This is a genomic window from Marinomonas gallaica (assembly GCF_001639745.1).
GTDB lineage: Bacteria > Pseudomonadota > Gammaproteobacteria > Pseudomonadales > Marinomonadaceae > Marinomonas > Marinomonas gallaica.
The window spans coordinates 345,724-394,056 of record NZ_LTAX01000002.1 but is presented as its reverse complement, the minus strand read 5'-3'; the positions used below and the strand labels follow the sequence as shown (position 1 = coordinate 394,056).

Sequence of the window (48,333 nt, the reverse complement as noted above, 5' to 3'; positions counted from 1 at the left end):
CTCATGCCCTGCTTGTGGAGAACGTACTGTTACTTATCTTGGCGATGCTTCTGAGAGTAAAGTGATAGAACGGCTTCACGTCATGCTGCCATGGGACAATGGCAGTTAGCATTAGCGCTCAGTGAGGTCAGGGTATAAAAATAGATCAGATCATAAAGTCTGAGGGAAGCGCTTGCCTCTCTGGTCAAATCACGCTACAAAAGGGTACATTATGAACCAACATAGCGGCGATCAAAGACGATCTGAAGCGGCATAGTCCAAACAGACTCTGATGTTTAGCGAATTATTTAACAGGGACGTCCCACCATGAAAAAAGCAAATCCCCTATATAGACAACGCAGCCGTTCAACAGTGGGTTATAGCCGCAGCTACGCTGCCGTATAACCCTTAATTGTTAAGTGCAATCAGAGAGTCACATCAAAAAGTAGGGAAGTATGAGCATTAATATAAAATGGGATGGTGATTGTCGTTTTAAAGTGTCAACCGAAGACGGCTTTACGTTTAATGTTGACGCTACAAGTGAGACAGCCCCTTGTCCAACGGAAGTTCTATTGTCGGCTTTAGGTTCATGTAGTGCTACGGATGTCGTCTTGTTACTACAAGATCAAGGTTTTGAAGTTAAAGGCCTAGAAAATAAGGTCAGTTTCGCCCTAACGGAATCAGAACCTCGTTTATATAAATCAGCAAACTTACACTTTACAGTAAATGGCAGTGGTTTTAAGGAGTCTGACATTTTGCGAGCAGCTCAAGAGGCGGTGGAAAAGCATTGTCATGTTTGTCTTATGTTGAGCCCTACAATCGATATCACTTGCTCAGCTGAAGTGGGTGAAAATTGCACTTAACAAAGCGTTTAAGAGGGATTCACAACGCTTGGCAGTTTTGGTTCAAAGTTTAGCTTTTGTGTTTATGGCACAATGGTTTAAATTGGGGGGCATCGCGTTGTTCACCCCTTAACGCGGCGTTATACCTGCTAAGCTAAATTTCATTGAGTTATTTTTTGATGAATGGTAATGTCACCAAATGCAAGAAAATACTTCATACAACTTTAATTCAATTTCATGGTGGCGCTCTATTTTATAGAGCGGCGCTGAATCACATCTATTCAAAGCCGTCGGAAGACTGCTTGTGAATAATCTCATTTATGTCTCCGATGGTATAACTATTAGGAGGCATATTATGCACAATTCTCAAAAAACTATTAAAAAAGAAAAAATATTAACTGGAGATAGAGCAACTGGTCAGTTGCATCTGGGGCATTTTGTTGGCTCGCTTCAGCAACGAGTTGAGCTGCAGCATGATTATGAGCAAACCGTTTTAGTTGCAGATTTACAAGGCTTAACCGATAACGGCCATAATCCACATAAGGTATCGTCCAATATTTTGAACGTTGTCGCTGATTATTTAGCTGTCGGTATTGAACCTGAAAAAACAACTATTTGCTTGCAGTCAGCTATTCCTGCGTTATCTGAATTGACTATGTATTATTCAAACTTAGTTTCTGTTGCTAGACTACAGAGAAACCCAACGGTGAAAAGTGAGGTCTCAGCTAAGTCATTTGGTCGCTCAATTCCAACAGGTTTTTTAACATACCCGATTAGCCAAGCCGCAGATATTACCGCCTTTAGAGCCACTTTAATTCCTGTTGGTGAAGACCAATTACCAATGATTGAGCAAACAAATGAGATAGTGAGAAAACTAAATCATATTGCACAAGATGATATTCTAGTGGAGTGTCGGCCATTATTAAGTAAGGTGTCTCGCTTACCAAGTGCCGATGGTAAAAGTAAAATGTCAAAATCTTTGGGTAACTGTATATTCTTGAGTTCAAGTGAAAAGGAAATTTCGAAAGCCGTAAAGTCGATGTACACCGATCCTAATCATTTAAATATTGAAGACCCTGGGCAAATTAATGGTAATGTTGTATTTACGTATTTAGATGCATTCCACTCTGACTCAGTTTATGTTGATGAGCTAAAAGGTAGGTACCAAACCGGTGGTTTAGGTGACGGAGCAACCAAAAAAATTCTAGAAGAGTGCTTGCAGAGTATATTAAAGCCAATTAGAGAGCGTAGGGAAATGTTTATGTCAGATAAAGCTCAATTAATAGACATTCTTAGAGCTGGTAGCCAAAAAGCCGAAGAAGAATCTAATCAAGTATTAAATAGGGTGAAGTGCGCATTTGGTCTTAACTTATTTAATTAGAAAAGATCAATAAGGTAGGTATAACAAGCCGTTCAAGCAGGACAAATAATATGTTGGCTTTTGCTCCTTCGTCGCTTATTTTAGCCAACATATTATTTGCCTCTTAACGAGGCGTTATGTGTAAATAGTGAAAGGAGAATAAATTGAGTTCTGGTGATCGTGACCGAACATTGGCTGATGTAGAGAAGACATTCTATGAGGCAATGAGTAAGAACACAGTATTTTCGTCCTTAAATCGTTCTGCATCTGCTCTTGAAAAGCTTGCAGTTAATACTGAGGCTCTGACTGCGGAACTTAAGAATGCCAATGAATTTTCTAGTAAATTAACCAAAAGCCTAAATTGGCTAACTTTTGCTGCTGTTGTAATCGCAGCTGGCGCACTGGTTCTGGAAGTATACAAACTATGCGCAGCCAGCTAGCACATAACAAACCGCTTAAATACGTTCCGGCCACAAAAGGCGTGGCCTCCACCGGACTCGCTAACGCTCGCCGTTAGGCATTAAGGAGGCTTCATGGCAGATTCGCAATTTCAAGATTTCATGACATTTGTTAGATCTCTAGCTCATAAACAGCTTCCAACAATTGGCGGTAAAAGTACATTTACTGTTGAAGTGGTCGGCGATGGTTTTATTTTTACTCCAGAGAGTTCTGGTACTCGCCGAAAATCCAGTAATGCAAAACCTTTTTTTGAGCGACATAGAGCTAATGGTTCATACAAAACGACTGATTACTCTGAAAAATCAGTTAATGCATCTTACTATTTGTCCCTTTTAAAAAGATTTTATGCTAATGACAATAAAGTTGTAGAATTCGACAGTGTTAATTCGCCTGAAGCCATAGAAGGTTATTTACTAGATTTCCAATATTTTAAACTTAAGAGGAATAAAAGCTTAGCTGATGAATGCAAAAAAAGGGATGACTACAAATGTCAAGCTTGTGGATTTAAGTTAAGTGTTAATGGTAAATATGCAATTGAATGCCATCATAAGTTTCCTCTTTCAGAGTCAGGGAAAACTAAGACTAAACTAAGTGATTTAATATCACTGTGCCCTACATGTCATCGCTTAACTCACCTACGACAGCCTGCACTTTCTATTACTGAACTTAAAAGGGTACTGAAAAATGCCTAACAAGCTGTTAAAAAATGACAAAAAATAGTTGGTTTTTGCTCCTTCGTCGCTAATTTTAACCAACTATTTTATTGCCTGTTAACAGGGCGTCAACTACCCAAAGGGCGACCATGCAACCAAGTGATTTAAGGGTGTTTATCCCGAGTAAGGATTACGAAGAATCCAAATCGTTCTACAAGGCGTTGGGGTTTCAAATGGAGCCTGCCAGTGATGATTTAACTATTTTTAGCAAAGGCCCTTGTACATTCTTTTTGCAAAGATTTTTCAATGAGGAGTTGGCAAAAAATCTGATGCTTCAGCTTATCGTGTCAGATATTCAAGAGGCATTTGATGTTATATCTAAAATAAGGGGCATTGATATCAGGTTTGAGCCAATCAAATCGGAGCCTTGGGGAAAGGTCATTTATCTTTGGGGGCCATCAGGGGAGCTGTGGCATGTCACTGAGTTTAGCAGTTAACAAGTCAATAATGTCACTTTGAACATCGATAGGATGGGAAGAGCATGAAGATGTTAGCCGATGATATTTGGATTTTTGATGGCGAGTCTGTGCCGTTCTTTGGGTTGCCTTATTCCACGCGGATGACGGTGGTTAGGTTGTCTAGTGGCGATCTTTGGGTTCACAGGCCGATCAAGTTGTCGGCGTCCATTATGGAGCAGGTGGACAATTTGGGCGGCGTTAAATACTTAATCGCGCCAAATCAATTGCACCATTTATTCTTGCCTGAATGGATGTCGGCTTACCCTAATGCAGAGGTTCATGGTACAGATGGGGTAATGAAAAAACGCAGTGATTTGTCTTTTCATGCGCCGCTGAATAATTCACAACGTTATGCTTGGGATTCAGACATTGAGCATGAGTTGTTTACTGGCTCGCCTTTGATGGAAGAGTGTGTGTTTTATCACCATCACTCAGGTACGTTGATTGTGACGGACTTGGTAGAGAACTTCTCGGGGAATGAGTTTAACGGCTGTCAACGTGTGGTGGCGAAAGGTGCGGGTATTTTAGCGCCGAATGGCAAGACACCTTTGGATTGGCGGTTAAGTTTTATCTTTGGTAAGGCGAAAGCCCGAAAACACTTTAATAAAGTGTTGTCTTGGAACCCTCAAGTATTGGTAATGGCACATGGGGAAATTGTCAGCGAAGAGACGGACAGGTTCTTACACAGGTCTTTCAAATGGTTACTGTAGCAAGCCCTTGAATAACCCCTGCCAGTCTCGCGTTTAACCCTTATTTCTTAATACGAATCTTGCTGCAAAAACGCTGAAATATCGTGGTACATGTCATCGTGAAGTGCAGGACGTGTGCTTTCGCCATCTCGGCATACGATGCTGTCTCCTGGTGATTCTTCTTCCAAAATGGCTTCTGCGCCTTCTTTGCAGAGCTGCATAAAGCTAAAGTGCAGTGCCTCGCTGTAGGTTTTGTAGCGACGTTTTAAAAGCGGAATGTGCTCGGCCAAAAAGCCGGTTTCCAGCTTCTCATCTAAGTCACCGATATCAATGCCGGCAGACAGTAATAACGCTGGCGTTGAGAGGGTTTTTAAGCTGTCGATCGATAACCCTCGTGCTAGACCAAGGTCCAGTGAGACGATTTTTTGAATACGAGAGTCCTGTAAATTCGATGCGTCAGAAGGCGCTTTTTGTGTCAGGTCCATCTCGTCAATGACGGCTGTGATTCTAGGGTTAGGGTAGCGGTTGTATTGCGCTAACAGCTGCACTGGGTCGGTCTGAGCGCCTGCAAGTAACATAACCGTCCAACCACCTAGGGAATGGCCAATAGCACTGATGCGGTGTTGATCAATAGCGTCTTGCCAAGTGGGGCTCGCCAGCAGCCAATCTAATGTGCGGGTGAGGTCTCGTGGTCGTTGCCACCATTGCTGTGCCGCTGCTTTGTCATGGCTATAAAAGGTGGTTCCGATGTGGTCGACGCCAGCCACGATGTAGCCAGCTTGTACTAAACGCGTTGCTAGCCAGTTTAAATTACGCCAACTACCACGATAGCCATGGGAGAGCAGTACCAGCGGAAAGCGTCCTGCTTGCAGGGTGGCTTCTTGTATGACCGAGGTGCCAAGGAAGACGCTGTTTTCAGCCACTTGAGTGATGGGCGATTGGTCTGCGGTGGGATACCAAAGAGTCACTGGCACAGGGCGGTCGGATTTATTGCCAATCTGAGTTTGAGTAAAGCCCACTTGATAAGAGGGGCTGCTGGCAAGTACTTCCATAGCAAACAAGAAACAGATCAGGGTTAGAAGGTATTTCATCGTGGGGTGACTCCCTTGTGTTAACACGGTAAGAAGCCTCAACTATGGAGTAAACACAGCATGGAGGCGTCCTAAGACCGTACTTAGGACGTCCTTAAACCCGATATAGGACGTGAAAGCGGTGCTAAATCGTGATGATCGTAATTCTTTTAAGCACGATTGAGTCGCATTGGTTAGGCAGCAAGTAAAAAAACGTCTAATGGGCCCAGCTGCTTGCGTGAGCCTTGGCACTAAGCGCGAATTAGCCTAAGTTGTTTTATAAGGTGTCACGGAGGGCGAAGCGTGTATTGTAGAACATGCGCTTACGTCAAACATGTTAGACGCTCGTGTTCGAGCATCACTTATGGCTGAGGAATTATTATGAATAACAAAATTATCGGGATTATATTGATCGCTGTTGGCGCGGCCTTAGCTCTATGGGGATACAACGTTTATGACGCCGCAGGGTCGCAAATTGATCGAGCTTTGAGCGGAGACACGCCTATTGAGGCTTGGCTCGGCATGGTTGGCGGTGCTGTCTGTATCGGCATTGGCTTGTTAAGAATCAAGTAAGACGGCCGCTCGTTAGAGTCAGTTGAAACAACATTTTTTCTGACTCTAACGTAGCTAAACGCAGGCTTGGCTCATGTAATGTTTAAGCATCGATGTAATCTAACCCTGTCGCAAGCTGGTCAAAGACAAAGCGCACTCGCGGGTTGGTTCGTAACTCACGATGGCTAACTAACCAGACCGGTAATTCAAATAATGGTTGTTCAGATCGACGCACCGCTTTAAATCCAAGTCGGTTGCCAATGTCTGTAGGCAGGATGACCATACTGTCGCCTTGGTGAGCAAGTACCACATGTAGCCATTGAAAGCTGGTAGTCACTTGAAAGTTCTCAACCCCCACTGACCAGCCGCGTTGATTCAACATTCCAATCACTTTTTCTTGTTGATCAAAGCCAATAATCTGTACGTTTTTATAATCCGTTCGCTCCAGTTGAGACACATATTCTTCTCTACCAAATAGGTCAATCGGTTCCATTGCCAGTTTGCGGGTTATCAAGTCAGCCTGTTCAGGACGTTTATTACGGATTGCGATGTCGGCTTCGCGTGTTTTGAGGTTAGACATGGCGTTGGATACCTCAATATTCAATTGTAACTCTGGCGCTTGTTCACGAATGCGTTTCACGATGGAAGGGATTCGAAAAGCCGCATCGAGTTCGCTTACAGCTAAGGTGACGGAACCGCGTAAGCTTTCTGATTGGCCTTTTGCGCTCAGTGACATTTGCGTCGCCGCTTCTTGCATAACCTCGATATAACGAATTAATTGATGGCCTGCGTCTGTTACTTGAATCCCGCGGCCCATGCGTTCGAATAAGGTGAGCCCGAGCTGAGCTTCCAGCGAACTCATTTGTCGGCTTAGAGTAGACTGGCTGAGATCGTGTGCGTCGGCTGCAGCGGTCAATGAGCCCATGTTGGCAACAGTCAGGAACACGCGCGCGTGGTTCCAATCAAAAGTGTTTTTATCCATCCGTTAATGCATACCTTCTAGTTTTTTTTGCCATATATCTTTCATTTATGCATTCGTATAGTGAGCAAATCTTAACCATGAGACAAGTGATTCGATATGAAAATTTTTATTGCAGGTTTGACTGGTGCTACGGGGAGGCTGCTTGCGTCTCAGCTGCTTGCAAATGGACATACGGTATTTGGTTTAGCTCGTGATCCAAATACTTTACCTATCAATATTCGCTTCCATTGGAACATGAGAATTCAGCAGGGTAGCTTGCTGGATATACCCGATAAGGAATTACACGCGGTACTGAATGAAGTCGAGGGTATTGCATGTTGCTTGGGCCATAACCTAACGCGACAAGGTATTTGGGGGCAGCCGCGAACGCTGGTACGAGACGCTGTGCAGCGATTGGTTGAGTTAACTCAGCACAAGCCGATGCGTTTGGTGTTGATGAGCAGTACTGGTGTCATCAATATCCATAACAATGAGCAATTGAAACGAGTGGATCGTGCTGTGATTTCGGTATTGCGTAAAATCTTACCGCCCCATAAAGACAATGAATTGGCGGCGGCATTGTTGCAAAACCAAACCTACCCGAATTTGGAATGGTGCATTGTCCGCCCCGATAACCTGGTTGATCATGATGACGTGACTGACTATAAAGCCTTTGCCTCACCGCAGTTAGGTGTGATTACAGATACTGGGCAAACAAGCCGAATTAACGTGGCACACTTTATGAGCACGTTGCTGACAGACGAGGTAACGTGGGAAAACTGGCGAGGCCAATGGCCAGTGTTGTATAACGCCGCTGATTTACATGAAAAATGCGTTTCGCTTTCATCGTTTTAGTTTGATATAGAGGCGCTTTTGAAGGGTTGGTTTTGTTCGTCATCTCGGACATTATGAGGGTAATAAAGCAAACTTTTAGAGCGAATGGGGGCAAAGTGAAAAATCAAAGTACGTTGTTTTTTTTCTGCGGAAAAATGGGGGCGGGCAAGTCGACAAAAGCCAAAGTCATTGCGGCAGATAACCATGCCGTTCTCGTCTCAGAAGACGAATGGCTAGCAGCCCACTACCCTACGCAAATTCAAACATTTGAGGACTATATTAAGTACTCAAATCTCATCAAACCGTTTGTTAAAAAGCACATTCAAAGTCTACTCAGCCTCGGTGTAAATGTGGTAATGGATTTTCCTGCCAATACAGTGAAGCAAAGGGCATGGTTTGTATCGCTTTGTCGCGAAGTGAACTGCAGCCACGAACTTTGGTTTTTAGACGTGACGGACGAGCAGTGTTTGTCTCATATTGCGCAGCGTCGTATTGAATCCCCAGAACGTGCACTGTTCGACACGGAAAGCGTGTTCCACCACGTAACGCAATACTTTGAGCCACCGACCGCTGATGAAGGGTTAACAATAAAGTGAGTCGCTCAAAGCGCTTGTTAACCTTGCTGGACTTGTTGCGTCAAAGCCGTCGTCCGATAACTGCACGCCAATTAGCACAGCAGCTTAATGTCAGCGTACGCAGTATTTACCGCGATATTGCGACCCTGCAAGAGCAAGGGGCGCAGATCGAAGGCGAAGCCGGTGTTGGTTATCAAATGGCATCGGGCTTTTGGTTACCGCCTCTCAATTTCACGTCACAAGAATTAGAAGCGTTGGTGTTAGGCATGCGCTGGGTCACCCGACAGGCAGACCCTGAGCTGGCACACAGTGCGGCGGCTTGTTTGGGCAAAGTGCTGTCTGAGTTGCCGGACGATTTAGCCGATGAGGTGACGCACAACACGCTATTGGTCGGCCCTGCTGCGTCTCTGGCAGATGATGATAATGTGGCGCGTTTGCGTGCCGCACTGCAAGCTGAATTTAAAATCGAGTTTCAATATCAAGATCAAGCAGGGCGTAACAGCCAACGAGTGGTGTGGCCGATGGCGCTGGGCTACTTTCAAACCGCGCTCATGTTGATTGCTTGGTGTGAGACGCGCCAAGACTTCCGCCACTTTCGTGTGGATCGATTGTACGACTTAGTCGTCAAGGACCAAGCTCGCTATCCAACAGCTCGGCGTACGCTGATGAATCAATGGTACGAGCAACAACAGATTCCTAAGCCGTTACCGTTTTAAGCAAAACCCTACTGACAGAAACTGACGCATAAGCGTTTTATGCTGTACTTCTTCTTAATACAGAATGGAGTATCAATATGATGTTAAGTGGTTTCGTACTTTATGTCGCATCCCTTTCCCATAGCGTCGCGCTATACAGCGAGATTCTCGAGCAGCCACCCACCAGACAATCCGATGATTTTGCGCTGTTTGTCACGCCCGTAGGGCAATCCTTGCGTTTGTGGCAACAGGATAAAGTGATCCCCACGACTAATGCCTCGGCCGGTGGCGCTGAAGTCGTCTTAAACGTCGGCAGCCTAAATGAGCTGCAAGCACAATGGCGTCGTTGGCAGTCACTCGGTTTGCAGCCGATTCAACCCATTGAAACCCTGAGCTTTGGCGAGACTTTCATGATGACCGATCCCGATGGCCATCGTCTTCGTTTGATGAGACTGTCTGTATGAATCAGTGCGCGCTCTGCCAGTGCTGACCATGTCGCCAGCGGTTTAGAGTAATGCTTTATGTAGGTGTGCCATGGCAAAGCATGGCCATTGAAACGCCTGAGTGCAGGAGATTGGGTGGCGTATTACTCGTCCACCCAAACGCTCGGCGGACAAATCAAACTGGGTATTTCCTATCAAGTAGAAATGGGGCCTACGTTTAAACCTTAGTATCGCTCGATTCCAGGTGTCTAATTCGCTTGCGCCAAGTCTCACTCTTCGATCTTATCTGTTTTTAAAAATGCTCGATTCAAACACATGTTAAAGCGCTTGCGTAAAGTTGGTCGTTAATTGTAGGTCGAGTGCTTTTTCTGGGATGGTCAATAGGCAGTCATTGAATTACTATAAGGGATGGTTATTTAATGCTCGTAAATTGAGCAGCGGATATTTTGTGCATAGGGATGTTATGAAGGGACGTACATGTTTGATTAGGAATCGGTTGGGGCTTTTATTTCTGCTTCTAATCAGTCTGGCAGGCACATCCCATGGACAGGATATCTTAACGCCTGAAGAACGACTATGGCTGGATCAACAGCCTGTGATTCGCTTTGCACCCGCACCCAACTTCCCCCCAGTTGAATTCTTTAATGAAGATAACGAATATCAAGGTATTACGGCTGACTTTATTAAAATAATCGACCAACAACTCAATCTAGGGCAGAAGCTAGAGATCGTCCAGCTTAAGGATTGGGGCGAAGTCATGTCTGAAGGGCGCTCGCGTGGAATAGATATGTGGGGCGCTGCTGAGAAAACCGCAGCACGTAGTCAGTATATGCAGTTTACCGAGCCTTATATACGCTTGCCCGCGGTGATTATTGTACGTCAAGAGTTTGCCGGTGATGGAATAGAGGCGCTCGTAGGCAAAAAAGTCGTCGGTATCGAAAATTACGCATCTTATGAACATTTGCAAGAGAACTACCCGCAACTCAATGCGTTAGGTGTCCCGGATATAGAGGCTGGACTGCGGATGGTCTCTTATGGGGCGGCCGATGCGATCGTCGCGAACAACGCGGCGGCTATTTACTATATTGAAAAAAATGGTCTGACGAATCTTAAAGTAATCGGGGAGTCAGGCTTTGAATGGAATTTACGCTTCGCAGTAAGAGATGACTGGGCACCGTTGTTGTCCATTATGCAAAAAAGCCTAGACAGTATTACGGCGCTGCAGAAACGCGATATATACCGTTATTGGATTAATTTAGATTCATCAGATGGCTGGAAATTCACGAAAGACTATATGTTGATCGCGATGGCTGGCGCTCTGGTGGTTATTGTATTGGTTCTATTTGGCTGGGGGTGGCGGAAAAGAGCGGCAGTGAATATGCAGCGGCTCACTCAGCGAATTGAAGAGCAAAAAAAGATAGAAGAAGAACTAAAAAATCTGGCCACGACCGATGAGCTAACCGGCACCTACAATCGCCGTGCTATTTTAGAAATCGCACAAACTGATTATCAAAAGTGTCTTGATGAAGGACAACCCTTTAGTGTGTTGCTGATGGATATTGATCACTTTAAGCAAGTGAATGATCAATACGGTCATGAAGTGGGGGATCGGGTGATCAGGGCTATTGTGAATGTCTGTAGCGATATATTGAAGGTCAAGAAAATCGGTGATATCGGTCGCATTGGCGGCGAAGAGTTTGTGGTTCTCCTTCCAATGATCGACCACATAGAGGCACATTCAGTGGCTGAACAGCTAAGGCAATGTGTCGAAAAAGAGCCTATCCAATGTGTCGAAAATACTTGGTACAGTGCAACGGTTAGCGTCGGTTTGGCGTCTCTGGAGCACTCTGAAAAGTTTGACGAATTGTTAAATAGGGCGGATATGGCTATGTATCAGGCAAAGAAAGCGGGCCGTAACCGTGTGGCCGTTTCGCAAGAGCTTGTCGCTGGCTAATCATTGCTTTGCTGGCTCTATCCCACGTATTTAATTCGCTTGTGCCATGTCATTCTTCGACCTTATCTATTTTTTAAAAGAGCGCGAATCAAACACATGTGAAATCGCTATTTACCACGTATGAGCGGATTCCATCCGCGATCAAAGCGATAGCTTTGCCCTGCAGCATTGAACCTCACGTAGGAGCGCACTCCGTGCCGCGACCTGTAAGACCTCGCTGCGCGAGGGAATCAACGCCGCAATCTAGGCAACCTTCCTTCTAGGTTACTAGTGCTCCAGTGTTGGTGCTCATTAACCTTATTGCAGACTCTATTCCATGTGTTTAATTCGCTTGCGCCATGTCTCATTCTTCGACGCGTCAGCGCTCATTAAACAACTTGGAATATCGCTAATATGCCGCGTATGAGCGGATTGTATCCGCGATCAAAGCGACAGCTTTGCTCTGTTGTACGACCTCGCAGAGCGAGGGACTTGTCTCAATTAGAAATAGCCTCAATTGTTTTTATACTTCTTGTGGATAAGCCCAAAACTTGTTTGTATATACAGTCTATTTTTGCTTTATCAAATCGAATGCGCATTTTTATGATTTGAATACCGTTCAGTTTCTCGGTCTGTCATAGAGGTGTCAGCGAAAGTGTATTAAGATCAATAACTAACCAATGACACAGTCAGAATAACGTGCTGTGGACAACTGATATAACGCGCATTCTCGATTTCATGTTTTGAATTGCTATGGGATAAGCCAGAATAATGTTTTTAAAACAAATCATTAGAAATTTTGATTTGGGATTTCTGGAGCCGCGTAAACACGCATGCGCACTATTAAGCTGTATACGCTATAGGAGAGATCGTGGGTAGATTGAAAGATAAGATTGTTTTAGTAACTGGTGCAGCTAGAGGTATCGGTCAGGCGGTGTCAGAGCTTTTTTGTGAAGAAGGTGCCACCGTAATCCTTAGTGATATTAATGATGAGTTAGGCCAAAAGGTTGCTACTGATATTGGTGGTAAGGCTGAGTACCATCATTTAGATGTTTCAAGTGAAAAGGATTGGGAAGAAACCAGTAACTATATCTTAGAAAAATATGGAAAACTGGATGTATTAATTAATAATGCCGGAATCACAGGGTTTCTTGAGACTTCAGGCCCACATGACCCAGAACATTTAGATATTGATAGCTGGAACAAAGTACATAGTGTCAATTTAGATGGTGTTGCTTTTGGTTGTAAAGAGGCCATCAGATTAATGAAAGGTTCAATTTCAGCAAGTATTGTAAATTTATCATCTCGCTCGGGTATGGTTGGCATTCCGGGAGCGGCGGCTTATGCATCAAGTAAAGCTGCGATAAGGAATCACACTAAAACAGTGGCCTTATACTGCGCAGAAAAAGGTTACCCTATTCGCTGCAATTCTATACACCCAGGTGCAATTTTAACTCCAATTTGGGATGCGATGTTAGGTGAAGGAGAAGTAAGAAAAGCCGCGATTAAAGGCATCGCTAAAGATGTGCCTCTCGGCACTATGGGTGAGGCTAAAGACGTAGCGTATGCAGCCTTATATTTGGCGTCTGATGAATCAAAATATGTTACGGGAATTGAGCTAAACGTAGATGGTGGTATCTTAGCAGGTAGTGCGGCGGCGCCATCACAAGAATAGCGTATAACAAGCAGCAGCAATCTGACTCCGCAAACTGCCACGCTTTTTGTTCCAAAAATCCCGCCAGCTTACTACGCAGTTGAGCTGAGCGTTAGCTTTCTCAAGGAGATTATATGAGGCAAAGAGTTACTGGGTTTGACCTTGCAAGAGCATTGGCAATTTTCGGCATGGTCATTGTTAATTTTAAAATTGCCATGAACGCTGAAACTGGCAACCTGTTATTGATAAGTTTTGCTGGGCTTTTTGAAGGTCGAGCATCGGCCTTGTTTGTTATTCTTGCAGGTGTTGGCGTGACATTTCTGACCAATAAAGCAAGAGAGTCTAGTGATGGGGCGCTTGTATTAAAAAATCGTTTATCGCTGATAAAACGCGGGCTACTACTGATTGCGATCGGTCTTGTATACACTCCAATATGGGAAGCTGACATCCTCCATTTTTATGGCTTTTATTTTTTAATAGCTGCGGCCATATTTACAGTTAACGACAAAGTCTTACTATTTATATCGGCAATTATCATGCTGGTATTCCCAGTCTTAATGCTGTTTCTGAATTATGAGCAGAACTGGGATTGGTCAACATTAACGTATGAAAACTTTTGGTCATTCGATGGAATGATTAGGCATATAGTATTTAACGGCTTTCACCCCGTCTTTCCCTGGGCAGCATTTTTGATATTTGGGATGTGGCTGGGGAGGCAGGATTTATCCCAAAGCTTGATGAGAAAAAAGTTGCTTGCTTTGTCACTCATCACTTTGCTTGTCACCGAATGTGGTTTTTATCTGATAAGAGGAACTATCGGTGATGGTAGTGCGCTTGAAATGACATCTGAAGAAGTAACATTTCTGTTTTCAACATCGATTATACCTCCATTGCCCCAATACATAATCTCTGCTGGCAGTTCCGCCGTTGTTGTGCTAGTTGCTTGCTTATACTTTTCAGATAGATTTTCTGAAAGCAACATCAACAAATGGCTGTACAAAACAGGACAATTGTCTTTGACCTTGTATGTTGCTCACGTCATTGTTGGTATGGGTACCCTTGAGTCAATTGGTCGGTTAGAAAATCAGACAATAAACTTCTCACTACTTAGCGCATTAATATTTTGTGTTTGCGGGATAGTTTTTAGTGTTGTATGGCTTAAGTTTTTTAAAACTGGACCGTTAGAATGGGTTTTCCGTAAAGTAGCAAGCTAACAATGCATTGCAGCGGACAAGCCACTGAATGCGGCGTTCAAATAAGCCGCTTTGCGGATTTTCCCCTGACTCCTTAGAGCTACACAGTTAGCCGTCATGGAGCTTGCTACACACAAAGTGATAGAATAGTGTCACTTTAATATTCCTTTGGAGCAGCTCTAATGAAAGTAGAGCTCGGTACATCACTCAAACGCCAAGCGACTAAGATACTTGCTGATCTCGACGACACTAAAGAACCAGTGTTAATTACTAAACACGGTAAGCCTTCTGCATATCTGGTTGATGTTGATGATTACGAGTTTATGCAAAATCGTCTGATGATTCTGGAGGGGATAGCACGAGGTGAGCGCGCATTAGCTGATGGTAAAGTGGTGAGTCATGATGATGCCAAGGACAAAATGTCAAAATGGTTGAAGTAATCTGGACTGAACCTGCGCTATCTGACCTCAACGATATTGCAGAATACATCGGCTTGAAAATGTTGTCGCAGCTAAGCAATGGGGCCAAATAGTTTTCTCTAAAGTTGAACGCCTTGAAACCTTTCCTGAATCGGGTCGTATTCCGCCAGAATTAGAGCAGTTAAATTATCGTGAAGTTGTCGTTAATCCATGTCGTGTTTTCTGTAAACAAGACGGTGAAAAAGTATTTATTCTGTTTGTTATGCGTGCTGAGCGAGATTTGCGTAAATTCCTGTTAAACAAGCAATAACCTTTGATAATGAGCGCGGTTAACAAACTGCTCAAGAAGAATTCGCAACGTGTTGCTTTGAGTGCTTAAGGCGGTATGCGGCAGCTTTTGTATTGGGTTGCTCAAACCTTAACGATCCATGGTGGCAGTCGTGATGTGGATCTATGCGATATCAAAGAGTTAGAGTGTTTATAAAGTGACCTCATTTTGAATGTGGCGTGAAATCTAAAGGCAGTGATAATGAACAAAGCGGTGCAAGAACGGTTCGATGAGTACCCTGAAGATGCGCGGTTGCGGCTGGAAGTGTTGCGCAGTTATATCTATGAATTGGCTGATGCGTTGGCTCTTGGGCAGGTCGAAGAGTCTTTAAAATGGGGTGAGCCGAGCTACCGTGTGAAATCAGGCAGCCCGATTCGTATGGATTGGAAAGCAACATCGCCACAGCATTACCGTTTGTTCTTTCATTGCCAAACCAAGTTGGTCGATACGTTTCGCGCGTTACACGGCGATGCGTTGGTGTTTGAAGGCAATCGCGCCATTGTCTTAGATCTATCTCAGCAGATTCCAGAGTTTGCCATCAAGCATTGCTTAGAGCTGGCTTTAACCTATCACCAGCGAAAGCATTTACCACTTTTGGGGGCGTAGAAGAGCTTCAAAAAAGCCCTTCAATATTGCCTTGTTCAGTCAGGCCAATGCGGTTAGCGGCGGGTTCTCGTGGTAGCCCAGGCATGGTCATGATGTCTCCGCAAACGACGACGACAAAACCTGCCCCTGCGGACAGATGGACTTCTCGAATCGGTACAACATGTCCACCGGGTGCACCTTTTAACGAAGGGTCGGTTGAGAAGCTGTATTGTGTTTTGGCGATACAGACGGGCAAATGACCGTATCCAGACTGTTCCAACATATTAAGATGATCGCGCGTTTTTTGGTCGGCAGTAATGTCGTCGGCGCGATACAGACGCGTGGCAAGCGTGTGGACTTTGTCCCATAAGCCTAGGTCATTGTTATAAAGCGGCTGGCAAGTGGGCTGTTCTGTTTGGATTAAGCCTACGACTTGCTTGGCGAGGGCTTCGGTGCCTGCGCCGCCGTCAGACCAGTGTGAGCAAATCTCGGCGCTTACGCCATGGGATTTGGCGATGTCTCGGATCAGTTCTAGCTCCGCGTCGGAGTCGGTGGTGAAGCGGTTCACGGCGACCAGTACGGGCACGTTAAACTGCTTCATATTCTCAATGTGTCGAATCAGGTTATCGCAACCCGATCGAACGGCGTCGATGTTTTCTGTATCGAGCGCTTCTTTGCTCACGCCGCCGTGCATTTTTAAGGCTCTGACCGTGGCGACAATGATGGTCGCATCGGGAGTCAAGCCTGCGCTGCGGCATTTGATGTCGATAAATTTCTCTGCACCGAGGTCGGCACCAAAGCCAGCTTCGGTGATCACGTAATCGGACAACTTCAATGCGGCTCGAGTGGCAATCACCGAATTACAGCCATGGGCAATATTAGCGAATGGGCCGCCGTGGACAAAGGCTGGGTTGTGTTCGAGGGTTTGTACTAGGTTGGGCGCTAGGGCCTCTTTTAACAATACCGACATCGGGCCGGGGGCTTTAAGCTCTTTGGCTGTAATAGGTGTTTCGTCGCGACGGTAGCCGACGACGATGTTGCCCAAGCGCTGCTCTAAGTCTTTTAAGTGACGAGCAAGGCAGAAGATCGCCATGACTTCCGAGGCCACGGTAATGTCAAAACCATCTTGGCGTGGGAAGCCATTATTGGGCCCGCCCAGTGCGCAGGTGATTTGACGCAAGGCCCGGTCGTTCATGTCCATGACGCGTCGCCATACAATGCGCCGCTGGTCGAATTCCAGCTCGTTTCCCCAATGAATATGATTGTCAATTAACGCTGAAAGTAGGTTGTGCGCGGTACTGATGGCGTGGAAATCGCCGGTAAAATGAAGGTTGATGTCTTCCATCGGAACGACCTGCGCATAGCCACCGCCAGCCGCGCCGCCTTTCATGCCAAAGCAGGGACCAAGACTCGGTTCGCGTAAGCACGCTGAGGCATTATGGCCCAGCCGGTTGAGTGCGTCGGTTAGTCCTACCGTCGTGGTGGTTTTGCCTTCGCCTGCGGGGGTGGGGGTAATGCCTGTTACAAGAATGAGTTTGCCATCAGGTTTGTGTTCAAGTGTTTTTAGGTAGGTTAGGTCGACTTTGGCTTTGTGGTGTCCAAATGGCTGTAAAGCGCTTTCTGGAATGCCAAGCTTTTCGGCGATATGCCGGATCGGCTGTAATGACGCTGCTTGAGCGATGTCGATATCATTCATAGTGCTCACCTCTACGGCTAAACCAACGGGTAAAGATAACGCGATAACGTTAGCTGGAAATAAAAGTATTAGTGTAGTGCATCGAAAAGAAGCTCGCCTACTTGGTAGATCAATGAGTTAGTACTCAGGTGGGCGAGATAAATGAAAGGGGCGAGTCGCCCCTTTATAAGCGTGCTTTAAGGTGTTTCTTTCGCTTGGATATGCAGTTCACCCACTTGCAAATTCACCACTTCGACAAGGGTACCTTTGGCGATTGGGGCGCTGGTGACTAAGCGCCATTCAATGCCAGAGAAGCGGTAAGTCACTTGTTTATCAGGCGCAACGTCTTCGGGTAGTACAAAGCTGTGTCCGATTAAGTCGCTGCTGACGGTGGTGTGCTCTGAGGTTTGTTGTGCCCGTTTCATAATGGGCCACAGTACGATGCCCGTTAGCAGAGTGTAGACCGTGGTAGCGATCAGAGCCCATTGCCACGTGGTTGGGATCCATTCCATGTACATCGACAGGGAGGTCAACAACAGTGCCAGCCCTGCAAATAAGAGTACAAAGGTACTGATTCCCAATACCATGACTTCCACAGCGAGCAGCACGAGTCCTAAGACAGCGAGTGCTTGAACGAGGTGAGTGGCAATAAAATCCATTACGCTTGCTTATTCAGTTGGCTAATAATAGAGGTGGCTTGAGCAACAAGAGAGCCAGCGTCCGTTGAGCTATCCGGTAGGATGACCATGGACGATTCTTTCGCAATCGCGTGCTTCGCTGCAATAGCTTTAGTGGCTAAGTCGAGTTGAATGGCTTTTTGACCACTTTCAGTATTGGCTGATTCACCGACGGTACGTATCGCAGCCGCTTGTGCATCGGCAACGGCGATGATGGCTTTGGCTTCACCTTCAGCGCGCAGAACCTGCTCTTCTTTATCGGCTTCAGCGGATAAAACGACTGACTGTTTCTGACCTTCTGCTCGGTTGATCGCCGCTTGGCGGTCACCTTCAGATTCTAAGATCTGCGCACGTTTCACACGTTCCGCTTTCATTTGGGCTTCCATCGCTTCCATGACCGATTGTGGTGGAATGATGTCTTTGATTTCGTAACGCAGTACTTGGATACCCCACGGGCCAGCCGCTTCGTTGATGGCCGCGACAATATTGGTGTTCAGTGCATCACGCTCTTCAAAAGTCTTATCCAGCTCCATTTTACCCAATTCAGAACGCATGGTTGTTTGAGACAATTGAGTGACGGCAAAAACATAGTCATCGACACCATAAGTCGCTTTGTACGGATCAAGTACACGAAAGTACAGCACGCCATCGACATGTAGGGAGATATTGTCCTTGGTGATAGCGCCTTGTTTCGGCACATCCACGGCTTGCTCTTTCAAAGAACGATCCGCGCCGACACGATCAATAAATGGGATTAAAAAGTTCAACCCCGCTTCTTTAGTGGAACGGAACTTACCAAAGCGTTCAATTAAGTAAGCTCGGTTTTGTGGTACAAAAATAATTGAGGATTTAAGCAGTATTAGAGCGAAGATTAACAGCACGACGGGCACTGTAAAAAAGGTATTAATGAGAAACTCGATCATATCCATGGCGTTGGTTCTTTCCTAAGTTAATAAATAAGCACCCTGAGTTTACTGTGCTTATGAGGGCAAAGATACCACTTAATTGGTCAATGAAATGGGGCTTAATATTCAGTCAATAGACTGAATCGTGTTCTGTATTGGTGCGTCCTAGATCGATCGTGCTTTATGGATTGGCGTTCAAATAATTGACTTGTCGGTCAATTAGTTAAGCGGTGTCAGTAATATTTTGAGGTAATGAATTGAATACTGGGACTTTCGTCTCATCAAAGCCACTTAAAGAAACTTTTGTTTCACTTTGGCATGGGTGTTGCAAACTTCGTTTCATATTATCCATAGATGAAGCGAGGACGCCTGACAATGAAAGCCCTTAAAAAACTGCTTGGCAAAACTTTAATCGCAACCGCTTGTATGGCCGCAGCCATGACGGCAACCGCGGATGTGCTAAGTGATATTAAATCTCGTGATGAGATTCGAATTGCGGTACCACAAGACTTTCCTCCGTTTGGCTCCGTTGGCGCGGATCTAAAGCCCCAAGGCATTGATGTTGATATGGCACATTACATTGCTGATCAAATGGGCGTGGAGTTGAAAATTGTGCCGGTTACTAGCGCAAACCGTATTCCGTACCTGCAAACCAGTAAGGTTGATCTGGTTATTTCAAGTTTGGGCAAAAACCCTGAGCGTCAGAAAGCGATTGATTTTTCGACACCGTATGCGCCGTTCTTTCTCGGTGTGTTTGGTGAGAAAAGTGTCTCAGTAGGAGAGCTTCAAGATCTATCAGGCAAAACGGTCGGTGTGACGCGAGGCTCGGTAGAAGACTTAGAGCTAGAAAAGAATGCCCCGACTAGCGTGAATATTCAGCGTTTCGAAGATAACAACACCACACTCACCGCTTACCTAACAGGTCAGGTTAACTTGATAGCGACGGGTAATTTGGTGGCAACGGAAATTGCGAAACGCAAACCAGCTCGAGCACCAGAAGCGAAGTTTATGCTAAAAGACTCGCCGTGTTACATCGGTATGGCGAAGGGGGAAGCTGCGCTGCAAAGCGAAGTGAACGCCATCATTGCGAAAGCATTAGCCGAGGGCAAGCTCAATGACATTTCAATGAAATGGCTAAAAGCGCCGTTACCAGCAGGCTTTGGTGTGTAAGGCGTAGGCTATGCTGAATTTTTCGGACTTATTGCCGTATACCGATGTGTTCCTTGGTGGTCTGCTGACCACCATCGAGCTCACTGTATTGACGACGTTTTTAGGGGTGATGGTGGGCACGCTGTGTGCGTCGATCCGTCAATATGGAAACAAGGCCAGCCGTCGAGTGGTGACGGCTTACGTGGAATTGATTCGTAATACACCCTTTATTGTGCAGTTGTTTTTTATCTTTTTCGGTTTGCCATCGATCGGTTTTTTACTGACGCCATGGCAAGCCAGCATCATTGCGTTAACGATTAATTTAGGTGCCTACAGTACTGAGATTATTCGTGCTGGATTGAGCAATATCCCTAAAGGGCAATGGGAAGCGGCTAAGGTGTTGGGGATGAACTTTCGCCAAACTCTGATGCGCGTGGTATTCACCCCAGCGTTTGAAAAGATTTATCCAGCGTTAACCAGCCAATGCATCATTGTGATGTTGGGCTCGGCGGTGTTGTCACAAATTTCGGTTCAAGATTTAACCTATGCCGCCAATTTAGTTCAGTCGCGCAATTTCCGAGCTTTTGAAAGCTATGTTGTAACGGCGTTGATGTATTTAGGTTTAGCCATGTTAATGCGCTATGTCTTTAGCTTAATCGGCAAGCGTGTGTTCGCGTATCGGGAGGTCCGATGATTGATTTTTCGAACTGGGACATTGTGCGCAATTTGTTGTTTGCGACTCAGTGGACAGTGTTGCTTTCGCTGGCTGCATTTGTGTGCGGATCCAGTGTGGCTTTATGTTTGAGCGCGATTCGCTTGACCCGCAATCCGGTCATGGTGCGTTTTGTTAAGGTCTACATTGAACTGTTTCAAGGCACGCCGTTGTTGATGCAGATGTTCTTGTGCTTCTTTGGTTTATCCATGATGGGTTATGAGATTTCCGCATGGGGGGCCGCTATTCTGTCACTGACGCTCTTTACCAGTGCTTTTTTAGTCGAGATTTGGCGTGGTTGTATCGACACCTTACCGAAAGGGCAATGGGAAGCCAGTCGAGTATTAGGCATGAATTTTTTGCAGACGCTGCGGTTCATCATTTTGCCACAAGCGATGCGTGTGGCTTTTGCCCCGACAGTCGGCTTTTCTGTGCAAGTGGTGAAAGGCACGGCACTTGCGTCGGTCATTGGTTTTGTTGAGTTAACCAAGGCGGGCACTATGTTGAATAACGCAACCTTTGAGCCGTTTAAAGTCTTTATTTTCGTGGCGCTGATCTATTTTGCCTTGTGTTACCCGCTGTCACTTTTCAGCCAGTTTTTGGAGAAGAAATACCATGTCGCTCGTTAAGCTTGATCAAGTCCATAAATACTATGGCGACTTTCATGTACTCAAAGGCATCGATTTAAACATTAAGGCTGGCGAAGTGGTGTCGATCATTGGCAGAAGCGGTTCTGGCAAAAGCACACTGCTACGTTGCATTAATGGTCTTGAAGAATATCAGCAAGGTGGGATTTCGGTAGACGATAAAGAGGTGACATCAGAAGACATTCAAGTCCGTCGTTTGGCGTTGAGCGTTGGTATGATCTTCCAGAATTTTAATTTGTTTCCGCATCTAACAGTCGGCGAAAACATTATGCTTGCGCCGACCATTGTGTTGAAAAAGTCAAAGAGTGACGCTGGCACGATCGCCAAGGCAATGCTCGAAAAGGTGGGGCTTGGGGATAAGTTTGACAGTTATCCAGAGAAATTGTCTGGCGGACAGCAGCAACGTGTGGCGATTGCTCGAGCGCTGGCAATGAACCCCAAGGTCTTGTTGTGTGATGAAATCACGTCGGCATTGGACCCTGAATTAGTGGGTGACGTATTGAAAGTTCTGGAGCAGCTCGCCGCAGAAGGAATGACGTTGGTGTTGGTAACCCATGAAATGAACTTTGCGCGTGATGTGGGCAATCGAGTGGTGTTTATGCATCAAGGCAAAGTCTGGGAACAGGGTGATTCGAAAACACTCTTATCAGAACCTAAGACAGAGGAACTGAAACAGTTTATCGGGGCGGTATTGTAGGTAAAGTGCCAGTATAGCGACAGGCTATTTATCGCCACACTGGCCTTGAAGATTAGCTCAATGGATCGCTTCGAGAGTTATTAGTCATCTAAAGACACGACTAGGAAGTCAGTCTTAATACTCTTAACTAGTTTGGGTACATGGCTCGTTAGGTTGCTGAGTAGATCATGATGATGACCGCAGACAACTAGGTCGATCTCTTTCTCTGCAACGATGTTGGCAATTTGGACATGAAGGTCGCCGATTAGGGCTTTAATATCGTTAATCGGATAGCCGCTCTCTACCGCAAGGTCTTGTAAGCGTTGCTTGATCTGCTGTTTCTCTGATTTACCTTCCAAGATGTGGTCTTTGTCGACATAGACAATCGACAGTTCACTGAGATCGGGGGTGGCTTGAGCAATGGCTTTTTTGATGAGTTGAGTACTTGAGTCGCTTAAATCTACGGCAACGAGAATATGGTGGTAGCTCATAATGTAACTCCTGCTGTTTGCTTTATTGCTAGAGTCTAGCAGGCCATAGCGTATTCGCTGCTGGTAAACACAAGTTCCTCCCTTTTCTTAATTTATTGCTCGATATATTCTTAGTTGAGGTACTGAAGTGCTAACTATCTCGAGTTTCAGGTTCTAACTTCAGTGTTTCAACATCCGAATACGTTTTCGGTCATTACAAGCGTGGTGTTCAGGCATCAAATATTACCTGGACGTTCCGTTGTATTGGCCGCATACATCATATGCTCTTCGACGTTAAGCCGTCTAAGACGAGCGTGTTTCCCTCAAATACAATAATGATATCCGTAATTAGGTAATGACTCTGCGGTATCACTCGATTGTGTTCTAATGAAATTGTGGGATAATCTCCTGCCCACTTCAGGAATGACTAATAAAGAGGTGGTTGCTGTAAAGCGGATATAGAATCAATGGATTGAGTGATTATGTTAAGTCAGCTATACCCAATATTTATTATTGGCGCTTCTCTATTTTTGTACTCTGAATACCAGAGTTCGCAAACGAATAAAGTTGCGACCACCGTGGAGTCTCGTCGCGCTGTCGAGTTTCAAAACAGTGAGTCTTCTCATCCCCGCCAGATAGCCACCTCACCTATCAGAGTTCAACATCAGCCTGCTTTTCAATGCGATGGTCGACAGCATTGTCGTCAAATGAGATCGAGAGCAGAGGCCGAGTTTTTCTTAGCGAGCTGTCCAGATACGAAAATGGATGGCGATCATGATGGTATTCCCTGTGAAAGGTATTTCTAGTTTAACGCCGATGGCATTCAATAAGACAAGGATAAAAAATTGAAGGAAGAGATGCAGCATCAGTGGGTCGCAGGTTTTTGGCGGCGCTTAGTGGCGATACTGATTGATATTATAATCGTTGCCATGATTGGTTTTGGGCTTGGTTTATTTGTCGGCGATTTCTATGCCCAGATGGGCCACTGGTCTAGCTTGGTCGGTTTTTTCTTAGCGCTAATGTACTTTGGCATTATGAACAGTGCGATTGCTGGAGGTCAAACACTCGGTAAAAGGCTCGTTAAAATATGTGTGGTCGATGGCGATAATGCGCCCATTTCTCTAGGCCGATCGCTGATGCGTTATTTGATCGTTGGGGTGCCATTTCTCCTCGATCAGCTATTATTTATGCTAGTGCCTGCTGGTTCTTATCTTATTTACCCTGTGGCTTCGATTGTCTTTGGGGGAATGCTGACCACGGTGTATTTATTCGTATTCAATAGACATACTCGTCAGTCGTTACATGATGTAGTAACCAAGACCTATGTTGTGGATCTGTATGCACAGAAGGCACCATTAGAAAGTGTTTGGCGGTTGCATTTTGTGGTTGCTGCAGCATTGTTTTTAGCCGCGTCGACGCTGCCTTATATGATCAGCCTAGTGCCTCAACAGGACATCAATGAGAGCACATTGCAAGTGAGGTCTGATTTACTTCAGGAAGCTAATGTCGTCGATGTTGAACTTAATGACGGCCTTGCTTCAGCCGCGATGAGTGAAACGGATGAACAAACGATTAGCTATATCGAAAGTAGGGTGTATTTAGGCGTTAATAAAGTCGGGGATGAGGCGTTTGCCGATCGATTGGCACTGATCATTCTTGAGCAGTATCCCGAGGCAAACCAGAAAGATCTTATTCAGATTATTTTAACCTATGGCTATGACATAGGTCTCGGCTCTAAATGGCATTCAGAAGCATACAATTTTTATCCACGTGAAATGCAACTGGCAGAGTAAGAGCGATGGATGTATTGCTGGCTTGGAAAATTGACATAAAGTTGAGTTCTACTTAGTTAGAGCTTCTCCATGATTTTATCTTGTTAAAGGACATTGACATGAAAAGAGTATGCGCTGGTTTTATAGTGGCGGTTTGTGCGGTGAGTGCTTCTGCAGCGGATTATTCCGAATCACCCAATCACCAAATTGGTGGCTTAGGCTTTATGACTTTGGAAGGTGACGATGTAGATTATACGGTAGGTGCTTTGGTGGGCTCGATTGCTTCGAAGCATCGTGTGAGTAATCGTTTCTCGCTGGTGCCTGAATTACGTTTAGGTATTGGTTTAGATGACGATAAAGTTATTGTAGGAAATACATCAGTTGATGTAGAACTGAAATATTTTGCAGCGTTATCTGTCAAAGCTCAGTTAGATGTCACGGAGCATCTGTATCTATTTGCTAACCCTACGTACGCTTATAGCAGCGTTAAAGGCTCATCTGGAGACATCAGTTTATCGGATTCGGATTCAGCCTTTGCGATCGGTGCTGGAGCGGGTTACGAGTTCTATCGAGGGGTATCGGCTGAACTGTCATACGAGAAGTTTAGTGATGCGAGTGTTACCAGCCTAGGCTTAAAATTCCCGATGTAATAGATGTAATAGATGTAATAGATGTAAGAGCTAGCTGCCTAGCTAGCTCTTACATTTTAATTAAAGGGCTTCACTCTCGTTTACGTCACTCAACGTGAGCGATTGCCTTTTTATCGATTTAGCCACACCTGTTGCTGCCACTGTTCGAACTTTACTTCCTTGGGGATTGAGGCATTAGCAGGGCTGGTTGAAGGCAATATGGCGAGTTCATACGCTGCAAAGAACGCTGGGTTGCTTTTCAGTAAGTGGCGTTTGAAAGATTGGTAGGCTTTTTGTCCGTTGAAGCAAAGCTTTGAGATGTTTGGATGCTGCGAAAGCAAACCGAGCAGATCATTGGCTTGTTCTGTGCCTGCGACAATCTTTGAGTCTAAGCTGCCTTGCCGCTCACAGTGTTGTAATACGTCCCATAACGCAACGCCAAAGCGCTTCAACATCGCCACGCGTTCTGCATACGCGTCTGGTACGGGCTGATCTAATGCCGCGGCTGGAATTTTCCAGAACAGATTGTGAGGGTGCGCGTAATACTGTTGCTCGTCCAAAGATGCTTGGCCTGGCATAGAACCGAGCACCAGTGTGGTTGCCTGTTCATCCACTATTGGCGCGAAACTTTTCAGTAAGGGGTTACAGGGCTTCATTTGGGTTTTCAATATCGAATAAGTAAGCCCACTCTTGATCTCGTCCCATGGCGTCGACCATTTGAACTTTCAGCACCCACTGCATACGTTCATCGGTACATAAGGGCACGACGACGTGGTTTTGCCATGTATTATCCGGCAATTTTCTTAGCGGGTATTCGTAGACACCTAGGTACATGTCTCGTCCTTCAAGTACGAGCGTGACGGCTTGAGCATTTTGAACCGCTTTTGGTAATTCCAACGTAGTATTAATACGTCGATTCAAACGTATGCCGTCTTCAAATTGGATGGTTGCACCGTTAAAGCGTTTCGGCGTTTCCTGTAAATAGCAGGCACCAGTGTCTAAATTACAAGGTCCTAATGCCTCTGGAAGCGGGTCTTCCGAGTGAATCATTTTAACGATGGCCGCTACACCAAACACAGACACAAATGCGCCAGCGTAAAACAGCAGCTCAACTTTGCTGAAAAATTTCATAAGTCAGAGTTTCTTTGATCGAGTATTTAGTCTGTTACGTATTTTACCCTGTAACAGACCATATGAGCATTGAAGAGTTCGCGTTGCACTGGAAATTCTTTTTATGATGAAGGGCAAAATGGCGGCTGACGGACTTTGCTAGACCTTCGCTATGAAGATAAACAGCGGAGCGATCATCGGTCTATAAAGAGTGTCAATATTGCAGAATTATGCATTTCCTCTTATATATTTGTTAAATTGAGAAATCTAATAGCAACTATTTAGGGCCATGATGTGCATTGATGGTGCTTTTGTATATATTGGTATGTAAACAGGTGTCCTCATAGGAGTAGGTGTGATGACGATAAGAAGGGTACAACCCATTGATTTAGAACCATTGGTAGAGCTTTGGGAAATGGTCTTTCCCGATGATCCGTCCCACAATGCACCACGCTCTATGTTACCCACGAAACTGGATGTTGATGATCTGATTTTAGTGGCTTGGGAAGAAGGCAAGTTAATTGGTGCCTGTATGCTTGGCTATGACGGTCACCGTGGCTGGCTGTATGCCGTCGCTGTACACCCAGATTACCGTCGTAAAGGTGTCGGGACAAATTTGATTAATGCTTCGTTTCAGACACTGCAATCTCTTGGTTGTATTAAAGTGAATTTGCAGGTACGCGAGGTGAACAACCCTGAACTGATTGCTTTCTATGAATCTTTGGGATTTGAAGTAGAAAAACGTATTAGTATGGGTAAATTAATTGACGGATAGTGACGGCCCCTGAAAGATTTTTGTGTCTCGTCTTGAAATACGCTGACACAAAAGGAGGGCCCGACCGTTAAGATCTGCTTTATCTGCTTCTTCAAAAACGCGATAACCCTATCTGAAATCCCATTATCATGGCTGTTGCTTGCCTTCTCATTTCAATGGCTTAGTTTTCTTTGACATTGTGATTACTCGATCGCTGAGCTAAATACCGTGACTTTTCCTCTCTGTCTTATTCTACATGTGTAGTAGAAGCGCATAATTTTGACGTTTTTAGTATACATCCACACGTTTAAACACGATTACACTAAGTGTACTAGCACAAATGTTATACAGATTTTCTTTCTTATATCGTTTTGTACTTAAACAAAGAAGCAATGCTCTGTCGAAATGCTGATCAAAGCTGAACGCATTATTCCCAGAATAAGACAGAGAGTCCTTATCTGGTTTTAAAAAAATTAAAACGCCAGAGCATACGAATTTAACTATCTTGCAGGTAACGAAAAGATGACTTCTATTGAGCAAATCAAATCCGCACGCGCCAGTGCGCTTTCTATGACTCAAAACGGTGCGCCTAAAGCGACTAGCAACCAGTTTTTTGGTGTCGGTCCTATCACGGATATGACTCAGAATGAAGTTGATGCACGTCAATTACGCTTTGAATTTGATGCTTGGATAGAAGAAAACTATCCAAAACTGGATGACAAAGGTAACCGTGTTGGCAGTTTCACAACGGCTGAACTTGGTCGTGGTATGCACCGTGGTTACCCTGCAGATAAAGTTCTTAATGACATGATGCGTGAAATCCACCGTTACTTTGGTTTCCCTAAAGCCAACAGCATGGCGGTAGGTCTTGGTGGTGGTCACAGTGGCTTTACGGCTGCGGCGCTTCACTTGATGACAGCAAACGATCCGTCACAAATCGTGTTTGTTGATACGCCTAAGCCTGAATCAGAAGAAGGCAAAGCTGGCGGTTTCTTCCGTCAATCTTGGGGTACTCAGCTAACAGAACTTCAACGTTATGCAACCAACGGTGACGAAAGCCGTATCCTTTTCGCAGAAGGCGAAGGCGCGATTCCTAGCGCATCTTTCCTACAAGAGAAAGGCGTTAAGTTGTTCTTTGGCGTTGGTCACGAAACAACGGGTGCAACCACTTACACAGAGCAAGAAATCCGCAACCTTCTAGAATGGGTTGACGCAAACCCAGAAGAACACCACGCGGTAATCGACGCGACATCTCTTCTAGGTGCGATGCCTTGGTCAAAAGAGCTAGTAGATGGCGTGTTGACAAAATGTAACATGTTCATGCCGTTTCAAAAGGCCATCGGTGGTATCTCTGGTTACTTCATCGTCTCTCTGACTAAACCAGCACTTGCGCGTATCAATGCGAACCAAAAAGATCCAGCATGGGCGATTCCTCGTCAGTTGAAAATTGCTGTGCCACGCGATGCAAAAGCACCTCTATCAAGCGAAAAAACCACAGATCTTGGCCCTATCTACGACGCTGAAAAAGACCAAATGCTGGGTGGTATCATTAACACATTCAGTACGCTTGCGTTTGCTGAAACCACTTTCGCTGTACTACGCAACGAGCGCATGATCGGTGACGTTTACACACTGAACGCACGCTCTGCGCAAAACCGTGTGCTAGTAAACGAGTGGATTGCCAACAACGACCTATTTGAATTGGGTGTAGAAAACTCTGATTCTCGTGGTGCAGCGGTTACCCTTCTGAAAGTAACTGACCAAGACATCACAGATGCAGACGTACACAACCGTATCATCGTGAAATCTAAGCAAATGCTAGGTTACGAAGGTATTACTCACACTGATGGTACGCATGAGAAAGGTCTAGACGTTGCACGTTACGTGAACGCATTCCCAGGTTCTCCAGGCGACTACCGTGCTTGGATCGGTGGCATCCGTCCAACGACTGACATTACCGCACTACTAGACAACATCCAGTACTGCTACCTACGTGCGAAAAACGCTGTCCTAGAAGAAATTCTAGCGGAGCAAGGTGAGTCTTTCGAAAGCGCTGTTTCTGCATCAAACGCTGCTGACGTTCGTGTAGACGACGCTAACCGCGCTTACAAAGTACTAATCGCTGACCTAGTTGGCATGGTATTCAATGCAGATGGCGAAGCCGATTGCAGTGAAGTGGCAGCCTACATTAAGTCTCAAGGCGGTGAATTCCACTTCGGTTCTGTTTCTGAAGCGGGCGATCTTGCGAAAGGCAAAGTACATTTCTTCTACCAGCCAAGCCTAAGCCGTGAAGACGAGCTACTAGCGGAAACGGGTGAAGGCCAATACGATGCTGTGATCGCTGCGGCAACTTTCTTCCCAGCTGAATCTAAATTCGAGCTAGGTGGCGTACGCATTGGTGCGGGTACGGGTAACATGGGTTCTGCGAGCTGGGGCGGCGGTAACGGTGAAGGTGGTGTCGCACCACTGATGAACACGCCAAGCTTCAACTCTCGTGCAACAGCACAAGCCGCAATGAAAGCACTGCTTAAAGTGCTTCCAGATCTTCAAGTAAGCGCAATGCACGATCGTGTTGTGGCTGGTGACTTCGACACAGGTAAGAACCTAGCGGAATTCCCAACCACTAAGCTTGAAGGCAAGAAACTTGCTGTTGTTGGTTACGGTAACATCGGTCGTGAAGTTGCGAAACTGGGTGCAGCATTCGGTATGAATGTATCGGTATACGCGCGTCCTGCTCACCAGCAGTGGATCGAATCTGAAGGGTTCACATTCGCGTCTAGCATCGTTGAAGCAGCGCAAGACGCTGATGTTCTTAGCCCACATACTGGCCTAGGTGCATTCAATGCTGACACTGGCAAGTTTGCTAACTCTGACATCATCAATGCAGAAGTATTCTCTGCGATGAACCAAGGTGCCGTACTAGTAAACTACGACCGCGGTGAAGTGGTTGATATCGAAGCGCTTGATGCAGCATTAGCAAGCGGCCAAATCCGCTACGCAGCCATCGATGCTGATCTATTTAAAGATCCAGAGACTGGCGAATTGTCTGGTCCTATGGTTCCATACCGTAACATTTACGAAAAACACGTCGGTAAGATGGAGCTTCTACCACACGCTGCAGCAGATACTGAGCACGTTTCACGTGTGGAAGGTGCTAAGCAAGCTGTTGATCAACTTCTATCGGTTATTCAGTACGGTAAAGTTGTGAATCTAAAAGGCGATCTACCAGCTGGCTTCACAGATGGCGGCGCTAAAACAGTAAACGGTGTGGGTAAAGTGAACTCTAGCTCGGTTGCGAACTTATCTGCTGAGCAGATCAAGCAACTTGCAGACAGTGCAACACAATTGGCGGCTTACTGGGGTGCAATTAACGCAACAGAAGATGCAGACAAGCGTGCGGCATTGATTGCAGAGTACACAGAGATGATGGTATTGAACTCTAATATCTACGGTACGCTACTTGCACAAAATGGTCTTCAAGGTCCATTTGGAAAATAATTGCTATTAGTCAGTTCCAATAGATAGCTCGATAAGCCGCATCAACGCCGTGACGTAAGTCCTGCTGATGCGGCTTTTTTATATTTTATGCCGCTAGGAAAATGAGGGGAATAGAGTTGCATTCAGTTGATAAAGATTCCGCAGTTGCTATTTTTGAAGCCGCCATTGATGCGGTCGCAGGGTACAGTGCAACGTATCGAGCTGTATCGGGATTTGACGGATTTAAGCCAGATCAAATAATTGCTGTAGGTAAGGCCGCGAGCGGCATGTGTGCCGGAGCGCTGGCGGCCTCAAATCCAGAGTGTCCAGCTCTGCTGGTGACCAAATACGATCACACCGATCAGACCATGTGGGCGGCGCCTAATGTGACAGTGATCGAATCGGCGCACCCTGTGCCAGATCAGCATTCATTAGATGCCGGTAAAGAAATGCTGGCGACAGTCGACGCCATGGTGCCTGGTAGCAAGCTATTGCTGCTTGTTTCAGGGGGAACGTCGGCTCTATCAGAAGCCTTACCTGAAGATGTGTCATTAGAAGATTGGCAGCAATTGACAGACCAAATGCTGGCGGCCGGTTATAACATTGGTCAAATCAATGCGCGCCGCAAAGAAACCTCGCTAATCAAAGACGGTAAGCTGCTGTTGAACTTTAAAGGTGCGGAAGTGCGCGTCTTAGCGATTTCGGACGTAGAGGGCGACAGCATTGCGACCATTGGCTCAGGAACGGGTGATACGAAGCGTTGTCCGACAAAGTCGAGCGTTGACCTGATTGCAACCAACGAAGTAGCGCGTACCGCGGCGGCAACAAAAGCCAAAGCGCTAGGCTTTACCGTCAATGATAACCAAGAGTGTCTTTACGATGATGTACTTGTATTATCGGAGCGTATTGGTCAAGAGTTAGCGAAAGCAACGCCTGGTGTGTACATCTACGGTGGCGAACCGACGGTAAAATTGCCAGAGAATCCTGGTAGTGGCGGTCGTAACCAAGCGTTAGCCTTAGGTTTGGCACAGCATATTGTCGGCCGTGATGACATACTGATTTTGGTTGCAGGTACGGATGGCAGTGATGGTCCAACCGATGCAGCTGGCGGTATTGTGGACGGTTCGACAGCCGTAAACGTAGAGCAAGTGCGTGATGCGCTTAAACGCGCTGATGCGGGGACGTATCTACGAGAGCATGATGGCATCTTTATTACGGGTCCAACCAACACCAATGTTATGGATGTTGTAATTGCGATTGTGCGCTAGTTATTACTAGTTTTTATAGCGCGTTTTAACGGTTAAAAATAGGGGAAGCTGCTGTGGATTTTAGCAGCTTCTCTTGTTTCGAGCCCGCCACTCATTCTATAGAGGCTGCCTGCGTAACGTGATGAGACAGTGTGCTGCGCGCGCACTATCCTTTACGAAGGGTTTTATCTACAATATCGCTACTTCTAATGTTGAGATGACAATGTCGAATACAGTCGCTTCAGGTTTGCGTAAATACGGACGCTGGGTATTATTTGCCTGGATGCTGTCCTTGCTGGGACCCTTAGTGGTGCCAACGCAGCCGGTTGTGCAAGATGACTATGTCGTTCTGCGTGTATGTACTTTAATGAACGGCGTACAGTTTATTAAAGTACCGCTTTCCGAATATTCAGACAGTAAAGTGAAAGACCACATTGGCCAATTACATGCCAGTTGTAAATGTGGTTTGAATGTCGATCATCTGTCTATTCTGGCCGTTGATTTTCCTCTGCCAGACATGAATTTTGCACCAGCTCGCTGGGCAATCTCCCTTAATGGGCACGTTCTCGCGACTTTCGATGCTCATTATTCTCCTCGAGCCCCTCCTAATTTGGTTATTTAAATCATCCGTTACATATCAATACGCGTAAAAAACTAATACCCAATTTCTAGGAGGGCGATTTATGCCTGTTAAACAGTTTGTTTCATCGGTTGCATTGTTAGCGGCAGCATCCGTGTCTAGCTTGGCAATGGCCAGCACTATTGAATTGTCCGACCCCGCCGTACGAGCAATGCCGCCGGGCGCGCCAGCCAGTGGTGCTTACGTGACGCTGACCAATCATTCTGATCAAGAACGTTTTTTGGTGGGTGTGGAAAGTGACGCAGCGGACACGGTTGAGATCCACATCAGTAAAATGGAAGGCGACACTATGGTTATGGAGCGTGTGCCGCACGTTGCTGTACCAGCACATGGGCAAGCGATGCTAAAGCCTGGTGGTTACCACATCATGATGGTTGGCTTAGAAAAAACCTTTAAAGCCGGCGATCAAGTCGCGTTTACCTTGGTAATGAAAAATGGTGAACGCATTCCTATGCAAGCACCGGTGATGTCCCCAGAGCAAATGGCGAGCTATATGCCAGCGGGTATGTCGATGAAACACATGGACCATTCAACGATGAAGCATGATGACATGAAGAGTCATGAGGGTCATAAGATGAAAGATAAAGATGAGCACAGCGCACATCATTAATCGATTGGCGGAGGCTGAGCTTAGCCGCTAGCCTCCGCCAGCAACGCGCGTTATCATTTGGTTCTATCTTTGTGACCCTGTGAAGGAATCGACCATGAGCCGCCACTTTATTCTAGGCTACGGCAGCCTTATCAGCTCAGAAAGCCGTGCTAAAACGGGTGAAACAGGCCAAGTGTGGCCAGTAAAGTTACTCGGCTATGAACGATCGTGGGCGGTGATGTCTACGGCTCTAGGAATGAGCTCTGTAGCGGTGATGAAAGCGGAAGCGAAAGCCTGTAATGGCGTGCTAATCGAAGTGGAAGAAGATCAGTTTCCACTATTTGATGAGCGTGAACAGGGCTATCAGCGTGCACAACTTGAGCGCCATCAATTACAGTCTTATCACCAAGAAACGTTACCAGAAGGTACCTATTGGGTATACCATACGCAGCAAGTGGTAGAGCCGTGTCATGTGTACCCGATTGTTTTGAGTTATGTGGATGTCATTCTAGCGGGATGCTTAGAGCATGGCGCGGCTTTCACTGATGATTTTTTATCGCTTACCAAAGGCTGGCATGCGCCACTGGTGAACGATCGCCCGACACCGATTTATCCTCGGGCCCAACTAGACCTTTCGACTGAGCGTTTGAACCATTTATTAGCGCCAGTCTCGAACCTGACCTTACATGAGCTATCTCGATCCTATGACTCTTAATTCCCCTAGCTTACTGCTAGAGCGCAACGCATCTCACTTCACTGGCAAGGTATTATTCGCCAACCCAGAAGACGCTTACCCACATAATTTAAGCAAAGACGCAACGGTCTATGCTTGGTGTCAGTCGCGTACAGTGTTCGACCTTCTGACTCGACTGGGGATGGGCGAAGACGTTTTACACTTTGGTCACCAGTGGGATGATACCAAGGCGAATGAATTTGACCACGTCATTATTTATCAGCCGAAAGCGAAAGAGCTATTAGATTATCTTCTAGCGGTCACGTTACCTTTGTTGAAGCAAGGTGGTTGTGTTTGGTTAGTGGGCGATAATAAAAGTGGTGTGAAGTCTTCTATGAAGCGCTTGGTGGCGCCGCTTGAAGAAGTGGGCAAAGTTGAAAGTGCCAAGCACTGTTTGCTGTTTAGCGGGCGTAAACTGGGTGAAGCGGCGCCCTTTGTATTTGATAAATGGGTCAAACGCTGGGATCAAGACGTGGCAGGGCAGACGTTCACCTTGTGTAGCATTCCTGGCGTGTTTGGCCATGGGAAAGCCGACAAAGGCACGACATTGCTGCTGGAACAGTTGTCGCAGCATCGTTTTATGAGTGATGTTGCCAATGCGCGCTTGCTTGATTTTGGTTGTGGTGACGGCATTATCAGTATGTGGTTACACCAAAAAACGGGCGCCAATATTTCTGCATTGGATGACTCGGCTTTGGCGTTGAAAGCCACCGAGTTGACGTTTGCGGCCAATGACGCAAGTGCCGCGCTGACGCTGATTGCATCGAATGGCTTGGATAATGTGAAAGGCCGGTTTAATTATGTGATTACCAATCCGCCATTCCACTCAGGCGTTCATACCGACTACTCCATCGCAGAGCGTTTCTTTATCGGTGTGAAACAGCATTTGACCTTAAACGGCGAACTGTTCGTAGTTGCGAATGATTTCTTACGTTACCCGCCATTGATCGATGCTTCGTTAGGTAAGCATCAAAAGCTTCATAAAGCGCAGGGTTTTGTGATTTATCACGCTCGTCAGATCAAGAAATAAGCGATACAGCGTCCAATGCGTTAGTTCTTGTTAATTAGAAAAGCACAATCCAGTTTGGTGATTGTGCTTTTTCAGTTGGCTCGATTATTACAGCCAATTGTTGGCATAGATGGAGTCGTCGGTCGTTGGGTTAGTGGGGAGTCCGGCAAAAATCGCTATGCGATTATGCGTCATGTGTTAGAAGATGGCTTTTGCATGAGCTGAACAGATCCAGTTGTTGGCTTTTGGCACGAGTCTGGATGCCATATAAGCCTAAAATAGAGTGGAATAAGTTGTCGTGAGAAAGTGCTGTTTCACTTGCTTTCTTTGACACACACGCTTTATCAATCCCCTTACTGTGTGCGTATTGTTCGGGTAGCCAAAGTAGCCATGGCACGTGAGTTTGCTCTTTGGGTGCTATGGCATAAGGCGTACCATGAAGATATAGGCCACTTTCGCCTAATGATTCTCCATGATCGGATATGTACGATAGGGCAATGTTGTACTGTGACTGAAAGGGTTTAAGTGTCTCAATGGTCTTGGCGATGAAATAGTCTGTGTAGGCAATGGTATTGTCATACACGTTCCGAATTGCCTCATCGGTGCAATTTTCGATATCACTTTGATTGCAGCTAGGCGAGAAAATTTCCATCGATTGAGGGTAGCGTTGCCAATAAGTCGGACCGTGGCTTCCCATCGTGTGCAGCACGACAAATTTGTTTTGTGGCGCTGACTCAATAAACGCTTTCATTGGTGCAATTAAGCTTTCATCGTAGCAGTAATCCTTTTGACAAAAAGGGCTTACTTGAGAAATAGCATTCATCGTGCTGCTTGTCCGAGCAACACCTTTATCGCCTCCGTCATTTTCAATCCATAACGTCTCGACACCGGCTTTCCTGATCACGTCGACAAGGCTATCTCGGCTTTGAGCACGTGCTTTTTCAAAATCATTTTGACCCAAATCGGAAAACATACAAGGTACTGACCGAGCTGTGTAGGTGCCACATGATGTTACATCTGTAAATGAAATGAGGGGATCGACCATAGTGTAAGGATTAGTATTACGCTCATAGCCATTATATGAAAAATTTTTTGCCCTAGCGGTTTCTCCTAAGATGAGTACCACAAGAGTTGGTTTAGCATTTTGGCTGGTGGCAATCTGGGCATCGTCACCTAACGAGACGTAAGGAAGTGGGGCTGTAAAATAGGTCTTATTTAGGTACTTTATCGAGTTAAAAAACTGAGCCGGAATGATCATTCCTCCTAAATAATGGTTATTACGACCAATGGATGCATAGTTTTTATATTCCGTTGAAAGAACGCATCCGATGCCAATGATACCGATTAAAAAAACACCTAAGCGTGGTTTAAATTGTCCCCAGATGCCTTTCGGATACTCAATCTTAACGAAGCCAATTAATAAACTAGGTAGGATGCCATACATCATAATAAAAAGTACTGAGCTCAGGCTAATGTAGGTACTCAATTCATTTTGATTGGTTTCAAAAACATTTTCCATCATGCTCACACCCAGTAAAATGTGGTACTGCTCAACTCCATACATGGCAATCGCTGATGTGAGTGTTAGGAAAATCATGAACGGTTTAAACACGTAAGGAAGCGAAACCACGGTAAACAGAAACGCCAGTAAGCAAAATAATAGAATGGGAGCGGTATAAGGGAATATCGCAAGATTACTGTCAGCGGCCAGTTGAAATAGCTTGTCTAATAATGCTCTGTTCAATACTAACGAGTAATACAACGATAACAGAAGAATTAAGTGTTGAATTTTAATAGAGGGCCTTGCGGATAGAATGCGTCTCACAGATAACAGCCTTAAACATTATTTTAAGCATCGCAATATATGTGGCAATCCTTAACAGTAGCTTAAGTGCTGATTGTTTACTGTACTCTTGCTTGTTTTGGGAGTTGTTCATTCGTCAGACTCATGTCATCTTAGTTTACAACGTTAATTATTAAGGAAAGGGCATGAACTTTTTGACGAGTTTGTCAGAATCCATCATTCACTGGGGGGCGCTAATATTTTTGTGTGCTTTGGTTGTAGGGTGTGTGTACATCGCTTTTATGTACTGGGTTGATGTTAGCCAAACTAAACATACGATACGCCGAAATTATCCTGTCATTGGCCGCATGCGCTATACCCTTGAGCACATGGGAGAGTTTTTTCGCCAATACTTCTTTGCCTTTGACCGTGATGAGCGGCCGTTTGATCGTGCTGAGCGTTCTTGGGTTTACCGTGCTGCAAAACACGAAGACACCACAACGGCCTTTGGCTCGACACGCTCGTTAGAAACTCCTGGCGATATTTTCTTTGTCAGCAGCGTGTTTCCTAAATTGAAAGAAGAAGCGGTTAAGCCAGCAGAAGTTTGTATCGGTGAGCACACCGCGCGTCATCCCTACCGAGCGTCGTCCTTAGTGAATATTTCTGGCATGAGTTATGGAGCATTGTCTAAGCCTGCCGTGAGGGCCTTGTCTAAGGGGGCAAAGCAAGCCGGTATATGGATGAATACTGGCGAGGGCGGTCTATCGCCTTATCATCTTGAAGGCGGTTGCGACATTGTTTTTCAAATTGGTACTGCAAAATACGGCGTACAAGACGAACAGGGGCATTTGGACGATGATCGTCTACTGAAAGTTGCCTCTCATGAACAAGTGAAAATGATTGAGATTAAACTGTCTCAAGGCGCGAAGCCTGGTAAAGGTGGCATGCTACCAGGTGCCAAGGTGACAGCGGAGATTGCTGAGGTCCGTCATATCAAAGAGGGTGAAGATTCTATCAGCCCAAATCGACACGTCGACATTTCTTGTACCGATGATTTGCTTAACATGATTCACCATGTGCGTGAACTAACGGGTAAACCGACGGGTATCAAAATGGTCGTCGGTGATTTGAGCTTTTTTGATGAGTTCTTCTCTCGCATTCATCAGCGTGGTTTGGAGTATGCGCCCGACTTCATTACTTTGGACAGTGCTGATGGCGGTACGGGCGCAGCCCCGCAAACATTGATCGATTATGTAGGTGTAACCATCCGTGAGAGCTTACCAGAAGTCGTCAATCGCGTGACATCCTATGGCTTGCGTTCGCGCATCAAAATCATTGCAACAGGTAAGCTGGTGACACCTGGCAAAGCGGCTTGGGCTTTGGCGATGGGGGCGGATTTTGTGGTCAGTGCTCGTGGTTTCTTATTCTCATTAGGCTGTATTCAAGCGCTGAAATGTAACCATAATACGTGTCCTACAGGGATTACTACGCACGATACTGAGCTGCAAAAAGGGCTGGTGCCGGAAGAAAAATCTGTCCGTGTTGCAAACTACGCCAGTGAAATAGCGTACAGCATTGGTTTGATTGCTCATGCTTGTGGTGTGAGTGAAGCGCGTCAGCTTAATCGTAAGCATGTACGAATGATTCAAGATCAAAGTCATTCTGTTTGCTACGACGATGTGAATCCGTTGCCAAAAGAAAACACTAACCGACATGAGACGGATGCATTTTAACGTCTCTATCGATCTATAAAAAATTGAGTAATTCACTCGCCGCCACAGACAAGCATTAAGGTTAACGTATGCTTGTCTGTGGCGTATCCGTTAACTTCTTCTGCGCCATGCATGATAACGCTCTAACCATTTCATGATGGCCTTAGGCGCGTGGGCTTTTTTCCATTCTCCAGCGGCATACTTATTGGCTTCAGCCCAGGTTGGATAAGCATGAATGGTGCCCAATACTTTGTTTAGACCCAGTCCATGTTTCATCGCTAGAACAAACTCTGGCAGCATTTCTCCCGCCTGTTCAGCCACAATCGTAACACCTAAGATACGGTCTTTGTTGGGCTCGGTGAGTACCTTGATAAAACCGGTAGCTTGGCTTTCAGTAATGGCGCGATCTAAATCAGACACATCGTAAACCGTTACTTCATAGTCAATGTTCTGAGCGTTGGCGTCGGCTTCGTTCAGTCCCACACGAGCCACTTGAGGCTCAACAAAAGTGACCGCAGGAATCACACGATAATCGGCTTTAAAGCGTTTTAGCTGGCCAAATAGGGCGTTTACGCTGGCATACCAAGCTTGGTGTGCTGCTACATGCGTTAATTGGTATGGCCCTGCGACATCGCCCGCGGCCAAAATGTTTGGATACAAGGTTTCTAAAAACGCATTCGTCTCGATGGTTCGTTCGCAAGGGATGCCCAGCTCTTCTAGGCCAAAGCCTTTTAAGCGTGCTTGGCGACCTAACGCTAGCAGCACATAGTCAAACTCGATACGACTTTCCTTACCCTTCTCAGAAGCGTAGACGCTGGCTTGGCCATCTTTAAAAACGAAGTGCGTGGCGTGTGTTTGTAACCGTATATCGATGCCTTCGGCCGTTAGCGTATCTTTGACTAAGCTGCTGACATCTTTGTCCTCTCTTGATAGCAAAGACTCACTTTTTTCCAATAACGTGACTTGGCTACCAAGACGCTGCAGTGCTTGGGACAATTCACAGCCAATGGGACCTCCGCCTAGAACTAATAAACGCTTAGGTGGTGTTTCTAAGTCCTTAAATGTTTGCCAAAGAGTATCGCTGGTGACGTACGGAACGTCATCTAAGCCTTTCATTTCAGGCACAAAAGGTCGAGCTCCGGTAGCGATGACGATGCTGCGACTGGTTAGTGTGTCCTCACTTCCATCAGGGGAAGTAATGCGAACGGTCCAAGGGTCTATCAGCTTAGCGTGGCCTTGACGCACATCGACACCGAGATGGGTATAACGCTCAATGCTATCGTGTGGTTCAATTTGGCTGATTACGTCCTGCACCCGAGCCATAACGGTTTTAAACGAGAAAACTGGCGTAGCATTGGTTAAGCCGTAACGCTCGGCATAACGCATCTGGTGCGCTACTTTGGCACTTTTGATCAAGGTTTTACTTGGGACGCAGCCAAAATTCAGGCAATCGCCTCCCATATGTTGTTGTTCTATAAGGGTGACTTTTGCTTTTACTGTCGCTGCAATGTAGGCGCTTACTAACCCCGCGGCACCGCCACCTAAAACAATTAGGTTACGATCGAAATGCTTTGGTGGTTGATGCTGCTCGTACACTCGACGTTTTTTGATGAAGCCCAGTAGCAGTTTTGCTATCCAAGGAAAAATACCCAATAGAGCGAACGAAGCAAGTAGGCTGGGAGAAACAATACTGCCAAGGCTATCAATCTGCGCCAGCTGTGTGCCAGCGTTCACGTACACGGCTGTGCCTGCCAACATGCCGACCTGAGACACCCAGTAAAATGTCCAAGTCTTGATCGGCGTTAAGCCCATGAGTAAGTTGATCAAAAAGAAAGGGAAAACCGGAACCAAACGAAGTGTGAATAAGTAAAAGCCTCCGTCTTTTTCGACACCTTGGTTGATCGCTTTTAAGCGTTGATGAAAGCGTTTTTGTACCCAGTCACGCAAAAAGAAACGTGCGCCAATGAACGCGAGTGTGGCGCCTAATGTGCTGGCAAAGGAAATAATCGCCAGACCCCAAGCTAAACCAAATAGCGCTCCGCCAGCCAACGTTAGCAAGGTTGCACCCGGGATGGACAGCGCTGTCATCAACACATACAGCACAAAGAAAACGAGGGTGACTAAAATAGGCTGTTGATCTCGCCAGTCCTGAAATTGCGCTAGGTTTTGCTGCATCGAAGTGAGCGTAAGATAGTCACCAAATAGAGTAAAAAGGATCCCCCCTATTAATAGAACAGTGCAGGCCAAAACGATTTTCTTCATAAGATTCTACCTAGAAAAATAAGGTGATGATGTGACTTAAAGGTTGTCTTTTTATTAGACGACATTGCTTAAAAATTATTACATCACGAAAAAATTAAATTAATTATGTTTAACGAGTGGCTTTGCGCGTGCGCCCTAAAAATTAGTTTGTTGTAAATTAGCGGTTTATCGGTGCACATTCTGCTCAAATTCTTAACAAACAGGGAATAGTGTTGCTGAGCTTTTACATTTTGTGAAAATAGTTTCTACTCTAAATATATTCGTCTTCACTTTTATCTTTTCACAAGGAGTGTATTTGTACCATGATTCTTTTAACCGTACTGTTTAGTGTAATCGGTATTGCGTTATCTGCCGGTGGGATTTGGCTCTTAGCGCTCGGTGGAAGCCCTTACTATCTGATTGCTGGCCTAATGTTTATCGTCGTCGGCGTGACGCTCAAGCGTCGTCGAGTGCTGGCCAATTCTGTTTACGCATTGTTATTACTGGGGACAATGGCGTGGGCGCTTTGGGAGTCAGGACTAAACTGGTGGCCGCTCGCGAGTCGAATGGGGCTTTGGTTAGTGATGGCCGTGCCTTTACTTATTTTCGTTCGTCGCCAGGGCGTGCGTGCTAATGCACTGTTACTGCCCGTGTGGGCAATTTGTGGTGCGATTACGTTAAGTCCACTGGCGATGGAAGACTCTACAGCCGTTAAAGGCACGATGGCAAATACAGTCATTGATGAAGATGCCAATACCGGTTTTGAAGGGCAAGACGAATGGTTGGCTTATGGTCGCAGTAATTTGGGGCAACGCTTTTCACCTGCGAATCAAATTACCGTCGATAATGTCTCAGACCTTGAATTAGCATGGGAATATCAAACAGGCGATACGAAAGGCCCAAAAGATGTCACGGAAACCACCTATCAAGCAACACCACTCAAAATTGGCAATGCTCTGTACCTTTGTACACCTCACAACTGGTTAATTGCACTGGACGCCGACACGGGTAAAGAACTTTGGAAGTACGATGCCAAAGTTCCAGCAGAGAGTCAGCGTCAACATCAGACGTGTCGTGGTGTTTCGTATTTGCCTCCAAGTAATCCAAATACACAAAATATCGCGATGAAAATGACGCAGCCTTCTGAGGACTTAGCGCCGGTTCAGTGTGATGCTCAATTATTTATGCCAACATCGGATGCGCGTTTGTTAGCGTTTGATCCGATGACAGGGGCGCTGTGTAAGAACTTTGCAGACGCAGGCACATTAGACCTAATGCATAACATGCCTTACAAGCAGTCGGGCTATTACTATTCCACTTCGCCGCCGTTAGTAGCCAATGGTAAAGTGGTCGTCGCTGGCGCTGTGAATGATAATTATGCGGTTAACTCGCCATCGGGTGTGATCCGTGGTTACGATGTGAAAACCGGTGAACTGAAGTGGAATTGGGATGCGGGCCACCCTGAGGACACGACACCTATCGGTGCAGATGAAACGTATGCAGTTAGCTCACCAAATAGCTGGTCGGTAGCAAGTGCAGACGAAGAGCTTGGCCTCGCTTACTTCCCGATGGGCAACCGCACACCTGATCAATTAGGGATGTATCGTTCTCCAGCGGATGAAAAATACTCGACGTCTGTTGTGGCGTTGAGTCTTGAGACAGGACAAGCACAATGGGTGCAACAATTTGTGCATCATGATTTATGGGACATGGATACACCAGCACAGCCCGTCTTGATTGACTTGGACACCGACGATGGCAAACAGCCTGCATTGGTGGTGCCAACCAAGCAGGGTGATGTGTATGTGCTGAACCGTGCAACAGGTGAACCGATCTTTCCAATTACGGAAGAACCTGCGCCGCAGGGGGCGATCCCTGGTGACTTCAGTGCACCAACGCAACCGACGTCAGCGGTGACGTTTAAACCTGATCCGCTGACGGAAGCCAAAATGTGGGGAGCGACACCTATCGACCAAATGTTATGTCGTATTGAATTCAACAGTTTGAATTACGAAGGTCGTTACACGCCGCCGTCTGAAAAAGGCACCTTGGTGTATCCCGGTAACTTTGGTGTGTTCAATTGGGGCAGTGTGGCGGTCGACCCTAAACGCCAAGTGATGTTTGGTATGCCATTATACTTAGCGTTTACGTCTAAGTTGGTGGCGAAAGAAGGCCAAGATTTGGGTGAAACGAACCAAGGTGAACAGGGCCTTAACGAAAATGCAGGCGCGGCTTATGCGGTGGAAATGGGGCCGTTCTTGTCGCCTATTGGCGTACCATGTCAGCAACCGCCATGGGGTTATGTTGCTGGGGTTGATTTACGCACAGGTAAAACGGCATGGCAGCATAAAAACGGCACCATTGAGGATTTAACACCGCTGAAATTACCGATCAAAATCGGCGTGCCAGGTATCGGCGGACCGATTATCACAGACAGCGGTGTCGCATTCATGGCCGCAAGTGTGGATAACTATTTACGTGCCTACAATGTCAAAACCGGTGCTCAGCTATGGGAAACACGTTTGCCGGCAGGTGGCCAAGCGACCCCTATGACGTATTTGAATAGTCAAGGCGAGCAAATGGTCATACAAGTAGCTGGTGGCCACGGCTCACTGGGCACGACAATCGGGGATTATGTTGTGGCTTATAAATTGCCGTAATCGAAACCGTATTATGTCAGACCGCTAAGCCCAGCCTCGCTGGGCTTTTTTATTTCTTTTAGTTTCTTAATTTTAGAGGATGTGAATTTTTAGTTATAACGAAACGATGCCATAAAAGTACGATTTAATATTGGCGAGTGCTGTAAGAATTTCCTATCATGCCCGCCTAACCGTAGCCAAAAGCTACGATCTCCAAGAAATTAAGCTGGAAACAACAGTTATTATGAGCAAACCAACCCCTGTGGCATTGCTGCCACTGATTCTCTTTTTGACGCTTTTCGTTGGCAGTGGCCTGTGGTACCAAAGCCAAGACGTTGATTTTGCGTTCTATCAAATTCAAGCACCTGTGGCGATTTTGCCAGCTTTGGTATTGGCTATTTTGCTAAGCCGTGGCGCTTTGAATGACCGTATTGAAACCTTTATGAAAGGTGTGGGTGATCCCACTATCATCACGATGGTGTTGATTTACTTGTTGGCGGGTGCCTTTGCGAGTGTGGCAAAAGCCATTGGCGGGGTCGATGCGACGGTGAACTTTGGTTTAAGTATTATCCCTCCGAGCTTCATCTTACCTGGGATCTTCATCATTACCGCTTTTGTGGCGACGTCGATGGGGACTTCGATGGGGACAATCGCAGCGATTGCACCGATTGCAATTGGTGTGGCGGATGCCGCCGATTTGCCATTGCTCACGACGGTGGGTGCTGTGGTGGGCGGCGCGATGTTTGGTGATAACTTGTCGATTATTTCCGATACGACAATAGCCGCAACGCGTACACAAGGTTGTGAAATGCGCGATAAATTCCGTATGAACTTTAAAATTGCATTGCCTGCTGCGTTATTGGTGTTGGTATGGCTCTTTTTCCAAGGCTCACAGGCACAGGTCGAAGATTTGCAGGACTTTGATATCTGGTTAGTCTTACCTTATGTAGCGGTTCTAGTGTTGGCTGTGCTCGGTGTTAACGTACTGTTGGTGTTATTTTCAGGCATTGTGCTGGCTGGAGTTATTGGCTTGCTAACGATGGCGGATTACAGTGTGGCAAGCTTGTCGAAAGATATTTACTCAGGCTACACCGGCATGCAGGAAATCATGATTCTATCGTTGTTGATTGGCGGTTTGGGTGGTCTGATGAAATCCCAAGGTGGCTTGGACTGGATCGTGCAAACGATTGAGTCGATCAGCCGTCGATTGGGTGCTAAAGAAGGCTCCCAGAGAGCGGGCGAATTGAGTATCAGTGCGTCGGTTGCGCTTACAAACTTATGTACAGCAAATAACACGGTCGCTATTTTGATCAACGGCTCCGTTGCAAAAGACGTGGCGACTCGATATGGCGTGGATCCTCGCCGTAGTGCGAGCTTACTGGATATCTTCTCTTGTGTGATTCAAGGCCTGATACCCTACGGCGCGCAAATCCTATTGGCGTCTTCGTTGGCTGGTATCTCACCTATTGAATTGATTACACATGTCCAGTACAGCTGGATTTTGGCGCTGGTTGCGTTGACTTCGATTTTAGTGGGTTGGCCTAAACCAAAGTCGCTATAGGTATTTAAAGCGCAAAAAAAACGCTTGCAGTAACGTTGACTGCAAGCGGTTTTTTATGACTGTCATCTCGACCTATTTTAGGGCGATGGCCGATGATGACTGTCAAACACCATTATTTTGAATAAGCACCGGATGCGCTGCGCTCAGATAATGAACCTTCTGCATAGTCTGCAATGGCTTCACCTTGCTTCTTCCAAAGCGCTTGCTCTTCAGCCGTCGCTTTTGGCGAGAACACACCAATTTGTGCGTAGATCAGACCCAGTACAGGGGAGATCCAACAAGCGAAAGCTAATGGAATGTACAAAAGGTTTTCAAAGTTGCCGTCGCCAATCGTCAAGCCCAATGCGCCGATAACAAAAGCACCACCCGCGTTCCATGGGACAAGAGGTGATACCAGTGTACCGCCTTCTTCGATTGCTCGAGATAAGTTCAATGTGGAGTATTTCATGCCACGATAAACCGGCGCGTACATACGACCAGGCAGTGCGATTGATAGGTACGGGTCACCCGCGACAAGGTTAGTCGCGACAGACGTAAGTGTTGCAGACGTTTGAATGCCACGGAATGAATCTACTTTTGACATAATAGCTGCGATGATGGCTTCTAGACAGCGTGTTTTTTCGAGCGCGCCACCAAAACCAAGGGCAATCAAGATCAACGAAATCGTCCACATCATGGACTGGACACCACCACGATTTAATAGACTGTTGATGGCATCAGAAGATGTTTGGATAGAGTAACCACTGTTCGCATACGTTAACACGTCATGTACGCCAGCACCTTGAGTGATCATGGCCACAGCAGCACCGGTTAGTACACCTGCAAAAAGCGATGGAATAGGTGGCATACGCTTTACCGCTAACACAATAACAACCAATGCGGGAGCCAGTAACCATGCTGAGATTTCGAAGTTATTTTGCAGTGATGTAGTGATGGCGGTAATGCGTTCAAATGATCCATTATCATTATCGATCATAGTGAAACCTGCAATGAGGTAAATCACTAAGGCGATCAACATAGACGGCACAGTCGTTGGCATCATGTTCTTGATGTGAGAGAACACATCCGTACCGGTTACGGCAGGCGCTAAGTTAGTAGTATCAGAAAGTGGCGATACTTTGTCACCGAAGAAGGCACCTGAGACAACGGCACCAGCGGTCCAGTACATAGGGATTTCAAACCCCGCACCGATACCCATGAGTGCTAGACCAACCGTACCAACCGTACCCCAAGAGGTACCTAAAGAAAGCGATACCACGGCACACAAGATCATCGCGGCGGCTAAGAAAATCTGAGGCGTTAATAATGTTAGTCCGTAGTAAATCAGCGTCGGTACAGTACCCGATGCGATCCAGACACCAACGATCATACCCACTAAGATCAATACAGAAACCGAAGGCATGGACACGTGAATAACGTGAAAAATACCTTCTTCAATATCTTTCCAGCGCAGTCCAAGTTTAATACCGACCAGTGCCGTGATCGCTAAACCGATGGCTAAAGGAATGTGTGGTGTGAAATCACCAAAATAGAATATTTGAACGCCGAGTATCGCCAGCGTCAGAATAACGGGGATAAGCGCTAGCGATAAGCTAGGCATTTGTGCCGTTCTAGTAGATGAATTTGATGACATGTTATGTTCCTGTTTTCTTGTGTTGTGCCGTTTTTATGAAGGTTCAGTAAACAGCCTAAGTTTAGTAGGTCATGAAGTTTTAGCAGGATAAATTCAGCAAATCACAAACAACTCGTAATACTTTGTATGAACAATGTGACGCTAAAAATCGGTTAATTCCGGCCGAATGTCACCTGTAATACACCAAGTCTGCGTTTAAACATGACGTTTGAAGCGAATGGTTGAGTCAATTAGGCGAGGCTTGAAGGGGAAAGAGAAAGCGTCATGCACCAATGTAAGTCAACTGTCAGGGCGACACGCTAAGCCCCGTGCAGGAATGGCCATGCGAATAGCTTCTTGTGTGAGTGAGCTGCTCTTAATGTGCGCACAATTCGTCGGCGAAGGCGATTTTTTGAGGCATTGGTCTATGGACAGGGGCTTTAATTGAGTAATCAACTTGTATGCTCTGTCACCCTTGGATGCGATCCATTGACCTACTTGTAATATATGTGGGTTGCCTGTTTACAAGGGGTCTATTTGTTTACATCCTGTTTATAAGTAACCGATAATGCAATGCTTATCTTTTAGTCTTTGAATTGCTATAGTCCTACAACATCACAGCCTGATGACGGCTTTATGACGATGTGTTCTTTCCTTTCCTAACGCTAACTGTGATCAGACTATGCTGACATCTGAAATCAAAATACTCGTGGTAGACGACTCCGGCGTCACCCGTGAAACACTGCAAAGCTACTTTGCAGAAGAAGGCTACAGCGTTGAAGGTGTTGATACCGCGGAAGCGGCCGAGCAGCGTTTAGCAAATGAGACATTTGATCTGGTGCTGCTGGATATTCGCCTGCCCGGTAAAGATGGCCTAACGCTGACACGAGAGCTACGATCTCGTTCGGAGATTGGTATTATTTTGGTAACCGGCAAACAAGATGAAATTGACCGCATTATTGGTCTCGAATGCGGTGCGGATGAATACGTTTGCAAACCATTCAATCCACGTGAAATTCTTGCCCGAGGTAAAAACCTCATACGTCGTGTACGCGCTCAAAGAGACACAAGTAAGCCCACAGAAGAACCGGTCTTACGACCTCTGGGTCCATGGCATCTGGATACTTCCCGTAGAGTGCTTGTTCGTTCCGATCGCACAATCACGCAGTTAACCGAAGGAGAATTTCAGTTACTGCTGACTTTAATGGAGCATGAAGGCACGCCATTAAGTCGCGACCAATTAATGGATCGTATTAAAAACCGCACTTGGAATGCAACGGATCGAACGATTGATGTGTTGATCGGGCGTATTCGCCGCAAGCTTGCTGACGATCCAGAGTGCCCTCCGATGATCATTACCGTGCATGGTGTGGGTTATCTGTTTAGTGTCTCCGCGATTGAAGATGAGTCATGCGATCCTTAACTTTTGGGCTCGTGACACTGTTTTTCAGTGTATCGGCATGGGCAACAGAAGCCTTTTCTGAAGAGCCTCTTGCGTTAAACAATATAACCGTGCGCATCTGTGGCACGACTGCTTACCCTCCGGTTTCATGGGTAACGCCTGGCGGTCGTGTTGAAGGTGTAAATGCCATGATTGTCCACGCTCTCCTAAAACCGCTCGGTATTTCTGTGGATGATCAACAAGACAGCAACTGGCAACGTTGCTTGAAAGAGGTCGAGCTTGGCAATGTCGATATCATGACCGGTTTTAGGAACGAAGTACGTTCCGAATACATGGTGTTCTTAGAAACTCCGATTGTTCGAGAAGACATCAACTTATTTTACCCAGCCTCTAAACCGCTGGTCTTTAACGATTGGGAAGGCTTATCTGGTAAGCGTGTCGGCGTGTTAATGGGGGATAGCTTTGGTGACCGGGTGGACAGCGCATTGGCAAAGTATCCGCGTTTGGAATGGGTATCGAGCCAACATCAAAACCTATTAAAGCTGGCCGATCATCGCTTAGATGCGGTGCCCATGGGGAAGTTGTCAGGGCAACTGCTGATTAATGCTTTTGGACTTACAGGGCAGATAGATTCTATCGCAACGGATGTCAGTGATTACTGGTATGTCGCCATATCTAAGCGCTCGCCACTCATGCAATGGTTGCCAAGGCTCAATAGCGAATTGAAAGCGTTGCTAAGTGACCCTAAGCTGATTCCTTTATGGATGAAG

Annotated in this window: 47 protein-coding genes (1 of these 47 only partly in view); 36 read left to right on the top strand and 11 right to left on the bottom strand. The window is 46.0% G+C overall.

The window, feature by feature from the left end; all coding sequences use genetic code 11:
* Window positions 1-434: 434 nt before the first annotated feature.
* From AYW76_RS03925 to AYW76_RS03900, 6 genes are all read left to right on the top strand, one after another.
* Window positions 435-842: an OsmC family protein gene (locus tag AYW76_RS03925; RefSeq protein ID WP_031848396.1), complete on the top strand. Its 408-nt coding sequence runs from the start codon at window positions 435-437 to the stop codon at window positions 840-842.
* A 334-nt stretch (window positions 843-1,176) separates the two neighbouring features.
* Window positions 1,177-2,202 (top strand): tryptophan--tRNA ligase, encoded by a 1,026-nt coding sequence (gene trpS / locus AYW76_RS03920; protein WP_067216041.1) that lies wholly within the window; start codon window positions 1,177-1,179, stop codon window positions 2,200-2,202.
* A 143-nt stretch (window positions 2,203-2,345) separates the two neighbouring features.
* The gene (locus tag AYW76_RS03915) at window positions 2,346-2,621 is read left to right on the top strand and encodes a hypothetical protein (protein ID WP_067216038.1); all 276 of its coding nucleotides are present in this window, start codon (window positions 2,346-2,348) and stop codon (window positions 2,619-2,621) included.
* A 93-nt stretch (window positions 2,622-2,714) separates the two neighbouring features.
* Window positions 2,715-3,332 (top strand): HNH endonuclease, encoded by a 618-nt coding sequence (locus AYW76_RS03910; protein WP_067216034.1) that lies wholly within the window; start codon window positions 2,715-2,717, stop codon window positions 3,330-3,332.
* Window positions 3,333-3,442: 110 nt separating this feature from the next.
* A complete protein-coding gene (locus AYW76_RS03905) occupies window positions 3,443-3,790 on the top strand; it encodes a VOC family protein (protein ID WP_067216030.1) in 348 nt (115 codons plus the stop codon).
* A gap of 44 nt (window positions 3,791-3,834) precedes the next feature.
* Window positions 3,835-4,521 (top strand): DUF4336 domain-containing protein, encoded by a 687-nt coding sequence (locus AYW76_RS03900; protein WP_067216027.1) that lies wholly within the window; start codon window positions 3,835-3,837, stop codon window positions 4,519-4,521.
* Between the two features lie 47 nt (window positions 4,522-4,568).
* Here AYW76_RS03900 and AYW76_RS03895 read toward each other — a convergent pair whose 3' ends face one another.
* Window positions 4,569-5,591: an alpha/beta hydrolase family protein gene (locus AYW76_RS03895; protein ID WP_067216024.1), complete on the bottom strand. Its 1,023-nt coding sequence runs from the start codon at window positions 5,589-5,591 to the stop codon at window positions 4,569-4,571.
* A gap of 360 nt (window positions 5,592-5,951) precedes the next feature.
* Between AYW76_RS03895 and AYW76_RS03890 the strand changes: the two genes are divergently transcribed.
* Window positions 5,952-6,143 carry a DUF3185 family protein gene (locus AYW76_RS03890; protein ID WP_067038611.1) on the top strand — a complete coding sequence of 64 codons (192 nt, stop codon included), beginning with the start codon at window positions 5,952-5,954 and terminating at the stop codon, window positions 6,141-6,143.
* An 82-nt stretch (window positions 6,144-6,225) separates the two neighbouring features.
* On the opposite strand, the gene AYW76_RS03885 is transcribed toward AYW76_RS03890, so the two are convergent.
* Complete coding sequence (locus AYW76_RS03885; protein ID WP_067216021.1) at window positions 6,226-7,104, bottom strand: LysR family transcriptional regulator; 879 nt, start codon at window positions 7,102-7,104, stop codon at window positions 6,226-6,228.
* Window positions 7,105-7,200: 96 nt separating this feature from the next.
* Between AYW76_RS03885 and AYW76_RS03880 the strand changes: the two genes are divergently transcribed.
* The 10 genes from AYW76_RS03880 (at window position 7,201) to AYW76_RS03835 (ending at window position 15,763) form a co-directional block, all read left to right on the top strand.
* Complete coding sequence (locus AYW76_RS03880; protein ID WP_067216018.1) at window positions 7,201-7,938, top strand: NAD(P)-dependent oxidoreductase; 738 nt, start codon at window positions 7,201-7,203, stop codon at window positions 7,936-7,938.
* 95 nt (window positions 7,939-8,033) lie between these two features.
* On the top strand, window positions 8,034-8,513 hold the full coding sequence (locus tag AYW76_RS03875; protein ID WP_067216014.1) for an AAA family ATPase: 480 nt from the start codon (window positions 8,034-8,036) through the stop codon (window positions 8,511-8,513).
* The gene (locus AYW76_RS03870; RefSeq protein ID WP_067216012.1) at window positions 8,510-9,208 is read left to right on the top strand and encodes a helix-turn-helix transcriptional regulator; all 699 of its coding nucleotides are present in this window, start codon (window positions 8,510-8,512) and stop codon (window positions 9,206-9,208) included. The genes AYW76_RS03875 and AYW76_RS03870 overlap by 4 nt, the downstream gene beginning before the upstream one ends.
* A 77-nt stretch (window positions 9,209-9,285) precedes the next feature.
* On the top strand, window positions 9,286-9,651 hold the full coding sequence (locus tag AYW76_RS03865) for a VOC family protein (protein WP_067216008.1): 366 nt from the start codon (window positions 9,286-9,288) through the stop codon (window positions 9,649-9,651).
* Window positions 9,652-10,126: 475 nt separating this feature from the next.
* Window positions 10,127-11,584, top strand: a complete 1,458-nt coding sequence (locus AYW76_RS03860) for a transporter substrate-binding domain-containing diguanylate cyclase (protein ID WP_067216005.1) — start codon at window positions 10,127-10,129, stop codon at window positions 11,582-11,584.
* A gap of 850 nt (window positions 11,585-12,434) precedes the next feature.
* A complete protein-coding gene (locus AYW76_RS03855) occupies window positions 12,435-13,238 on the top strand; it encodes an SDR family oxidoreductase (RefSeq protein ID WP_067216003.1) in 804 nt (267 codons plus the stop codon).
* A gap of 113 nt (window positions 13,239-13,351) precedes the next feature.
* Complete coding sequence (locus AYW76_RS03850) at window positions 13,352-14,431, top strand: DUF418 domain-containing protein (RefSeq protein ID WP_067216000.1); 1,080 nt, start codon at window positions 13,352-13,354, stop codon at window positions 14,429-14,431.
* Window positions 14,432-14,592: 161 nt separating this feature from the next.
* Window positions 14,593-14,850: a type II toxin-antitoxin system Phd/YefM family antitoxin gene (locus AYW76_RS03845; RefSeq protein ID WP_067215997.1), complete on the top strand. Its 258-nt coding sequence runs from the start codon at window positions 14,593-14,595 to the stop codon at window positions 14,848-14,850.
* A 43-nt stretch (window positions 14,851-14,893) separates the two neighbouring features.
* Window positions 14,894-15,139: a type II toxin-antitoxin system RelE/ParE family toxin gene (locus AYW76_RS03840; protein ID WP_331709433.1), complete on the top strand. Its 246-nt coding sequence runs from the start codon at window positions 14,894-14,896 to the stop codon at window positions 15,137-15,139.
* A 219-nt stretch (window positions 15,140-15,358) separates the two neighbouring features.
* Entirely contained in the window at window positions 15,359-15,763 is a 405-nt protein-coding gene (locus AYW76_RS03835) for a DUF1801 domain-containing protein (protein ID WP_067215993.1), read from the top strand.
* Between the two features lie 7 nt (window positions 15,764-15,770).
* On the opposite strand, the gene AYW76_RS03830 is transcribed toward AYW76_RS03835, so the two are convergent.
* The 3 genes from AYW76_RS03830 to AYW76_RS03820 form a co-directional block, all read right to left on the bottom strand.
* Window positions 15,771-17,438 (bottom strand): formate--tetrahydrofolate ligase, encoded by a 1,668-nt coding sequence (locus tag AYW76_RS03830; protein WP_067215990.1) that lies wholly within the window; start codon window positions 17,436-17,438, stop codon window positions 15,771-15,773.
* Window positions 17,439-17,614: 176 nt separating this feature from the next.
* Window positions 17,615-18,076: an NfeD family protein gene (locus AYW76_RS03825; RefSeq protein WP_067215987.1), complete on the bottom strand. Its 462-nt coding sequence runs from the start codon at window positions 18,074-18,076 to the stop codon at window positions 17,615-17,617.
* The gene (locus tag AYW76_RS03820) at window positions 18,076-19,023 is read right to left on the bottom strand and encodes an SPFH domain-containing protein (RefSeq protein WP_067215984.1); all 948 of its coding nucleotides are present in this window, start codon (window positions 19,021-19,023) and stop codon (window positions 18,076-18,078) included. Before AYW76_RS03820 ends, AYW76_RS03825 begins: the two co-directional genes overlap by 1 nt.
* A gap of 351 nt (window positions 19,024-19,374) precedes the next feature.
* On the opposite strand from AYW76_RS03820, the gene AYW76_RS03815 reads away from it, so the two are divergent.
* From AYW76_RS03815 to AYW76_RS03800, 4 genes are read left to right on the top strand one after another with little or no spacing between them, the layout of a single operon-like run.
* Window positions 19,375-20,169 carry a transporter substrate-binding domain-containing protein gene (locus AYW76_RS03815; protein ID WP_067215980.1) on the top strand — a complete coding sequence of 265 codons (795 nt, stop codon included), beginning with the start codon at window positions 19,375-19,377 and terminating at the stop codon, window positions 20,167-20,169.
* Window positions 20,170-20,179: 10 nt separating this feature from the next.
* Window positions 20,180-20,842 carry an amino acid ABC transporter permease gene (locus AYW76_RS03810; protein WP_067215978.1) on the top strand — a complete coding sequence of 221 codons (663 nt, stop codon included), beginning with the start codon at window positions 20,180-20,182 and terminating at the stop codon, window positions 20,840-20,842.
* On the top strand, window positions 20,839-21,489 hold the full coding sequence (locus tag AYW76_RS03805) for an amino acid ABC transporter permease (protein ID WP_067038582.1): 651 nt from the start codon (window positions 20,839-20,841) through the stop codon (window positions 21,487-21,489). The genes AYW76_RS03810 and AYW76_RS03805 overlap by 4 nt, the downstream gene beginning before the upstream one ends.
* Complete coding sequence (locus AYW76_RS03800) at window positions 21,476-22,204, top strand: amino acid ABC transporter ATP-binding protein (protein WP_067215975.1); 729 nt, start codon at window positions 21,476-21,478, stop codon at window positions 22,202-22,204. Before AYW76_RS03805 ends, AYW76_RS03800 begins: the two co-directional genes overlap by 14 nt.
* A gap of 80 nt (window positions 22,205-22,284) precedes the next feature.
* On the opposite strand, the gene AYW76_RS03795 is transcribed toward AYW76_RS03800, so the two are convergent.
* Window positions 22,285-22,674 (bottom strand): universal stress protein, encoded by a 390-nt coding sequence (locus tag AYW76_RS03795; protein ID WP_067215973.1) that lies wholly within the window; start codon window positions 22,672-22,674, stop codon window positions 22,285-22,287.
* Window positions 22,675-23,135: 461 nt separating this feature from the next.
* Here AYW76_RS03795 and AYW76_RS19310 point away from each other — a divergent pair, with 461 nt between their 5' ends.
* The 3 genes from AYW76_RS19310 to AYW76_RS03780 all read left to right on the top strand — a co-directional run bounded on the left by AYW76_RS19310 (window position 23,136) and on the right by AYW76_RS03780 (window position 25,075).
* Window positions 23,136-23,459: an excalibur calcium-binding domain-containing protein gene (locus AYW76_RS19310; protein ID WP_082866090.1), complete on the top strand. Its 324-nt coding sequence runs from the start codon at window positions 23,136-23,138 to the stop codon at window positions 23,457-23,459.
* Between the two features lie 39 nt (window positions 23,460-23,498).
* A complete protein-coding gene (locus AYW76_RS03785; protein ID WP_156489016.1) occupies window positions 23,499-24,446 on the top strand; it encodes an RDD family protein in 948 nt (315 codons plus the stop codon).
* A 98-nt stretch (window positions 24,447-24,544) separates the two neighbouring features.
* Entirely contained in the window at window positions 24,545-25,075 is a 531-nt protein-coding gene (locus tag AYW76_RS03780) for an outer membrane beta-barrel protein (RefSeq protein WP_067038574.1), read from the top strand.
* 110 nt (window positions 25,076-25,185) lie between these two features.
* On the opposite strand, the gene AYW76_RS03775 is transcribed toward AYW76_RS03780, so the two are convergent.
* Both AYW76_RS03775 and AYW76_RS03770 read right to left on the bottom strand, forming a co-directional pair.
* A complete protein-coding gene (locus AYW76_RS03775; RefSeq protein WP_067215966.1) occupies window positions 25,186-25,710 on the bottom strand; it encodes a DNA-deoxyinosine glycosylase in 525 nt (174 codons plus the stop codon).
* Window positions 25,697-26,185, bottom strand: coding sequence for a hypothetical protein (locus AYW76_RS03770; RefSeq protein WP_067215963.1), 489 nt, complete (start codon window positions 26,183-26,185; stop codon window positions 25,697-25,699). The genes AYW76_RS03775 and AYW76_RS03770 overlap by 14 nt, the downstream gene beginning before the upstream one ends.
* 337 nt (window positions 26,186-26,522) lie before the next feature.
* Between AYW76_RS03770 and AYW76_RS03765 the strand changes: the two genes are divergently transcribed.
* From AYW76_RS03765 to AYW76_RS03735, 7 genes are all read left to right on the top strand, one after another.
* Entirely contained in the window at window positions 26,523-26,939 is a 417-nt protein-coding gene (locus AYW76_RS03765) for a GNAT family acetyltransferase (protein WP_067038567.1), read from the top strand.
* A 501-nt stretch (window positions 26,940-27,440) separates the two neighbouring features.
* Window positions 27,441-30,416: an NAD(P)-dependent oxidoreductase gene (locus AYW76_RS03760; RefSeq protein ID WP_067215959.1), complete on the top strand. Its 2,976-nt coding sequence runs from the start codon at window positions 27,441-27,443 to the stop codon at window positions 30,414-30,416.
* A gap of 116 nt (window positions 30,417-30,532) precedes the next feature.
* Window positions 30,533-31,663 (top strand): DUF4147 domain-containing protein, encoded by a 1,131-nt coding sequence (locus tag AYW76_RS03755; protein WP_082866089.1) that lies wholly within the window; start codon window positions 30,533-30,535, stop codon window positions 31,661-31,663.
* 202 nt (window positions 31,664-31,865) lie between these two features.
* Window positions 31,866-32,264, top strand: coding sequence for a hypothetical protein (locus AYW76_RS03750; RefSeq protein WP_067215954.1), 399 nt, complete (start codon window positions 31,866-31,868; stop codon window positions 32,262-32,264).
* A gap of 61 nt (window positions 32,265-32,325) precedes the next feature.
* A complete protein-coding gene (locus tag AYW76_RS03745) occupies window positions 32,326-32,892 on the top strand; it encodes a copper chaperone PCu(A)C (RefSeq protein ID WP_067215951.1) in 567 nt (188 codons plus the stop codon).
* 94 nt (window positions 32,893-32,986) lie between these two features.
* Window positions 32,987-33,586, top strand: coding sequence for a gamma-glutamylcyclotransferase family protein (locus AYW76_RS03740; protein WP_067215948.1), 600 nt, complete (start codon window positions 32,987-32,989; stop codon window positions 33,584-33,586).
* The gene (locus AYW76_RS03735) at window positions 33,576-34,634 is read left to right on the top strand and encodes a class I SAM-dependent methyltransferase (RefSeq protein ID WP_067215946.1); all 1,059 of its coding nucleotides are present in this window, start codon (window positions 33,576-33,578) and stop codon (window positions 34,632-34,634) included. The genes AYW76_RS03740 and AYW76_RS03735 overlap by 11 nt, the downstream gene beginning before the upstream one ends.
* A 163-nt stretch (window positions 34,635-34,797) precedes the next feature.
* On the opposite strand, the gene AYW76_RS03730 is transcribed toward AYW76_RS03735, so the two are convergent.
* Window positions 34,798-36,438, bottom strand: coding sequence for a phosphoethanolamine transferase (locus AYW76_RS03730; RefSeq protein WP_197467756.1), 1,641 nt, complete (start codon window positions 36,436-36,438; stop codon window positions 34,798-34,800).
* Between the two features lie 164 nt (window positions 36,439-36,602).
* On the opposite strand from AYW76_RS03730, the gene AYW76_RS03725 reads away from it, so the two are divergent.
* Window positions 36,603-38,129 (top strand): FMN-binding glutamate synthase family protein, encoded by a 1,527-nt coding sequence (locus AYW76_RS03725; protein ID WP_067215938.1) that lies wholly within the window; start codon window positions 36,603-36,605, stop codon window positions 38,127-38,129.
* 90 nt (window positions 38,130-38,219) lie between these two features.
* Here the strand turns inward: AYW76_RS03725 and AYW76_RS03720 are convergent, their stop codons facing one another.
* On the bottom strand, window positions 38,220-40,370 hold the full coding sequence (locus AYW76_RS03720; protein WP_067215935.1) for an FAD-dependent oxidoreductase: 2,151 nt from the start codon (window positions 40,368-40,370) through the stop codon (window positions 38,220-38,222).
* Between the two features lie 302 nt (window positions 40,371-40,672).
* On the opposite strand from AYW76_RS03720, the gene AYW76_RS03715 reads away from it, so the two are divergent.
* Both AYW76_RS03715 and AYW76_RS03710 read left to right on the top strand, forming a co-directional pair.
* Window positions 40,673-43,009: a glucose/quinate/shikimate family membrane-bound PQQ-dependent dehydrogenase gene (locus AYW76_RS03715; protein WP_067215931.1), complete on the top strand. Its 2,337-nt coding sequence runs from the start codon at window positions 40,673-40,675 to the stop codon at window positions 43,007-43,009.
* A 223-nt stretch (window positions 43,010-43,232) separates the two neighbouring features.
* Window positions 43,233-44,549 (top strand): Na+/H+ antiporter NhaC family protein, encoded by a 1,317-nt coding sequence (locus AYW76_RS03710; protein WP_067216121.1) that lies wholly within the window; start codon window positions 43,233-43,235, stop codon window positions 44,547-44,549.
* 112 nt (window positions 44,550-44,661) lie between these two features.
* Here the strand turns inward: AYW76_RS03710 and nhaC are convergent, their stop codons facing one another.
* Complete coding sequence (gene nhaC / locus AYW76_RS03705; protein WP_067215927.1) at window positions 44,662-46,182, bottom strand: Na+/H+ antiporter NhaC; 1,521 nt, start codon at window positions 46,180-46,182, stop codon at window positions 44,662-44,664.
* A gap of 661 nt (window positions 46,183-46,843) precedes the next feature.
* On the opposite strand from nhaC, the gene AYW76_RS03700 reads away from it, so the two are divergent.
* The gene (locus AYW76_RS03700) at window positions 46,844-47,584 is read left to right on the top strand and encodes a response regulator (protein WP_067215924.1); all 741 of its coding nucleotides are present in this window, start codon (window positions 46,844-46,846) and stop codon (window positions 47,582-47,584) included.
* Window positions 47,572-48,333: the 5' portion of a substrate-binding periplasmic protein gene (locus tag AYW76_RS03695; RefSeq protein ID WP_067215921.1), read on the top strand. The gene runs 63 nt beyond the window's last position; the window shows 762 of its 825 coding nt (coding positions 1-762); it begins with the start codon at window positions 47,572-47,574; its stop codon lies beyond the right edge, outside the window. Before AYW76_RS03700 ends, AYW76_RS03695 begins: the two co-directional genes overlap by 13 nt.

Coding starts and splice junctions, on each gene's coding strand:
- AYW76_RS03910 (WP_067216034.1), top strand. CDS start 2,715: ATGGCAGATTCGCAATTTCAAGATTTCATGACATTTGTTAGATCTCTA.
- AYW76_RS03835 (WP_067215993.1), top strand. CDS start 15,359: ATGAACAAAGCGGTGCAAGAACGGTTCGATGAGTACCCTGAAGATGCG.
- AYW76_RS03885 (WP_067216021.1), bottom strand. CDS start 7,104: ATGGATAAAAACACTTTTGATTGGAACCACGCGCGCGTGTTCCTGACT.
- AYW76_RS03895 (WP_067216024.1), bottom strand. CDS start 5,591: ATGAAATACCTTCTAACCCTGATCTGTTTCTTGTTTGCTATGGAAGTA.
- AYW76_RS03795 (WP_067215973.1), bottom strand. CDS start 22,674: ATGAGCTACCACCATATTCTCGTTGCCGTAGATTTAAGCGACTCAAGT.
- AYW76_RS03760 (WP_067215959.1), top strand. CDS start 27,441: ATGACTTCTATTGAGCAAATCAAATCCGCACGCGCCAGTGCGCTTTCT.
- AYW76_RS03700 (WP_067215924.1), top strand. CDS start 46,844: ATGCTGACATCTGAAATCAAAATACTCGTGGTAGACGACTCCGGCGTC.
- AYW76_RS03745 (WP_067215951.1), top strand. CDS start 32,326: ATGCCTGTTAAACAGTTTGTTTCATCGGTTGCATTGTTAGCGGCAGCA.
- AYW76_RS03810 (WP_067215978.1), top strand. CDS start 20,180: ATGCTGAATTTTTCGGACTTATTGCCGTATACCGATGTGTTCCTTGGT.
- AYW76_RS03780 (WP_067038574.1), top strand. CDS start 24,545: ATGAAAAGAGTATGCGCTGGTTTTATAGTGGCGGTTTGTGCGGTGAGT.
- AYW76_RS03715 (WP_067215931.1), top strand. CDS start 40,673: ATGATTCTTTTAACCGTACTGTTTAGTGTAATCGGTATTGCGTTATCT.
- AYW76_RS03720 (WP_067215935.1), bottom strand. CDS start 40,370: ATGAAGAAAATCGTTTTGGCCTGCACTGTTCTATTAATAGGGGGGATC.
- AYW76_RS03830 (WP_067215990.1), bottom strand. CDS start 17,438: ATGAATGATATCGACATCGCTCAAGCAGCGTCATTACAGCCGATCCGG.
- AYW76_RS03815 (WP_067215980.1), top strand. CDS start 19,375: ATGAAAGCCCTTAAAAAACTGCTTGGCAAAACTTTAATCGCAACCGCT.
- AYW76_RS19310 (WP_082866090.1), top strand. CDS start 23,136: ATGTTAAGTCAGCTATACCCAATATTTATTATTGGCGCTTCTCTATTT.
- AYW76_RS03770 (WP_067215963.1), bottom strand. CDS start 26,185: ATGAAATTTTTCAGCAAAGTTGAGCTGCTGTTTTACGCTGGCGCATTT.
- AYW76_RS03865 (WP_067216008.1), top strand. CDS start 9,286: ATGATGTTAAGTGGTTTCGTACTTTATGTCGCATCCCTTTCCCATAGC.
- AYW76_RS03750 (WP_067215954.1), top strand. CDS start 31,866: ATGTCGAATACAGTCGCTTCAGGTTTGCGTAAATACGGACGCTGGGTA.
- AYW76_RS03820 (WP_067215984.1), bottom strand. CDS start 19,023: ATGGATATGATCGAGTTTCTCATTAATACCTTTTTTACAGTGCCCGTC.
- AYW76_RS03735 (WP_067215946.1), top strand. CDS start 33,576: ATGACTCTTAATTCCCCTAGCTTACTGCTAGAGCGCAACGCATCTCAC.
- AYW76_RS03900 (WP_067216027.1), top strand. CDS start 3,835: ATGAAGATGTTAGCCGATGATATTTGGATTTTTGATGGCGAGTCTGTG.
- trpS (WP_067216041.1), top strand. CDS start 1,177: ATGCACAATTCTCAAAAAACTATTAAAAAAGAAAAAATATTAACTGGA.
- AYW76_RS03710 (WP_067216121.1), top strand. CDS start 43,233: ATGAGCAAACCAACCCCTGTGGCATTGCTGCCACTGATTCTCTTTTTG.
- nhaC (WP_067215927.1), bottom strand. CDS start 46,182: ATGTCATCAAATTCATCTACTAGAACGGCACAAATGCCTAGCTTATCG.
- AYW76_RS03925 (WP_031848396.1), top strand. CDS start 435: ATGAGCATTAATATAAAATGGGATGGTGATTGTCGTTTTAAAGTGTCA.
- AYW76_RS03905 (WP_067216030.1), top strand. CDS start 3,443: ATGCAACCAAGTGATTTAAGGGTGTTTATCCCGAGTAAGGATTACGAA.
- AYW76_RS03725 (WP_067215938.1), top strand. CDS start 36,603: ATGAACTTTTTGACGAGTTTGTCAGAATCCATCATTCACTGGGGGGCG.
- AYW76_RS03775 (WP_067215966.1), bottom strand. CDS start 25,710: ATGAAGCCCTGTAACCCCTTACTGAAAAGTTTCGCGCCAATAGTGGAT.
- AYW76_RS03800 (WP_067215975.1), top strand. CDS start 21,476: ATGTCGCTCGTTAAGCTTGATCAAGTCCATAAATACTATGGCGACTTT.
- AYW76_RS03880 (WP_067216018.1), top strand. CDS start 7,201: ATGAAAATTTTTATTGCAGGTTTGACTGGTGCTACGGGGAGGCTGCTT.
- AYW76_RS03765 (WP_067038567.1), top strand. CDS start 26,523: ATGACGATAAGAAGGGTACAACCCATTGATTTAGAACCATTGGTAGAG.
- AYW76_RS03850 (WP_067216000.1), top strand. CDS start 13,352: ATGAGGCAAAGAGTTACTGGGTTTGACCTTGCAAGAGCATTGGCAATT.
- AYW76_RS03890 (WP_067038611.1), top strand. CDS start 5,952: ATGAATAACAAAATTATCGGGATTATATTGATCGCTGTTGGCGCGGCC.
- AYW76_RS03805 (WP_067038582.1), top strand. CDS start 20,839: ATGATTGATTTTTCGAACTGGGACATTGTGCGCAATTTGTTGTTTGCG.
- AYW76_RS03825 (WP_067215987.1), bottom strand. CDS start 18,076: ATGGATTTTATTGCCACTCACCTCGTTCAAGCACTCGCTGTCTTAGGA.
- AYW76_RS03740 (WP_067215948.1), top strand. CDS start 32,987: ATGAGCCGCCACTTTATTCTAGGCTACGGCAGCCTTATCAGCTCAGAA.
- AYW76_RS03845 (WP_067215997.1), top strand. CDS start 14,593: ATGAAAGTAGAGCTCGGTACATCACTCAAACGCCAAGCGACTAAGATA.